The organism is Rubellimicrobium sp. CFH 75288, from assembly GCF_009904055.1.
GTDB lineage: Bacteria > Pseudomonadota > Alphaproteobacteria > Rhodobacterales > Rhodobacteraceae > Rubellimicrobium.
Map to the genome: position 1 here is coordinate 279,555 of NZ_WYDP01000008.1, position 52,325 is coordinate 331,879.

The 52,325-nt window shown below is 70.4% G+C and carries 62 protein-coding genes and 1 tRNA gene (2 of these 63 cut by a window edge); 8 read left to right on the top strand and 55 right to left on the bottom strand.

The genetic code is table 11. The annotated features are described in order from the left end of the window. Window positions 1–347 carry the 5' portion of a pyridoxamine 5'-phosphate oxidase family protein gene (locus tag GT358_RS09780; protein ID WP_166582415.1) on the bottom strand. Its footprint begins 151 nt before the window's first position, so 347 of the gene's 498 nt are visible here — the first part of the coding sequence; its start codon is at window positions 345–347; its stop codon lies off the left edge, out of view. Window positions 348–512: 165 nt separating this feature from the next. Here GT358_RS09780 and GT358_RS09785 point away from each other — a divergent pair, with 165 nt between their 5' ends. The 5 genes from GT358_RS09785 (at window position 513) to GT358_RS09805 (ending at window position 5,359) form a co-directional block, all read left to right on the top strand. Further along, entirely contained in the window at window positions 513–1,619 is a 1,107-nt protein-coding gene (locus tag GT358_RS09785) for an ABC transporter substrate-binding protein (protein WP_166582416.1), read from the top strand. 66 nt (window positions 1,620–1,685) lie between these two features. After that, window positions 1,686–2,585 (top strand): ABC transporter permease subunit, encoded by a 900-nt coding sequence (locus tag GT358_RS09790; RefSeq protein ID WP_166582417.1) that lies wholly within the window; start codon window positions 1,686–1,688, stop codon window positions 2,583–2,585. Further along, window positions 2,582–3,367 (top strand): iron ABC transporter permease, encoded by a 786-nt coding sequence (locus tag GT358_RS09795; protein ID WP_166582418.1) that lies wholly within the window; start codon window positions 2,582–2,584, stop codon window positions 3,365–3,367. Before GT358_RS09790 ends, GT358_RS09795 begins: the two co-directional genes overlap by 4 nt. Next, window positions 3,364–4,428 (top strand): ABC transporter ATP-binding protein, encoded by a 1,065-nt coding sequence (locus GT358_RS09800; RefSeq protein ID WP_166582419.1) that lies wholly within the window; start codon window positions 3,364–3,366, stop codon window positions 4,426–4,428. The genes GT358_RS09795 and GT358_RS09800 overlap by 4 nt, the downstream gene beginning before the upstream one ends. Window position 4,429: 1 nt before the next feature. Beyond that, a complete protein-coding gene (locus GT358_RS09805; RefSeq protein WP_166582420.1) occupies window positions 4,430–5,359 on the top strand; it encodes a PHP domain-containing protein in 930 nt (309 codons plus the stop codon). Here GT358_RS09805 and GT358_RS09810 read toward each other — a convergent pair. The 9 genes from GT358_RS09810 to murA all read right to left on the bottom strand — a co-directional run bounded on the left by GT358_RS09810 (window position 5,356) and on the right by murA (window position 11,523). Further along, window positions 5,356–5,532: a DNA gyrase inhibitor YacG gene (locus GT358_RS09810; RefSeq protein ID WP_371416259.1), complete on the bottom strand. Its 177-nt coding sequence runs from the start codon at window positions 5,530–5,532 to the stop codon at window positions 5,356–5,358. The genes GT358_RS09805 and GT358_RS09810 overlap by 4 nt on opposite strands. After that, the gene (locus GT358_RS09815) at window positions 5,529–6,560 is read right to left on the bottom strand and encodes a ribonuclease E/G (RefSeq protein ID WP_166582421.1); all 1,032 of its coding nucleotides are present in this window, start codon (window positions 6,558–6,560) and stop codon (window positions 5,529–5,531) included. Before GT358_RS09815 ends, GT358_RS09810 begins: the two co-directional genes overlap by 4 nt. Further along, window positions 6,557–7,132 carry a nucleoside triphosphate pyrophosphatase gene (locus tag GT358_RS09820; protein ID WP_208103437.1) on the bottom strand — a complete coding sequence of 192 codons (576 nt, stop codon included), beginning with the start codon at window positions 7,130–7,132 and terminating at the stop codon, window positions 6,557–6,559. Before GT358_RS09820 ends, GT358_RS09815 begins: the two co-directional genes overlap by 4 nt. Before the next feature lie 14 nt (window positions 7,133–7,146). Next, entirely contained in the window at window positions 7,147–7,365 is a 219-nt protein-coding gene (gene infA, locus GT358_RS09825) for a translation initiation factor IF-1 (RefSeq protein WP_007205486.1), read from the bottom strand. 108 nt (window positions 7,366–7,473) lie between these two features. Then, window positions 7,474–7,890, bottom strand: a complete 417-nt coding sequence (locus GT358_RS09830) for a low molecular weight phosphatase family protein (RefSeq protein ID WP_371416265.1) — start codon at window positions 7,888–7,890, stop codon at window positions 7,474–7,476. A 74-nt stretch (window positions 7,891–7,964) separates the two neighbouring features. Continuing rightward, the gene (locus tag GT358_RS09835) at window positions 7,965–8,444 is read right to left on the bottom strand and encodes a UPF0262 family protein (protein WP_166582423.1); all 480 of its coding nucleotides are present in this window, start codon (window positions 8,442–8,444) and stop codon (window positions 7,965–7,967) included. A 5-nt stretch (window positions 8,445–8,449) separates the two neighbouring features. Then, complete coding sequence (hisD, locus tag GT358_RS09840) at window positions 8,450–9,787, bottom strand: histidinol dehydrogenase (RefSeq protein ID WP_166582424.1); 1,338 nt, start codon at window positions 9,785–9,787, stop codon at window positions 8,450–8,452. A 6-nt stretch (window positions 9,788–9,793) separates the two neighbouring features. Next, a complete protein-coding gene (locus GT358_RS09845; RefSeq protein ID WP_166582425.1) occupies window positions 9,794–10,261 on the bottom strand; it encodes a DUF2948 family protein in 468 nt (155 codons plus the stop codon). Then, window positions 10,258–11,523 (bottom strand): UDP-N-acetylglucosamine 1-carboxyvinyltransferase, encoded by a 1,266-nt coding sequence (murA, locus tag GT358_RS09850; RefSeq protein ID WP_166582426.1) that lies wholly within the window; start codon window positions 11,521–11,523, stop codon window positions 10,258–10,260. Before murA ends, GT358_RS09845 begins: the two co-directional genes overlap by 4 nt. A gap of 360 nt (window positions 11,524–11,883) precedes the next feature. Between murA and GT358_RS09855 the strand changes: the two genes are divergently transcribed. Then, window positions 11,884–11,958 (top strand) — tRNA-Thr (locus tag GT358_RS09855). Window positions 11,959–12,126: 168 nt separating this feature from the next. Here GT358_RS09855 and GT358_RS09860 read toward each other — a convergent pair. The 13 genes from GT358_RS09860 to GT358_RS09920 all read right to left on the bottom strand — a co-directional run bounded on the left by GT358_RS09860 (window position 12,127) and on the right by GT358_RS09920 (window position 24,305). Further along, on the bottom strand, window positions 12,127–12,441 hold the full coding sequence (locus tag GT358_RS09860) for a hypothetical protein (RefSeq protein ID WP_166582427.1): 315 nt from the start codon (window positions 12,439–12,441) through the stop codon (window positions 12,127–12,129). After that, on the bottom strand, window positions 12,438–12,650 hold the full coding sequence (locus GT358_RS09865; RefSeq protein ID WP_166582428.1) for a hypothetical protein: 213 nt from the start codon (window positions 12,648–12,650) through the stop codon (window positions 12,438–12,440). The genes GT358_RS09860 and GT358_RS09865 overlap by 4 nt, the downstream gene beginning before the upstream one ends. Window positions 12,651–12,654: 4 nt before the next feature. Beyond that, window positions 12,655–12,843 carry a hypothetical protein gene (locus GT358_RS09870; protein WP_166582429.1) on the bottom strand — a complete coding sequence of 63 codons (189 nt, stop codon included), beginning with the start codon at window positions 12,841–12,843 and terminating at the stop codon, window positions 12,655–12,657. A gap of 3 nt (window positions 12,844–12,846) precedes the next feature. Next, the gene (locus GT358_RS09875; protein WP_166582430.1) at window positions 12,847–13,713 is read right to left on the bottom strand and encodes a TIGR02594 family protein; all 867 of its coding nucleotides are present in this window, start codon (window positions 13,711–13,713) and stop codon (window positions 12,847–12,849) included. 36 nt (window positions 13,714–13,749) lie between these two features. Further along, window positions 13,750–14,022: a DUF6378 domain-containing protein gene (locus GT358_RS09880; RefSeq protein ID WP_166582431.1), complete on the bottom strand. Its 273-nt coding sequence runs from the start codon at window positions 14,020–14,022 to the stop codon at window positions 13,750–13,752. Continuing rightward, on the bottom strand, window positions 14,019–15,161 hold the full coding sequence (locus GT358_RS09885) for a hypothetical protein (RefSeq protein WP_166582432.1): 1,143 nt from the start codon (window positions 15,159–15,161) through the stop codon (window positions 14,019–14,021). Before GT358_RS09885 ends, GT358_RS09880 begins: the two co-directional genes overlap by 4 nt. Window positions 15,162–15,200: 39 nt before the next feature. Beyond that, a complete protein-coding gene (locus tag GT358_RS09890; protein ID WP_166582433.1) occupies window positions 15,201–15,776 on the bottom strand; it encodes a hypothetical protein in 576 nt (191 codons plus the stop codon). A 169-nt stretch (window positions 15,777–15,945) separates the two neighbouring features. Next, window positions 15,946–16,374 carry a hypothetical protein gene (locus GT358_RS09895; protein ID WP_166582434.1) on the bottom strand — a complete coding sequence of 143 codons (429 nt, stop codon included), beginning with the start codon at window positions 16,372–16,374 and terminating at the stop codon, window positions 15,946–15,948. Then, window positions 16,371–16,739, bottom strand: a complete 369-nt coding sequence (locus GT358_RS09900; RefSeq protein WP_166582435.1) for a hypothetical protein — start codon at window positions 16,737–16,739, stop codon at window positions 16,371–16,373. The genes GT358_RS09895 and GT358_RS09900 overlap by 4 nt, the downstream gene beginning before the upstream one ends. Continuing rightward, window positions 16,739–18,259: a hypothetical protein gene (locus tag GT358_RS09905; protein ID WP_166582436.1), complete on the bottom strand. Its 1,521-nt coding sequence runs from the start codon at window positions 18,257–18,259 to the stop codon at window positions 16,739–16,741. Before GT358_RS09905 ends, GT358_RS09900 begins: the two co-directional genes overlap by 1 nt. Window positions 18,260–18,263: 4 nt before the next feature. Then, complete coding sequence (locus tag GT358_RS09910) at window positions 18,264–23,048, bottom strand: host specificity factor TipJ family phage tail protein (RefSeq protein WP_166582437.1); 4,785 nt, start codon at window positions 23,046–23,048, stop codon at window positions 18,264–18,266. Between the two features lie 148 nt (window positions 23,049–23,196). Further along, window positions 23,197–23,997, bottom strand: a complete 801-nt coding sequence (locus GT358_RS09915; RefSeq protein WP_166582438.1) for a phage regulatory protein/antirepressor Ant — start codon at window positions 23,995–23,997, stop codon at window positions 23,197–23,199. Beyond that, window positions 23,997–24,305 carry a hypothetical protein gene (locus GT358_RS09920; protein WP_166582439.1) on the bottom strand — a complete coding sequence of 103 codons (309 nt, stop codon included), beginning with the start codon at window positions 24,303–24,305 and terminating at the stop codon, window positions 23,997–23,999. The genes GT358_RS09915 and GT358_RS09920 overlap by 1 nt, the downstream gene beginning before the upstream one ends. 368 nt (window positions 24,306–24,673) lie before the next feature. On the opposite strand from GT358_RS09920, the gene GT358_RS09925 reads away from it, so the two are divergent. Then, window positions 24,674–25,093, top strand: coding sequence for a hypothetical protein (locus tag GT358_RS09925; protein WP_166582440.1), 420 nt, complete (start codon window positions 24,674–24,676; stop codon window positions 25,091–25,093). A 485-nt stretch (window positions 25,094–25,578) separates the two neighbouring features. Here the strand turns inward: GT358_RS09925 and GT358_RS09930 are convergent, their stop codons facing one another. The 32 genes from GT358_RS09930 to GT358_RS10085 form a co-directional block, all read right to left on the bottom strand. Continuing rightward, a complete protein-coding gene (locus tag GT358_RS09930) occupies window positions 25,579–25,989 on the bottom strand; it encodes a C40 family peptidase (protein ID WP_166582441.1) in 411 nt (136 codons plus the stop codon). Then, on the bottom strand, window positions 25,989–26,459 hold the full coding sequence (locus tag GT358_RS09935; protein ID WP_166582442.1) for a DUF1833 family protein: 471 nt from the start codon (window positions 26,457–26,459) through the stop codon (window positions 25,989–25,991). The genes GT358_RS09930 and GT358_RS09935 overlap by 1 nt, the downstream gene beginning before the upstream one ends. Next, window positions 26,456–26,809, bottom strand: coding sequence for a hypothetical protein (locus GT358_RS09940; RefSeq protein WP_166582443.1), 354 nt, complete (start codon window positions 26,807–26,809; stop codon window positions 26,456–26,458). The genes GT358_RS09935 and GT358_RS09940 overlap by 4 nt, the downstream gene beginning before the upstream one ends. 4 nt (window positions 26,810–26,813) lie before the next feature. After that, on the bottom strand, window positions 26,814–31,232 hold the full coding sequence (locus tag GT358_RS09945) for a tape measure protein (protein WP_166582444.1): 4,419 nt from the start codon (window positions 31,230–31,232) through the stop codon (window positions 26,814–26,816). Window positions 31,233–31,474: 242 nt separating this feature from the next. Further along, complete coding sequence (locus tag GT358_RS09950) at window positions 31,475–32,017, bottom strand: hypothetical protein (RefSeq protein WP_166582445.1); 543 nt, start codon at window positions 32,015–32,017, stop codon at window positions 31,475–31,477. Further along, window positions 32,014–32,328 (bottom strand): hypothetical protein, encoded by a 315-nt coding sequence (locus GT358_RS09955; protein WP_166582446.1) that lies wholly within the window; start codon window positions 32,326–32,328, stop codon window positions 32,014–32,016. The genes GT358_RS09950 and GT358_RS09955 overlap by 4 nt, the downstream gene beginning before the upstream one ends. 47 nt (window positions 32,329–32,375) lie before the next feature. Further along, window positions 32,376–32,795 (bottom strand): hypothetical protein, encoded by a 420-nt coding sequence (locus tag GT358_RS09960; protein WP_166582447.1) that lies wholly within the window; start codon window positions 32,793–32,795, stop codon window positions 32,376–32,378. A gap of 71 nt (window positions 32,796–32,866) precedes the next feature. Beyond that, entirely contained in the window at window positions 32,867–34,087 is a 1,221-nt protein-coding gene (locus GT358_RS09965; protein WP_166582448.1) for a phage tail tube protein, read from the bottom strand. A gap of 34 nt (window positions 34,088–34,121) precedes the next feature. Further along, complete coding sequence (locus GT358_RS09970) at window positions 34,122–34,547, bottom strand: phage tail terminator-like protein (protein WP_166582449.1); 426 nt, start codon at window positions 34,545–34,547, stop codon at window positions 34,122–34,124. Next, a complete protein-coding gene (locus tag GT358_RS09975) occupies window positions 34,544–34,963 on the bottom strand; it encodes a hypothetical protein (RefSeq protein WP_166582450.1) in 420 nt (139 codons plus the stop codon). The genes GT358_RS09970 and GT358_RS09975 overlap by 4 nt, the downstream gene beginning before the upstream one ends. After that, entirely contained in the window at window positions 34,960–35,340 is a 381-nt protein-coding gene (locus GT358_RS09980; RefSeq protein ID WP_166582451.1) for a hypothetical protein, read from the bottom strand. Before GT358_RS09980 ends, GT358_RS09975 begins: the two co-directional genes overlap by 4 nt. 3 nt (window positions 35,341–35,343) lie before the next feature. Next, the gene (locus GT358_RS09985) at window positions 35,344–35,889 is read right to left on the bottom strand and encodes a DnaT-like ssDNA-binding protein (protein WP_166582452.1); all 546 of its coding nucleotides are present in this window, start codon (window positions 35,887–35,889) and stop codon (window positions 35,344–35,346) included. Window positions 35,890–35,893: 4 nt separating this feature from the next. Beyond that, window positions 35,894–36,391 (bottom strand): hypothetical protein, encoded by a 498-nt coding sequence (locus tag GT358_RS09990; RefSeq protein WP_166582453.1) that lies wholly within the window; start codon window positions 36,389–36,391, stop codon window positions 35,894–35,896. Window positions 36,392–36,458: 67 nt separating this feature from the next. Next, on the bottom strand, window positions 36,459–37,445 hold the full coding sequence (locus tag GT358_RS09995; RefSeq protein ID WP_166582454.1) for a major capsid protein: 987 nt from the start codon (window positions 37,443–37,445) through the stop codon (window positions 36,459–36,461). Between the two features lie 93 nt (window positions 37,446–37,538). Next, complete coding sequence (locus GT358_RS10000; protein WP_166582455.1) at window positions 37,539–37,964, bottom strand: hypothetical protein; 426 nt, start codon at window positions 37,962–37,964, stop codon at window positions 37,539–37,541. A 57-nt stretch (window positions 37,965–38,021) separates the two neighbouring features. Further along, window positions 38,022–38,846, bottom strand: a complete 825-nt coding sequence (locus tag GT358_RS10005) for a hypothetical protein (protein ID WP_166582456.1) — start codon at window positions 38,844–38,846, stop codon at window positions 38,022–38,024. A 4-nt stretch (window positions 38,847–38,850) separates the two neighbouring features. After that, window positions 38,851–39,246 (bottom strand): XkdF-like putative serine protease domain-containing protein, encoded by a 396-nt coding sequence (locus GT358_RS10010; protein WP_166582457.1) that lies wholly within the window; start codon window positions 39,244–39,246, stop codon window positions 38,851–38,853. 397 nt (window positions 39,247–39,643) lie between these two features. Continuing rightward, on the bottom strand, window positions 39,644–39,973 hold the full coding sequence (locus GT358_RS10015; protein ID WP_166582458.1) for an addiction module antidote protein: 330 nt from the start codon (window positions 39,971–39,973) through the stop codon (window positions 39,644–39,646). Further along, a complete protein-coding gene (locus GT358_RS16690; protein WP_243730806.1) occupies window positions 39,970–40,986 on the bottom strand; it encodes a type II toxin-antitoxin system RelE/ParE family toxin in 1,017 nt (338 codons plus the stop codon). The genes GT358_RS10015 and GT358_RS16690 overlap by 4 nt, the downstream gene beginning before the upstream one ends. A gap of 106 nt (window positions 40,987–41,092) precedes the next feature. After that, the gene (locus GT358_RS10025) at window positions 41,093–43,039 is read right to left on the bottom strand and encodes a hypothetical protein (protein WP_166582459.1); all 1,947 of its coding nucleotides are present in this window, start codon (window positions 43,037–43,039) and stop codon (window positions 41,093–41,095) included. Between the two features lie 195 nt (window positions 43,040–43,234). Beyond that, on the bottom strand, window positions 43,235–44,074 hold the full coding sequence (locus GT358_RS10030; protein WP_166582460.1) for a hypothetical protein: 840 nt from the start codon (window positions 44,072–44,074) through the stop codon (window positions 43,235–43,237). After that, the gene (locus tag GT358_RS10035; RefSeq protein ID WP_166582461.1) at window positions 44,071–45,171 is read right to left on the bottom strand and encodes a hypothetical protein; all 1,101 of its coding nucleotides are present in this window, start codon (window positions 45,169–45,171) and stop codon (window positions 44,071–44,073) included. The genes GT358_RS10030 and GT358_RS10035 overlap by 4 nt, the downstream gene beginning before the upstream one ends. Before the next feature lie 72 nt (window positions 45,172–45,243). Next, entirely contained in the window at window positions 45,244–45,468 is a 225-nt protein-coding gene (locus GT358_RS10040; RefSeq protein WP_166582462.1) for a hypothetical protein, read from the bottom strand. After that, on the bottom strand, window positions 45,465–46,805 hold the full coding sequence (locus tag GT358_RS10045) for a hypothetical protein (protein WP_208103438.1): 1,341 nt from the start codon (window positions 46,803–46,805) through the stop codon (window positions 45,465–45,467). The genes GT358_RS10040 and GT358_RS10045 overlap by 4 nt, the downstream gene beginning before the upstream one ends. Continuing rightward, a complete protein-coding gene (locus GT358_RS10050; RefSeq protein WP_166582463.1) occupies window positions 46,792–47,220 on the bottom strand; it encodes a hypothetical protein in 429 nt (142 codons plus the stop codon). Before GT358_RS10050 ends, GT358_RS10045 begins: the two co-directional genes overlap by 14 nt. Before the next feature lie 12 nt (window positions 47,221–47,232). Beyond that, complete coding sequence (locus tag GT358_RS10055; protein ID WP_166582464.1) at window positions 47,233–48,492, bottom strand: site-specific DNA-methyltransferase; 1,260 nt, start codon at window positions 48,490–48,492, stop codon at window positions 47,233–47,235. Further along, complete coding sequence (locus GT358_RS10060) at window positions 48,489–48,779, bottom strand: hypothetical protein (RefSeq protein ID WP_166582465.1); 291 nt, start codon at window positions 48,777–48,779, stop codon at window positions 48,489–48,491. Before GT358_RS10060 ends, GT358_RS10055 begins: the two co-directional genes overlap by 4 nt. Further along, the gene (locus GT358_RS10065) at window positions 48,776–50,188 is read right to left on the bottom strand and encodes a hypothetical protein (RefSeq protein WP_166582466.1); all 1,413 of its coding nucleotides are present in this window, start codon (window positions 50,186–50,188) and stop codon (window positions 48,776–48,778) included. Before GT358_RS10065 ends, GT358_RS10060 begins: the two co-directional genes overlap by 4 nt. Before the next feature lie 21 nt (window positions 50,189–50,209). Beyond that, complete coding sequence (locus GT358_RS10070) at window positions 50,210–51,055, bottom strand: hypothetical protein (RefSeq protein WP_166582467.1); 846 nt, start codon at window positions 51,053–51,055, stop codon at window positions 50,210–50,212. Further along, entirely contained in the window at window positions 51,052–51,219 is a 168-nt protein-coding gene (locus GT358_RS10075) for a hypothetical protein (protein WP_166582468.1), read from the bottom strand. Before GT358_RS10075 ends, GT358_RS10070 begins: the two co-directional genes overlap by 4 nt. A 176-nt stretch (window positions 51,220–51,395) precedes the next feature. Beyond that, a complete protein-coding gene (locus tag GT358_RS16910; RefSeq protein WP_166582469.1) occupies window positions 51,396–51,833 on the bottom strand; it encodes a helix-turn-helix domain-containing protein in 438 nt (145 codons plus the stop codon). Next, window positions 51,833–52,048 (bottom strand): hypothetical protein, encoded by a 216-nt coding sequence (locus GT358_RS10085; RefSeq protein WP_166582470.1) that lies wholly within the window; start codon window positions 52,046–52,048, stop codon window positions 51,833–51,835. The genes GT358_RS16910 and GT358_RS10085 overlap by 1 nt, the downstream gene beginning before the upstream one ends. Window positions 52,049–52,119: 71 nt before the next feature. Between GT358_RS10085 and GT358_RS10090 the strand changes: the two genes are divergently transcribed. Next, a protein-coding gene (locus GT358_RS10090; protein ID WP_166582471.1) for a type II toxin-antitoxin system RelE/ParE family toxin crosses the window boundary here: on the top strand, window positions 52,120–52,325 show its 5' portion. The gene runs 82 nt beyond the window's last position; only the first 206 of its 288 coding nucleotides appear in the window; it begins with the start codon at window positions 52,120–52,122; its stop codon lies off the right edge, out of view.

Below are 52,325 nucleotides of genomic sequence, written 5' to 3' on the forward strand. Positions count from 1 at the left end.
TCCTTGCCGCCCGGGTACCACGCCGCCACGTGCGGGTTCCACAGCTTGTCGATCATGGCGCGGTTCATGTCCTCGACCAGCGTGCCCGACACGGTCGCCCAGAGGTCGTGCCCCTTCGAGACGAAGGTGAAGGTGGCGGGGGTCGCGCCTTCGAGGCGGCGGTTGAGGTCGTGATCCTTGGCCGAGAAGAACCAGATGGGGCCGCGATCCTCGTCCGACGCGAGTTGCGCCGTCATCGGCCGCTGCTCCGTTTCCTTGTCGAGGCCCAGCATCACGGTCATGTCGGAGCGCAGCGCCTTCCAGAACCTGGCCTCAAGGTCCGCACGAGTCTCGGCATCGTCGGTCATCGCGGATCACTCCCTCGCAGATGGTGCCGGGGCAACGCGGGGGCATCCGGGCGGTTCCGGAACAACGCGACACGGCGATTGTCACAAAGCCGTTTCATCCGTTAGCTAACCCCCGCGGGCCGGGCGAGGGAGACCCGGCGACACCTGATCCTGGGGAGATCGTCCATGATGACCAAGACCTGGCTGGCCGCCACGGCGACCGCCGCTCTGCTGGCGCAGTCCGGCGCGGCGCTGGCCCAGTCGCTGGAGGAGCTGGAAGCCGCTGCGCGCGAGGAGGGGATGCTGACCACGATCGCCCTGCCGCGCGACTGGTGCAATTACGAGGGCATGTTCAACGGCTTCGCCGCCCGCTATCCCGAGATCACGATCAACGAGCTCAACCCCAATGCCTCCTCGGCCGAGGAGCTGGAGGCGATCCGCGCCAACCGCAACAATACCGGCCCGCAGGCGCCGGACGTGATCGACGTGGGTCTCGCCTTCGGTCCGCAGGCCAAGGACGAGGGTCTGATCCAGCCCTACATGGTCTCGACCTGGGACACGATCCCCGAGGATGCCAAGGACCCCGAAGGCTACTGGTACGGCGACTATTACGGCGTGATGGCCTTTGCGGTGAACACCGATCTGGTGGACAACGTGCCGCAGAGCTTCGCGGACCTGCTCAAGCCGGAATATGCGGGAATGGTGGCTCTCGCCGGGGATCCCCGCGCGTCCAACCAGGCGATCCTCGGGGTCATGGCCGCCGGGATGGCCCGCGGCGCGGAGCCGGGTCAGGCCTCGGGCGAAGCGGGGCTCGAGTTCTTCCGCGAGCTGAACGAGGCGGGCAACTTCGTCCCCGTCATCGGAGGATCGGGCACGCTGGCCCAAGGCACGACGCCCATTCTCATCCAGTGGGACTACAACGCGCTCAGCACCCGCGACACGCTGGACGGCAACCCGCCCGTCGAGGTGGTGGTCCCGTCGGACGTCACCCTGGCCGGGGTCTATGTCCAGGCCATCTCGGCCTACGCGCCGCATCCGAACGCGGCCAAGCTGTGGATGGAATACCTCTATTCGGACGAAGGCCAGCTCCACTGGCTGGAGGGCTACTGCCACCCCATCCGCTACAACGACCTGGTCGAGCGGGGCGTCGTGCCGCAGGAGCTGCTGGACCGTCTGCCGCCGGCCGAAGCCTACCAGCGTGCCGTGTTCCCCACCGTCGAGCAGATCAACGCCAACCGCGAGGTCATCGTGAACGGCTGGGATGCGGTCGTCGGCGCCGACGTGGTGCAGTGATCCCGCAGGACTGATCCCGTCCCGGCGGCTCGTCCGCCGGGACATCCTCTCACCGGCAGGATCCGCATGGCCCTGACAACCGAGGCGACGCGCACGGCCGTCTCACCGCCCCGGCTGACCACGCGGCTTCCGCTGCGCTGGCTCGGGCTTCTGCCGTTCCTGCTCTTCGCCACGCTGTTCCTGCTGCTGCCGACCCTCTACATCGTCGTGGGCGCCTTCCGCGACGGGCGCGGGGGGTGGACGATCCAGAACGTCCTCGATCTCGCCACCCCGTCCATCCGCAGCGCCTACTGGCTGTCGATCCGCATCAGCTTCTGGTCGGCGCTGCTGGGCTGCCTGATCGGCTTCCTGATGGCGGCCTCCGTCGTGCTCTGGGGGGTGCCCAAGCGCCTGCGCAATCCGCTCCTGACCTTTTCGGGCGTGGCCTCGAACTTCGCCGGCGTGCCCTTGGCCTTCGCCTTCATCGCGACCCTCGGGCCGGCCGGGCTGCTGACGCTCTACCTGCGCACCGAATTCGGGATCAACCTGAGGGCCTACGGGTGGAACCTCCTGTCGGCGTGGGGCCTCATCGTCACCTATCTGTTCTTCCAGATCCCTCTGATGATCCTCATCATCACGCCTGCCCTGGACGGGCTGCGCCGCGAATGGCGCGAGGCTGCGGAAGTGCTGGGCGCATCGGGGTTCCAGTACTGGCGGATGGTGGCCCTGCCGATCCTGTTCCCCTCGATCCTCGGGACGATGGCGCTCCTGTTCGCCAACGCCTTCGGCGCCGTCGCCACCGCGATCGCGCTGACCGGACCCTCGCTCAACATCGCTCCCATCCTGCTCTATGCGCAGATCCGGGGCGACGTGCTCGGCAACCCTCATCTCGGCTATGCCCTAGCGCTGGGCATGATCGTCATCACGGCGGCGGCCAATGCGATCTACATCGTCCTGCGCGCCCGCGCCGAAAGGTGGATGAGATGACCCGCATCGCCGCATGGACGATCTTCCTTCTGGGCTGCATCTACTTTGCCCTTCCCCTCTGGGGCATGACGGAGTTCTCGCTGCGGATGCGCCGCGGCGAATATTCCTTCGATGCCTATGCGTCCATCCTGTCGAACCCTGAATTCCAGCGCACCTTCCTGTTCTCGGTGACGATGGCGCTTGTGACTATCGTGGTGGGCGTACTGCTCGTGGTGCCGACCGCGTTCTGGGTGCGGCTCAAGATGCCGGAGCTGCGCCCCTTCGTCGAGTTCGTCACGCTGTTGCCGCTGGTGATTCCCGCCATCGTCGTCGTGTTCGGCTACATCCGTCTCTACAACACCGGGTCTTGGCTGCCGCTGACGGGCACGGCGATGGGAACGAACGCGCTGCTGGCGATGGGATACGTGATGCTCGCCCTGCCCTACATGTATCGCGCCGTGGATACCGGGCTGCGGGCCGTGGACGTGCCGACGCTGACGGAAGCGGCGCAATCGCTGGGCGCGGGCTGGATCACCATCCTGGGACGGGTGATCCTGCCCAATGTCCTGACGGCGGTCCTTTCGGGTGCCTTTCTGACCTTTGCCATCGTCATCGGCGAGTTCACCATGGCGGCCATCCTGAACCGGCCCGCCTTTGGCCCCTTCATGCAGCGGCTTGGTCAGGACCGCGCCTACGAACCCACCGCCCTGGCCGTGATCGCCTTTGTCATCACCTGGGCCTGCATGGGGCTGATCTCGCTCGTCGCACGGACGCAGAAACACACGAGGGCTGCCGGGCGATGAGCCATCTCGATCTTCAGGGTCTCCAGAAATCCTTCGGGGCGAACCGCGTGGTGAGGGATTTCTCGCTGAGCATCGACAAGGGGGAGTTCGTCTCCCTCCTGGGTCCCTCCGGCTGCGGCAAGACCACCGTGCTGCGGATGGTGGCAGGGTTCGAGACGCCGGATACGGGGGCCATCCGCCTCGAGGGGCGGGACCTGATTCCGCTGCGGACCAATGCCCGCAACGTCGGCATGGTCTTTCAGGCCTATGCGCTCTTCCCGAACCTGACGGTCGCGCAGAACGTGGGCTTCGGGCTCAAGGTGGCCGGCGTGCCGCGGCAGGAGACGGCCGAGCGGGTGGCCGAGATGCTGGACCTGATCGGTCTGCCCGTGGGCGATTTCGGAAGCCGCTATCCGTTCCAGCTCTCCGGCGGCCAGCAGCAGCGGGTCGCGCTGGCGCGGGCGCTCGCACCCCGGCCGCGCGTGCTGCTGCTTGACGAACCGCTCTCGGCGCTGGACGCCAAGGTGCGGGTGCGGCTGCGCAGCGAAATCCGGACCATCCAGCGGCATCTGGGAATTACCACCATCTTCGTGACGCACGATCAGGAGGAGGCCCTGTCGATCTCCGACCGGGTCGTGGTGATGAACGCCGGCATCCTCGAGCAGGCCGGAACGCCGTTCGAGGTCTATAACCATCCCGCAACCGCCTTCGTGGCAAGCTTCGTGGGAACGCTGACCCCATTCGAGGCACGGGTGCTCGAGTCCGAGACCGGCCTGGTGGACGTGTCGGGCCGGCGGCTCCGGCTCGGTCGGCGGCTCCCCCGGGCGGCGGGAGAAGCGCTCACTCTCGCCCTGCGGCCCGAAGCGCTCCGACTGGGTCGGCCCGAGGACGAGGCCATCCAGCTGTCGGGCGTCGCCCGCGAAGTCGAGTTCATGGGCTCGATCATCCGCATCCGCGCCGAAGTCGGCGGGACCCCTTTCGTCCTCGACACGTTCAACCGCCCCGACGCTCCGCCCCCTGCTCCGGGCGAGGCGGTGGACATCAGCTTTTCCCCACGGGACGTGATCGTGGTGGGAGCCTGACATGCAGCGGTGGGAGCGGACCTGGCACGGCAGCGGGCGCTTCTGGCGCGGCAATCTCCACACCCATTCGACGCTGTCGGACGGGGTCCTGCCGCCGGAGGAAGTCTGCCGCCGGTATCGCGACGAGGGATACGACTTCCTCGCCCTGACCGATCACTTCGTGGGAGTCTTCGGCTATCCGCTGGCCGATACCGTCCCGTTCCGCACAGAGACGTTCACGACACTGCTCGGTGCAGAACTGCATGCCGGCGCGATGGCCAACGGGGAGCTGTGGCATATTCTCGCCGTCGGCCTGCCGCCGGATTTCGCCCCCTCGCACAGCCCCGCCTTTCACCCGGTCGAGGGCCAGGAGACCGCCACAGATCTGGCGGCCCGGGCGGCCGCCGCGGGCGCCTTCGTTGCCATCGCCCATCCCCAATGGTCAGGTCTGACGGAGGCTGATTGCCGTGCCCTTGCGCCGCATGTCCACGCGGTCGAAGTCTACAACCACGGCTGCGCGGCCGGGTGCGACCGGGGGGACGGCTTCCATGCCCTCGATCTTCTCCTGACAGAGGGGTTTCGGCTCGACGCGGTTGCGACGGACGATGCCCATTTCTCGGAGCCGGATCATTTCGGCGGCTGGGTCATGGTCCGTGCCGACGAAAACGAGCCGGATGCGCTTCTCGCCTCGCTGCGCGACGGCCGGTTCTACTCGACCCAGGGACCGCTCATCCACTCGGTCGAACTCCGGGAGAACAGTGCGCATGTCCGCTGTTCCCCAGCGGCAGCCGTCATCGTGCAGGGCCGCGGCACGGCAGCTCAGGCGCTGCATGGCCATTCCATGACCCGGGCCGACATCCCGCTGGGCCGGTTCGAAGCCTCGCCGTGGCTTCGCGTCACCGTCATGGACCGCGCAGGTCGCCGCGCCTGGAGCAACCCGATCTGGCGCTAGCGCTCATCGGGTTCTGCGGGCGGGGCCGGCCGTTCCGGCTCCTCGGCTGCTTCGGCAGGGATGCGGTAATCGCCGCGAAGCCACCGCGCAAGATCGAGGTCCGCGCAACGGGCCGAGCAGAAGGGACGCCATCGGGGCTCGGTCGCGCGGCCGCACAGGGGACAGGCCATCATGGCTCTCCCGCCAGGACGGCCAGGGGAACCCGCTCCCGCTTGCGGCTGATCTCGTAGAGACCCATTGCCGTCCAGCCGACCAGACTCGTCTCGACGGGATCGTTGCGGAAGCTGTCGCGGAGGGATTGCTCCAGCGTCCGACGATGGGCCTTGGACATGCTCACGAAATCCACGACGATCTGCCCCCCCAAGCCGCGAAGCCGCAACTGGCGCGGCAGGAGCCGCGCTGCCGCGAGGTTGGCCTTGAGCGCCGCCGCACCGGACGTGTCGCTGCCCGTGTTGACGTCCACGGCCACCACGGCCCGTGTGACTTCGATGCTGAGCGAACCGCCATCCTCGAGCCGCGCGACGGGCGAGCGCAGGGCCTCCACCTGCTCGATCAGCCCCTCCCGCTCGAACGCAGAGGGACCGTCCACGATGTCCGAGGCGGTCCATTCCCTGAGCGCCAGCGCGTGGGGACCGTCGCCGTCAACGAGCAGCTCGGGCTCCCGCCCGCCGTCGGTCAGCACCTGTTCCGCCAGAGCCAACAGGCTCGCGATCTCTCCGGTCAGATCCTCGTCCGAGGCCTCGACGGCAGCGGACCGGAGGATCAGGCCATGGGGTGCCTCCCCGAGGGCAGCGGCGCCCACGGCTTCGAGGCGACCACGCTCGGCGCCGTCGCGGACGCGGCGGCTGACATTCACGCCGGGGGCTCCGGGCGTCACGATGGCGAACCGGCCCTTGAACAGGATCCGGTCCGTGAGCGGAACGGCCTTGCCGCCTTCGGGCACGCCTGTCACCTGAACGAGCAGCGGCTCGCCCGGACGGCGGCTCGTGGCCTGGCGCAACCACCCCTGCCCGCCGTCCGGCAGGCGGAGGATCATCCCGCCCTGCCCCTTGAGCGGACGGTCGCACAAGGCCCGCAGGATGGCGCCCGGTCTGAGCTGGTGAGGGTGGTCCAGAAGGAGATCATCCAGCCGGCCGTCCAGCACGAGCGCCGCCGCCTCGCGTCCGTTCCATTCGCCCAGCACGATCCGGCGCCCCTTCATGCGAGACGCCCCCGGATGCCTGCCGCCTCCAGCAGGCCCAGCGTTTCGGCCAGCGGCAGGCCGACGACGCCGGTGAAGGAGCCGTTGATCCACGAAACGAAGGCTCCGAACGGACCCTGGATCGCGTAGGCCCCCGCCTTGCCTTCCCAGTCGCCTGTATCGAGAAAGGCTTCGATCTGCCTCTCGGTCAGACGTTTCACCGCAACGGTGGTCGTCACGAGCCGCTCCCACTGACGATCCATGCTCCGCACACCGACGGCCGTCAGCACGCGGTGCCGCCGGCCCGAGAGCGCTTCGATCATGCGGCGCGCTTCGGCCCGGTCCGCCGGCTTGCCGAAGATGCGCCGCCCCAGGGCCACGGTGGTGTCCGCGCAGAGCACCACCTCTCCCTCGGCGGGATCGAGCGCGCGCATCTTGTCTGCCGTCACGCGACGAACATAGACCCGCGGATGCTCTCCCCGCAGAGGTGCCTCGTCGATGGCCGGCGGGCGTATGTCGTGGGGGCGGATCCCCGCCTGTTCGAGCAGCGCCAGCCGGCGCGGCGACGCAGACCCGAGGATGAGGCGCGGCAACGGATCGGTGGAGCTCACTTGAAGCGGTAGTTGATCCGCCCCTTGGTCAGATCGTAGGGGGTCATCTCGACCTGAACCTTGTCGCCGGCGAGCACGCGGATGCGGTTCTTCCGCATCTTGCCTGCCGTATGCGCGATGATCTCATGGCCGTTTTCCAGCTCGACCCGGAACGTCGCATTCGGCAGGAGCTCCTTCACGACCCCAGGGAATTCGAGCAGTTCTTCCTTGGCCATGTGGTCTCCCAATGGAATCAGGCCGCTCCTCGCAGGCGGCCCGCGCCCTATGTGGCGCCGAAACAGCCCATTTTCAAGCGGCAATGTCGTCTGAAAGGACGACTCCCGTCAGCGGTGATCGGTTCCCGTCCACCCGTCGCGGCCTGGTCCCCAGCGCTCGACCAGACGCCGCAGGATCATGTCCCGCGCCTGCCTGTAGAAGCCCAGCCGCTCCTCCCGGCTGGTGCCCATCCCGGTCGGGTCCAGGATCGGCCAGAACTCGACCCGCAAGGCGTGGGGACGGCCGAGATCGAGGGCGAGGTGATGGCTCGCAGGGGACAGCGCGAGGATGAGATCGAACGAGCCCAGATCGTCCCCCCATCCGCCCATCTGATCGAAGCTGCGCGTCCGGTGGCGCGACAGCTCCACCCCGATCTCCTTGCAGGCCGTGATGGCAAAGCCGTCGATCTCCTGGTCGCTCCGGACGCCCGCGGACTGGACATAGGTCCGGGTGCCGTAGAGCCGCTTCATGATCGCCTCGGCCATCGGGGATCGAACGGCATTGTGGTCGCAGCAGAACAGGACCGAGCCTGGAAGCGGTTCGAGCAGATCCCCCACCCTCACCCCTCCCACTGGAGCACGCAGATGAGGGTGAAGAGCCGCCGCGCGGTATCCTGATCCAGGCCCACCTTGCCCTCCAGCCGCTCCTGCAGGATGCGCGCGCCCTCATTGTGGATGCCGCGACGGGCCATGTCGATGGTCTCGATCTGCGAAGGCGGAAGGCGCCGGACGGCATCGTAGTAGCTTTCGCAGATCTGGAAGTAGTCCTTGACCGCCTGGCGGAAGGGCCCCAGGGCCAGATGGAACTCGCCCACGGGCTCGCCCGCCTCGGAGGCGACCGCAAAGACGAGCCGCCGGTCCCGCAGCCCGAGGGACAGCCGCCACGGTCCCTCCATCTCCCGCCCGTCGCGCGGCGGCAGGACAAAGCGGTTCTGCTCCAGCAGGTCCAGAACGGCGACGCGCCGTTCCTGCTCCATCTCCGGCGTCGGCGCGGACCGACCATCGTCGTCGATGTTGATGGCCACGATCCGGTGCGGCATGGCTGTCAGTCCAGGGCGTTGCGGGCGTCCAGACGCGCGCGCACGGACAGAGCGTGCGCATCGAGCTTCTCGGCGCGTGCCAGGGTTTCGGCGGCAGGTCCGATGCAGCCGAGCGCCTGCGGCGTCATCTTCGCCAGCGTCGTGCGCTTGAGGAAGTCCAGAACCGACAGGCCGGACGAGAAGCGCGCCGTCCGCGCCGTGGGCAGCACATGGTTGGGGCCGCTCGCGTAATCCCCCACTGCCTCGGGCGTCCAGCGTCCGAGGAAGATGGCGCCTGCATGGGTGATCCGCGCCGCCAGACGGTCGGGCTCGGCCACCAGCAGTTCCAGATGCTCCGGCGCGATCCGGTCGGCCAGGGCGGCGGCCTCGTCGAGGTCGCGCACGACGACGATGGCCCCGTGCTGCCGCCAGCTCTCCGCCGCGATGGCCCGACGGGGCAGCCGCTCCAGCCATCCCTCCACAGCCCGCGCGACGGCGCCGGCGAGATCCGGATCGTCGGTAAGCAGAATGGCCTGAGCGGAGATGTCGTGCTCGGCCTGCGACAGGAGATCGAGAGCCACCCAATCGGGGTCGTTGTCGCGGTCGGCAATGACCAGGATCTCGGAAGGCCCCGCGATCATGTCGATCCCCACGCGCCCGAAGACCCGCCGCTTGGCGGCGGCGACCCAAGCGTTTCCGGGTCCGGTGATCTTGTCCACGGGACGGATCGTGTCCGTTCCATAAGCCAGGGCGGCGATCGCCTGCGCACCGCCGATCCGGTAGATCTCCGTCACGCCCCCCAGGCGGCAGGCCAGCATCACCAGCGGGTTCAGAAGCCCGTCCGGCGCCGGGACCGTCACCACCAGTCGGGGCACGCCCGCCACCTGCGCCGGGATGGCGTTCATCAGGACCGAGGAGGGATAGGCGGCCGTACCCCCGGGCACATAGAGCCCGGCGGCGGCAACGGGGCTCCACCGCCAGCCGAGCGTGGCCCCGGCCGCGTCGGTCCAGAGATCGTCCGGCGGACGCTGGCGCTCGTGATAGGCGCGGATCCGCTGTGCCGCCGTCTCGAGCGCGGCCCGCTCGGGCGGCCCCACCCGAGCGGCAAGCCCGTCGATTTCCGCGTCGCTCACCCGCAGCGTGCCAGGCGTCAGCGACACGCGGTCGAAGCGTGCGGTCAGATCGATCAGCGCCTGATCGCCGCGCCGACGCACATCGGCGATGATGGCGGCGACCGCCTCGTCCACATCGGGGCTGTCCTCCCGCTTCTGACCCAGCAACGCACCGAACGCCCGCTCGAAATCGGGATCGTCCGTGCTCAGCCAGTATGCCGGGCGCAGACCCGTGTGCCGATCGCGTGGCATGGCCTCTCAATCCGGGTGACGCGGAACGCGCCCGCTCGGAGCCAGATAGGGCCGCGTGACGTCCGTGAGCGTGACTTCGAGCGCTTCGGCCTCCACCATCATCTCGCCGTCGCCGGACAGGGTGATCCGGAGCCGACCCGGCCCGTCGCCCTGCCCTTCCCAGTCGAGCGCGAGCAGCGACAGGACCAGATCGCGGTCCCGGGGAGAAATCCCCTGGCTGCGGACGGCGGTGACGTTCTCGGCCACGAGCATGGAGCGCACCCGCTCCGGCGAGCGCACCGGACCTTCCCAGCGGAACCGATTGACGAGCGCGGCAAAGCGCCTCTGGCGCCGGAGGAAGGCCATGTCGCCCACGGTCGTCACGCTGTCCTGGATCAGCGCGGAGACCACCCGGAGGTCCTCCGGGTCGAGCGCTCTCAGCCGCAGCGGACGCTCGTCGGCATCGGAGAACCGCGCGTCGCCCGCGTCGTTCATGCGGCGATCCGCTCGATATCGGCGCCGACGGCGCGCAGCTTCTCCTCCAGACGCTCGTAGCCGCGGTCGAGGTGGTAGACGCGGTTGACCACGGTCTCTCCCTCTGCACCCAGCCCCGCCAGGATGAGCGAGACGGAAGCCCGCAGGTCCGTCGCCATTACCGGAGCGCCGCGCAGGCGCTCGACCCCGGTGATGCGGGCCGTTCCGCCATGCACCTCGATGCGGGCACCCATGCGCATCAGCTCCGGGGCGTGCATGAAGCGGTTCTCGAAGATGCGCTCCTCGAGGACACTGACACCTTGCGCGGTGCAGAGCATCGCCATCATCTGGGCCTGAAGATCGGTGGGAAAGCCGGGATAGGGTTCGGTGACGACATCCACCGCCTGCAGCCGGTCCGCGCTCCGCCTGACGCGGACGCCCGCCGCGCTCTCCTCCACCTCGAGTCCGACCAGACGCAGCTTTTCCACGAAGGCGCCCAGGAGGTCGAGATGCCCGCCGATGCACTCGACCTCGCCGCCGGCGAAGGCAGGCGCCAGCATGTAGGTTCCCAGCTCGATCCGGTCCGCCACCACGTGGTGCGTCGCCCCGGCCAGCCGATCCACGCCCTGCACGGTGATCGTGGAGGTCCCCGCGCCGTCGATCTGCGCTCCCATGCGGGACAGGCACAGCGCAAGGTCGACAATCTCGGGCTCGCGCGCGGCGTTCTCGATGACCGTTGTGCCCTTGGCGAGGACCGCGGCCATCAACGTGTTCTCCGTGGCACCCACAGACGCGAAGCGCAGCGCCACCCGCGTCCCTCGCAGGCCGCGAGGGGCCTTGGCATGGAGATAGCCGTCGCGCAGCTCGATCTCGGCGCCGAGCGCCTCGAGGGCGGCGATATGGATGTCCATCGGTCGGGCGCCGATCGCGCATCCCCCCGGCAGCGAGACGGTAGCCACCCCCTCGCGCGCCAGGAGCGGCCCCAGCACGAGGTTCGAGGCGCGCATCTTGCGGACGATGTCGTAATCCGCCCGCGTCGAGGTCAGACCATGGGACGACAGCGCGATGACCTTGCCATCCGCCAGGGCGGACACCTCGACACCCAGAGAGCGCAGCAGAAGCGTCATCGTCCGGATGTCGGACAGGCGTGGCGCATTGGTCAGGGTCAGGGGCTCCTCGCTCAGGAGGGTCGCCGGCATCAGAGCCAGGCAGGCGTTCTTTGCCCCGGCGATGGGAATCTGCCCCCGGAGGGGCCCGTTGGCGCGAACGCGGATCGAATCCATGCTGGTCCTGCCCTATTCTTCCGGAGGCGGCGCGGGTGGCGACGCCTTGGCCATGCTGCCATCGGTTGTCCCGGAGGTTGCGGCGTCATCGCCCCCGCGCAGGGCCGCACTGGCCTTGCGGCGGGCGATGTTGGCCCGCAGGGCATGGCGAAGCCGTTCCCTGCGACTGTCCTGACCGTCAACGCGCGTGCGGCCGCCGCTCTGGTTCCTGCTCATGGCGCGGTCATAGTGCGCCGTCCCCGCGCCGTCCAGAACAGCATCGCCGCGTCCGCGCGACAAGGAACCCCCTTGCGTTCCACGTCCCGGCCGCTAGAAGGCGGCGGGCGCACCGGCAAGAGCTGTCGGGCGCCCCCGATCGGCGCTGCCGTAGCTCAGTGGTAGAGCACTCCCTTGGTAAGGGAGAGGTCGAGAGTTCAATCCTCTCCGGCAGCACCAGCAAACCACTCTGATATAACGGGAAAATCCGCTGCTGCCTCATCCGCCCATGCCGTGACCTGGGCAGAACGGGGCAGGAACATGCAGGGCGGCGTGGCACAAATCTGGCACAGAGGCACCGCCCGGGAAGCACGAAAAGCACCCTGTGAGGGCGGGGCCTGTCTGTTCCTACCCCGCCGTGCCCTCGCCCATGGGCATCTGCCCCAGCCCCGGGTTTCGGGGGCTCGCGTCGAGCCGCCGCCCCGGCTGCTGGGGCATGGAAACCACCCGCGCGCATTTGGCCGGGGTCGTCCTGACCACGGCCCACGCATCGCCGGGGCCGAGCCACAGCTCCTCCATGTCGCCGTGATCGAGGCCCCAGCCGTGCATCCGGTAGCCCTGGTCGCGCAGCCACCCGGCGACCATGGCGGGGTCGAGGCAGTCCTGCGCGCCAGCGGTGGACGCGATGATAGCGAGGACGGCGGCGGCGCATGTCCGTCTCATGTCGGCCCGCCCTCCCTGCGGGCGCGGGCATAGGCCCATTCGGTCAGCGCGGCGATGACGCCGCCCACGGCTGCGACCAGGACGGCATTGAGGTCGGGATCGGCGATCAGACCCGGCACGCTCTCGGGGGCGAGCAGGCCCCACGCGACGAGCGCGCCGGAGAGGTATCGCAGGACGATCCGCACGATGACGGGGGCGAGGTCGGTCATGGGCCTATCTCCATGTGAGGAAGGGGTCCGCCTCCAGGTGGCGGAGCGGGAACGGGTCGGCGTCGGGCCGGGGCGGGGTGCGCTCGGCCTCCTGGTCGCGCAGCCACGCGGCCCATTCGGCCGGGCTGGGGCAGGTGCCGAAGCTGCGCAGGCGCTCCAGGACGGCACGCTCGGGGGCTGTGAGCGGGGGCATGGATCAGAACTCGTCAGGGGTGCGGGGCGTGCTGCCGGGCTTCATACGGGGCAGCGGCATCTGCGGACCGGACCAGGTCGTGGGCCAGCGGAAGTCTTCCCATGCGTCGCGGGGATAGCGGGCGATCGAGACCTGGTTGTTCTGGTTGCCGCCGAGGATGTAGAGGTCGGCAGCGTCCTGTCCGACGACGAACCCGACATGCCCGCCCCCGGTGCGCTTCTTGACCGCGACCGCGCCGAGGCAGGGGTGTGTGATCCGCCTGCCGAAATGGAGCCAGTTGAGCGCCCAATAGGGATTGCCGGCCAGCGGACCCGGCCGGGGCTCGTCGGGCAGCGCCAGCCGCAGGGCGGTGTCGACGTAGTCGCCGCACCACGGCAAGCGGGCGGGGTTGCCCAGCGTCCTGCCGTCGCGCTTGAGCCAGGCGGCGAGGCGGGCGTTGTCGCGCACCTCGTGCCAGCCCAGCGGCTCCATGCCGGCGGCGATCCAAGGCGGCACGCGGGCCGTCTCAAGCGCTCGGTCGGGCTCCTCGTCCTCCTCCGGCTCCGGGGCGGGGGGCGGCGGCTTTCCCGCGGTGGCATCCGCCATGGCCTTGTCGAAGGCGGCGCGTGTCAGCGGGCCGAAGGTTCCGCCGACCCAGCCGGTGAAATACCCACGCTCCTTGAGCCGGGTCTGGACATGGCGCACGAAGTCCACATCGCCGAGGGGCAGCTTGGGCCGGGGCATCCTCACGCGCGCCGGGATCGCCTTGTCGAAGGCGTCAAGCGTGCCTGCCCCGGCAATCCCGTCGATCCGGCCGGTGTAGAAGCCGGTCGTCCTGAGACGAGTCTGAATGTGGCGGACGGCCTCGTCCGCAGAGAGCGGCGTGGTCATGGGAGAGCCCCCCTGTGGCGGTGTCGGGTGTGGCGGTCAGCGTTCGTCCCGGGCGGCGACCTCGGCCCCCAGCGCGGCGTAGCCTGCGAGGTCCACCCACGAGTCGCGGTGATCGGGGCTGGTGCAGAGCCGCGCGACCTTGAGCAGCGCGAGCATCAGCGCGACCTGCTCGGGCGCGACGCGCCGTCCGAGCGCGGCCGACCAGAGCGCGGCCGTCCGCTCGAAGCTCTCGCGGGCGGGTCCATAGTCGCGCTGCCGGTCGCCGGTGATGGCGGCTGCGGCCTCGCGCAGCACATCCTCGCGGATCATGGCCCCACCCCCACGCGGCAGCGGCCGATCTCGCCGTCCTCGCGGTGCAGGGCGATGGCGACCAGCCCGCGCCGCGCCGTATAGCCATGCGAGCGCGCCCATGCGTCGCGCGGCACGATGGTGCCGACGCTCTCGCAGACCAGTCCCCCCACCTCGTGCACCCGCTGGTGGTGGACGTGGCCCGACAGAGCAAGGCGGTGGCGGGTGCGGCCCCATTGCGCGGGGTATTCGGCCGCCACGAAATGCGCGAGGCGGTCGGGTCTGATCCGGTCGCCGTGGTGCAGCACCAGGAGCGTCCGGCCCCATTCCCGGACATGCACGTCCGCCGGGGACGCGGCGATCTCCACGTCCGGGCAGTCGCGGTAGTGCTCGGCCAGCGCCAGCGTCACCGCATGGTGGACATTCATGTCGTGGTTGCCCCGCTGGCCCCGATAGATCACGCGCGGATAGCGCTCCCGCAGGGTCTCGATGGCGGCCTTCATCGTGGCGACCGCGCTGCGGAGCACCTTGAAGAAGCGCGTGTCGGCGTCGAGCTGGTGGCCGCTCTGCGGCGTGACGTTCCGCTGATCGTCGGTATGGGTGAGGTCCCCGAGCTGGGCGAGCAGGGCGCAGTCGCCGGCGGGGGCGACGCGGACCAGCCGCTCGAATGCGTCCGCGAACACGCGCCCGCCGATCTTGCTGTCCCAGGCCGTGCCGGTTTCGTCCGGGTCGGCCAGCATCCCGACATGGAGGTCCGCGACGGGGAACACCGCCATGATCTGCAAGGGCGACGGCGGGGAGGCGATCCGGGCCGGTGCGGCGCGGAGGTCGGCCAGCCCCTCGCGGATGGCCTCGACCCATGCGCCCGGGTCGGCCTGCGGCTCCGGGGTGCGCCAATAGACGCTTTCGCCCGAGCCGTCCTCGTGGCGGATCTTGCGCCAACCCGCGCGGGCCGCGCCGTGCGTGGCGGTGGCGCTGATCGCGTGCTGCACACCCTCGGGGAGGCTTTCGTATTCGAGCGCCTTGGCGATGAGCTGCTGGCAGCGGCGGTAGCTGACGCCCAGCTTCTCGGCCGTGCGTATCTTGGCGCCGAGCACGTCCGGGCCTCCGAGGCTGCGCCATGTGGTCAGCGCCTCGATCATGCGGGGTGTGAGCGGCATGGGCGGGTCCTGCTGCGGGTCAGCTCGTCGGCGCCCGGGTCATGGGGCGTCGTCCTCCGGCCTGAGCACGGCGAAACCGACCGGCGAGGTCATCTCGTAAACGGTTCGGTCGCCGCACTCGTATTCGAGTTGCAGGCGCAGCAGGGCGTGGCCCAGCCCCAGTCGGCGGGGTGGGACGATCTCGATTTCGAGCCGCTCGAAATCGGTCCCGATCTGGCGCAGCGGCGGCATGGCCTCGCCCGCCATGGTCACGCCATAGTCGTCCGTGAACAGCGGGATGAACTGCCGCAAGCGGCAGGCGGCGCCGACCTGCGTGCGGGCTAGGACGATGACCAGCGTAAGCGGCTGGCCGAGATAGACGGGCTCGCGGACGTAGGACTGGCCCGGCTCCTCGCGGATCACGCGGGTGCGGCCGGTCACCTCGTCGAGCTGCTGGTGGAGGGCGGAGATGCCCAGCCAGTCCTGCGCCCACGTGCGGATCTTGTCGCCGTAGAGCGCCATGACCAGGACGAAGGCGAGATTGAGGAAGAAGAGGCTGAACCCGGCGATCAATGCGCCGAGCCACACCATGTCCTTGGCCAGCGCGATGCGCGCGCGGAAGGCCTCGATGGTCATTCCCCTGTCCTCCGGCTGGCGTGCCATTCGGCGGATCGGCGGCAGTGGGCCTCTCCGACCAGGCTGACGAAGAGCCTCCATCCCGGCTCGTGCCGCCGCGCCCACGCCCGCCCGCAGATGGAGGTGGAGGCGTCGCCGTAGAGGAGCCAATGCAATCGCTGGGAGAGGGTCATGCCTGCGCCTCCATCTCGTCCCTGATCCGGTCCATGATCCGGCAGGCGGCTTCGCGGACCGCCTCCGCGTCGCGGGCCGCCGCGATTTCCGCCTCGGCCCAGGCGCGCAGACCCGCGATCCGTGCCGCGCGCATGAGATTGGCCTCGCATTTGGCCAGCACCGTGCGGGCCAGATCGTCCACGGGCTCGCCCCGGATCGCGGCCTCGGCCTCCAGCGCGGGCGACGGCGTGCGGTCCTCCAGCCACCGCCGCGCCGCTTCGGCCTTCGCCGGCCACGACTCGCGCTCGGCCGCAGGCCAGGCCGACAGCCCGCCGGCCGCGTCGAGCGCGCCCAGCACCTCCGCCATCGCGCGCGCACGCGCCTGCGCCGCCTGGCGGGCCTGATGCTCCGCCAGGGCCGCGCGATCCCGCCGGATCACGATCACTCCGACCTCCACTCCGCCCGCTGCACCCGCCAGGGCGGCGGGGGGCGCACGATCACCTCGTAGGCGCCCGGATCAGGCAGGCCGATGGTCGCCGCTCCGTCCTCCGGCTCGATCTGTGCGAGCAGCACGCCGATTTCCGCGTCCCACACCTCGATCACCGTTCCCGCCGGCAGGCCCGACCACGAGAGCCCGTCCGGCTCCGGCAGCGCGGGGCGCTCGCGCCATTCCCCGCCGTCGCACCACCAGCCTTCGCCCACGTGCGGGTCGCAGGCGACCGCCCCCTCGGGCAGGTCCTCGCCCTCCGGCACGGTGCCGGCCGCGACCACCAGACCGGCTGCATCGAGGATCGCAAAGTGACGGATCATCACACCACCACCCGCTGCGCGTTGATCCGGCAGTTGCGCAGCACCTCTAGCGACGTGTTCGAGCCCGAGCCGGTCAGCAGCAGCCGGATTTCGGTGGCCTCGTGCCCGCCGCCGAAAACCGCGCCGCCATCGTAGCGCGCCCAGGAGCCGGTCAGGTTCGTGTCGAGCCACGACTGCTCGGTGGACCAGACCGACCAGACCCCGGCCGTGCGGGTGCGCCGCTGCGCGCGGATGATCGGCGCCGCATTGGCCCCGTTCCGGGCCTCGAACGAGACCGTCCGCATGATGCAGTCCGTCTCCGCCGTGGCGCCCAGCGCGAGGGTCAGCACGGTCAGCGTCGTGCCGTCCTGATGCGTGCGCGGCGTCGCGGATGCGATGGTCCACGGGTCGGAGATGGCGCCCGTCACCAGCGCCTCGCGCTCCGTGAAGGGCGGCGCAGGCTCGGCATAGGCCGCCGGCTCCACCGCCGCCTCGTAGGAATAGGTCAGCATCGGGCGGTGGATGAAGACCCAGGAGCCCGTCGCGGGCAGGATCGTCGGTGTCTTGTCGAGGGCGGCCGACGCATAGGCGGCGCCGGCCGGCGCGGGACCCCGGACCCAGTAGCGCGGCCAGTCCTCGGGATTGCCGTCCTGGTGGACAGGTCCGCCCGTATTCTGCCCGATATGGCCCGTCATCGTGTTCGGCGGGATGATCGCCCCGGCTGCGTCGCGCCAGACCAGCGACAGCGCGACCGTGCAGTTGAGGATCGCAAGCTGGGCCGAAAACTCGATCCAGTCCCCCGGCTTGACGGGCACGACCAGGTTGGTCATCGCGCCGTTCTTCGTGAAGGCCCGCCCGGCCATCTGGACGGAGGCGCCCTGCGCGTTGCCAAGCTGCTCCAGCGCGCCGGTGAAGAAGTCCGACCCCGCCCAGGTCGATCCGGGGGAGCGCCGCTTGATCGACGTCTCCGCGAAGGGTGCGCCCGATCCGAAGAGCACCCACCCCTTGGTGTCGAGATTGAAGCGGGCATTCGGGATGAAGTTGCTCCCCGAGCGCAGCCCCCGAAGCTGCCGGCCGGTGTCGAAGCCGGCCGCAACCACGCCCGGATCGGCGGGCCAGGGCACGGACTCGGGGGCGGTCGCCCATGAGGCATGCTGGGGCATCGCCTCAAGGGCCGCCAGATAGGCGGCGTTGGCCTGCCGCGAGGCGGGCGTGATGTCCGCGCGCAGCTCCTGCGTCCACCGCCGCGCCGCGACCGCCTGCTCGATCTGCCGCAGCACCGCCGCCTGCCGCTCGGGCAGGTCCGACAGCGCTGTGCGCGCGGCCGTCTGCGCGCCGGGGTCCCATGTGTAGGACCACCCCCATGGATCATCCGCGCCCGTGACCCACCCCTCGAAAGCCGCATCCTGCACCGGCCCCGCCTCGTCCGGGGCAAGCGGCGTCAGGGCCGCCTCCGTGGCATCGGCCGCGTCCCACCAGCGCGTGACCGGCCGCGCCGCAGGCGATCCGGCCGCGGTCGAATAGGCGAAATACACCGGCATGGCGCTACCGCTTGAACTGCTGAACCCGGAGATAGCCGGCCCAGGCCCGCAGCACGGGCGAGCCCGTCACGCGCTGGACGCGCAGGTGATAGGTCGCATTCCCCGCGCCCCGGTCGGAATCGGTCCCCATGATCGTCATGCTGGCCTGCCGCCCGCTGGGGCCGGTCACATCGGACGGCGCGCGCAGAAGGGCGCCGCCCCGGAAGATGCCCGCCCGGATCGTCCCCTGCCCGTAGCCGTCGAAGAAGAGGTTGGCGGCGTAGTCCGTCTCGAAGCCGGCCGTGCGGGGGATCGTCACGGAGGCCAGCGTGAGCCAGTCGGTCGTCGAGGAGACATCGCGGGGCGTGCCCGATCCGAAGGCCCGCCGCGCCACCGTGACCGCCTCGCCCCTGATCTTGAGCGTCGTGACCTCCGCATCCGCGATCTTGGCCGCATTGATCGCCGCATCCGCAATCTTGGCTCGGGTGATGATCCCCGTCCCGATCTGCGCCGACAGGGTGATGATTTCGCCTGCGCTGAGATGGTTGGCTTGGATCGAGCCGTCCACGATGAGCTGCGCGGCATTGGCGCGCCGCAGGACCGCGCGGTCGAGGCGGATGGGCGCGGCGCCGGGCGGCAGGCGCAGGCTGGGCGAGGCAAAGCGCGCGCCTGCCGGGGCGACCACCCGATCCGTCCGCAGGTCCCAGGAGGACGACAGCGCGTAGGTGCCCAGGGTCGTCACCGAGATGAGCACGCGGGAGGCGTCGAACCAGGCGACGCGCGGCTGCCAGGCATTGCTGTAGCTCTCGCCGTCCTCCGAGCGCGCCTCCATCTCGATCCAGTAGGTCTCGCCCTCCCGGACCGCCACGAGGCGTGCGTTGACCGACCGGACGGTGACCTGCTGCGATGTGTCGGTCCGCGTGACCACCATCGCCCGGCTGCCCGTCCGGGCGGACGTGGACCAGCCGATCTGTCCCGCCCCCGCGAGCAGGAAAGGCGCTGCATCCCCCTCCTCGAACGCCCATTCGGGCGCGAGGTTCTCCATGTCCACGAGCAGCAGGTTGCCCGCCCGGACGGCATTGGCCGCCAGCTGGTCCGTGCCGATCGCCGCCGCCGCGACCTTGCCCGCCGTCACCGCGTTGGCCGCGATGGCATTGGCTGTGACCGCATTGGCCGCCAGCTTGGGCGTAGTGATGGCGCTGTCGGAGATCTGCGTGCTGGTGATCTGCCCCGTGATGTCCGCCGCCGGCACCACGGCCGTGAAGCCCGCCGTCCCGGCCGGGCTGCCCGTATGGCGGTAGAGCTTGGCATCCGTGGTCAGGAAGACCACGCGACCCGCGAAGTTGCCGGAGGTCGGAAGCGCCGAGACGATCTCCACGGGACGGACCCCGGCCGCGAAGCTGGTCGCGTCGATCAGCCCCTGCACGGCTGCTGTCGTGACCCCGGCGCGCTCCGCGGTGGTCGCCTGCACGCGGGCCGACCAGGCGCCCCTTCGCCCGCTCGTATCGACCGCGCGCACCCAGTAGTGGCGCGTGACCGCATCGCCGAGCGACGCGCGCGCGGCGAACTCCGCCGCCGTGCTCAGCGTCGCCGCCGTGCCGGCGGTCGGCGCGGGCGTGGCCGTCGCCTGCTCGTAGATCTCGTAATGCGAAAGGTCCGGCGCGGGCGAGCGCGCCCATTCGAGCCAGATCAGCCTGATCCCGCCTGTCGCCGTGACCCCCGTCACCTGCGGGGGGGCGGTCGCGGATCGGCCGGGGCGGAAGTCGGCGTCGATATCCTCCTGCGCCGCCCGTCGGGCCTGGCCCACGACCGACATGGCGTCCGGGCTCATCAGCCCCAGCGAGTCGCGGGCCTTGATCCAGAAGGTCGCGGGGGCGTAGCCGGCCATCGGGATGAAGCGCTCGGTCGCGGCGGTTCGCCGAACCTCGATCGTTCCGGTCTCCCAGCTCGCGCCGCGCCGGATCTGGTAGCCCGTCACGTCGATTTCCGGGTTGGCCGACCACCGCAGCCGGACCCCGCCGATGACGGGCTCGGCGGTGAAGTCGGCTACCGGCGCCGGCGGCGTCGTCCGCCCCACCACCACATGGCCCAAGACGACCGCCCAGGGCGAGGCGAGGCCATTGCGGCCGACCAGCCGCGCGCGGATGTCGTAAGCCTCCCCGACCTTGACCGGCGCGATCATGTAGGTCAGGCGCGTCGCGCGCCCGGGCGATCCGGGGGCGTCGATCCACTCGGTCGTCCCGCTCGGCCGCCATTGGACCACGATCCGGCGGATGCTCCGGCGCGTCGCCGGGAAGGGCGAGATGCCCACGGCGATCCGCTCGATCAGCGTGCCGTCCGCCAGGCGCTCCAGCGCGGCCTCGTTCGAGACCACCGTCAGGACGGGCTGGGGCGGGCGCTGCTGGTCGGGCGGGGTGTCGTCGTTGACGTAGCTCGACCAAGGTGGGATCGTGGAGGTCTCCGCCGTATGAATGCCCTCGTGATAGGCGATCAGCGTCAGCCGGGCGCTCATGTCCGGCCCGGGCTCGACGGCCTTGACGATCATCGGCATTGTCTCGCGGGTCGCCTCGCCCACGGTCACGAGATCGCCCACCTGCGGCGCCCCGCCGGTCGTCACGGCGGGCGAAAGCACCAGCGTGTCCGTCTGCGTCGCCGCGCCAATCCCCTGCAGCGTGTAGAGGACGATGGCGCCGGTCGACCGCCGCACGCGCATCGCATAGCTCTTGCCCGGCTGGAGCGGCACGGCGTTGTCGATCGTCACCGAGGTGACATTGCCCCCGGAGGCGACGCGGGAGACGACCCGTCCCGAGCCCACGCCCACAGAGATCACGTCATGGGCGAACTGGACCCGGTCGCCCTTGGTGCAGCGGAGATTCTCCACGTCCTGATGGACGATGTGCTCCTCCGGCCGCAGCTTGCCCACGGCGAGATGGTATCGGCCTTCCCGCCACGCTTGCGTCTGCGAGGTGCAGCCCGGCAGATCGAGAATCTCGAATCGGTCGGCATTGGCCGCCGAATAGCCATCGTCATAGACGATGGTCTCGTCCTCGCGCCACCCGTTCTCGGCGTTGACGAACTGCACCTTGAGCGCGTGGGGCCGGTCGATGAACCGCTTGGTGCCCGAATAGCCCCACGAGTTGCGGGGGGTGATATGCTGGACCGGCGTGGGCTGGATCGTGTCGCGCACGACCGAATGCAGCCCGTCGCGCATCGCATAGCTGGCCCGCCCATGGGCGGCGATCAGCCGGAGCGCCTCGAAGAGGGAGCCCGTGTCGAGCGTGGCGTCAAAGCGCCAGCGCGGCTCCGGGGCATTCGGGGCGGTCGCCGCGCAGGCCGCGGCCCATTCCTCGATGGCGGGAATATCAATCCGGGCATCCGGGATGCGCCGCTTCGTGCCTTGCCGGCGCAGCGCGTCCGCATAGGCCCAGGCGGGGTTGCGTGAGAGCTGCCAGGACCAGCCGGAGCCGACCCGGACCGGCAGCCACGACTCCGCGACGCAGTTGATGGTATCGGGCAGGCCGTTGAACTCGTCCGTCGCCTTGATCAGCAGCGCGATGGTGGCGAGGCCCGGCACGGCGACCGGATACTGGCTGGTGATCGAACGCAGGGCGGTCCATTCGACCCGCTCGGCGTTGCGCTCGGACCCGGGAGAGGTGGTCCGGCGCAGGCGCACCTCCCATTGCCCGGCCTCCGGCAGCTCCCATCGCCCGCCGCGGATCACCGGCGTGGCGCTCTTGGCCTTGAGGCGGATGCGGCCGTTCTGGTCGGTCCCGTCCTCCTCGTCCTGACCGTCCCAGGCGGCGTTGATCCAGGTGGTCGTGCCGACCTTGCGATACTGCACGTCCACGTCGATGGTGCGCTCCTTGCGCCCCCCGTCGCCTTCGATCTCCATCAGCCCGAAGGGGGCGGTCACATCGACCGAAATCTCCGTGGTGTCCGGCTGGGTCGTCCGCTGGTGCCAGACGTTGTGCGCGAGGAGCGTGTTGAAGGTCTCCTCGCGGACCGATTGCGTGAAGAGCTTGTGCGGCGCCTCGGGGAGCTTGCCGGAGGGGATCGTGCCGAACTGCGCGTGGCCGGCCCGCCAGCCTTCGCGGACCTCGACCTTGATGTTCGGAAAGCTGGTGATCGGCGTATCGCCGATACGGATGTCGCTGATCGCCAGCGGCCCCCAGCCGACGCAGAGCAGAACCCGCAGCCACCGCTTGTCGCCGGAGGCTTCCGTGAAGGGGCGCGCCGCCAGGAGGGGATAGATGCGCCGCCGCCCGAAGGTCTGCGGAATGAAGGCGTAAGGCTCGAAGCGGTTGCGCACGCTCGCCTGGAATGCGCGCTGGCCGGGGAAGGTGTCCTGCGGCGGGGGCGGGACGAGGGCCGAGACCGCGAGCGCGCCGAGCAGGGAAATGCCCGCGCCGACCGCGGCCGTGGCGAGGGACGCCATCAGGCCGCCGGCCTTCATCGTGGCGGGAAAGAGCGCCCCCGCGATGCCCGGAGCGAAGGCGGAGGCGGCGACGGAGACCACCAGCATCAGGACGGAGCGCAGGACCCCGCCATCGCCGCCTTGGGGGACGACCGCCACATAGACCTGCCGGCCGGGCTTCGGCCGGACCTGCGCCCAATAGCGCCGGTCGATTTCCGCATCATTGATCCAGACGCGGACGAAGGGGAAGAAGTCGGGCCGGAGGCCGGCCGCCGCCACGATCTGCTCGACCGTCAGTCCCTCGCCCACGGTCACGCGGACCGGCTCGGCCTGGAAGGGGTGCGGGCGAACGGCGACCGTTCGCACAGGAACGGGGAGCGGCGCGAGCGCGTTCATCCCGGACCCCCAAAGAACAAGGGCGGCGCATCCTGCGCCGCCCTCTGATATTCACCTGCCGATGGTGGCAATCTGCCATCATCCAGCCCCGCGGGCAAGGAGGAAGGGGGTGACCAGAAAGGGACGCCCCTCTTGCCAGCGGCGCAGCCTATCCGGCCTGCCGATCCTCGTGGATCAGGTGCAGGCTCGGATTGATGAGCTTGGCGAGGCGGGTCAGGCCCTTCGGCGTCACCCGCACCTGCTCCGTCACCTTCTCCGACCCGTCCGCGCGCAGGACCGTCGTGACCTTGTGCTCCAAGAGCCCGGCGGCGGTGCGGGACTGGTAGCCGAGGTCGGACGCGCCGCCCTGCCTTCTGTAGATCCAGCCGTGCTCCCGAAGCCACTGGAACAAGTCCTTGGGCCGCATCTGGAGCGCCTTGGCGGCGTCGGTGATGCAGAGCGACCCATCGGCCTTGGCGATGCGGTCCAGCGCCTCCTCGGAGGGGAGGAGTTCCTGCACCCGCCGCTCCAGCTTCTCGGCCCGGTCGGCGTAGTTGAGGAGAAGGCCGCGAAGCTGCGCCGGGTCGTTGAGGTCGATGGAGAGGCCGCCCTGCGCGATCCGCCGCACCTCCGCCTCCATCGCGTTGAACGCCTCGATGTAGCGCAACTTCCACTTGAGCGCCTTGGCGCCGGTGAAGCCCATCGCCAAGAGCGTGAAGCCGTCGCGGGTCATGTCGAACATGCGATGCTGCTGCGCGCCGGTCTCGGGGAGGGTGTAGACCCCCTGCGCAAAAGTGCGCAGGGCTAGGTCGGGTTCCTGTTCGACGAGGACGTCGATGGCCCGCATCACGTCGCGGTGGTTTTTTCCGAAGAACGCGGCGACGTCGCGGCTGGTGGCGAACACCTCGCCGTCGCGGACGAAGACGACGGGCTGGCGGTCGGCGGCGACCGGGGTGAGGAAGTCGTCCATCACAGCACCCCCGCGATCTGGCGCGCTTCGGCCACGAGGGCCGCCTGCGCGGTGTTGGCGCTCATGTCGCCGAAGTCGTCCGCGACGAGGATCTTCAAGGCGAAGTCCTCGACGCTCACCGCGCGGAGGCGGGCGACCGTGGCCTCGGCGGCCAGCAGGGCGTCGAACTGCGCCTGGTAGGCCTCCCTCTCCTGCGAGGAGGCCAGCAGCGCCGCGCGCACCGCGCGCCAGCACTCGAAGGCCGCCCGCACCGGCGTGGGCGGGGGATTGGCGCCAAGAGGCGCCGTGGTAAGGTCGGAGGTAGCCATGATCGAACCTCTGGTGTTCGGTTGCGGTTAGGCCGCGTGAGGTGTCGCAAGCACCTTGCGCGGCTGCTTCTTTTATGGGAGCATAAAGACACCATGTCAAGCATTGATGCTCCCAAGAAAAGACGAGGCCGCCCCCCTGCGGATACGGTGGACATTCATGTCCGCCTGCCTCGCACCATCGTGGGTGATCTCGACAGATATCGAGCCGAGCTTCCTGACTCGCCCAACCGCCCGGAGGCGATCCGTCGCCTGATCGCGAACGCCCTCGCCCAACAGGCCACAGGAGCGCCCGACGACAGGGGCGGCGCGTCATCGGAGTAGCGCGAGCCATGCGCTCGTGGCAGCGTGCCGACACGAGGAGGACCCCGATGATCAGAGCGATCCTGACCGCACTCGCCCTGGCGTTCCCAGCCATCGCCGTGGCCGATGCTGCAGACTTCTATCCGAACCTTCCTTCGGCCCAGGCGAGGTATGCGGCCTACGCGGCTAGTCCCGACTGCACCGGCCCGGAACTGGATACGCTGATGGACTTCCTCGAGAACAGGAGGATCTACTCGCGAGCCGAGATGGTCATGGACCAGCTGCAAGGCGGCACGTCCGGCTTGGACGCCGCTACGACCGGCGCACTCGCCGAAATCGCCTTGGCCAAGCTGGCTTGGGAGAAGGAGTGCCCGGATGTCGCCCGAGAACTCCTTCTGGGAGTGATCTACACCTACCAAGGCGAGGCCTTTGGAGCGGTGCGCACGCACGCCACCATCATCATTGACGACATACGTGCCAGCCAGTGAGACCGATGACACCTGATCATGGTTTCGCGCCCCTCCCGAGACCTTGGCGGGGAGGGTGCATTCAGCAGGAAGTGACCCGTGCTTAGAGCACTTGCCAGTGCGCTGACTATGGCCACCTTGGCGTCCTGTGGTCCTTCACCGGACATGGAGTCCATCGGGCTTCAACGTGAATTCACCCTGACTGAGAACTATCAGTCGGTCTTCGCTCGGATGAACGCCAACATGCGGGTCTGCTTCGCGGAGAATGTGGACGGTCAGGTATACCCTGATCTCGGCTATGCCGACATTCGGATCGGGATCATGGCCTTCAACTACATCCCGATCGGGGAGGTTCGGATCGACCGGGTTGGCAGTGACGCTCGCGTAGGCCTGAAGGTTGGTCCGCGCATGGGGTCTTCCACACTCGACTGGCTGGAATATTGGGCCCGGGGCGGTCGGCAGTGCCCCAGCGTGAGCACCGAAGCAGGACCGCCCCCGCCTCTCCCCTAGTTTCTCCGCCACCTGTAGCACCCCACCACCCGCCGCGCCCATCGCGGCCCGTCGAAGCGCTCCACGACCGAGTCGCAGCCCCGCTCGATGTGGAGCATCCATCCGGGCGCCACGATCAGCCCGGCGTGGATTGGCGCCCCCAGGACGCGCAGGAGCAGCCCGTCACCCTCCTCTGCCTCGGCGAGCGGAACCGGGGAGAAGCGGCGGGCATACGCGGTCGCTGCGGCCTCCACGGACCCGGCGGGCAGGCCGGGCACCCAGGCGGGGCCGTCGTATGGGGGAAGGTCGCGCCCGAACTGCTCGGACCAGACGAGCGCGCACAGGCCCCAGCAATCGAGACCCTCGCGCGTTCGCCCGCCCGGCGCGAAGGGCAGGCCGATATAGGGCGCGACCCAGGCAGGAGGCATCAGTGCAGCCCCGGCAGCCTCGCCGGCGTCATCTGGAGGCTCAACGGCTCGCTCAGAAGGTCCTCCACGCGCAGCGCCCCGCGCACGCGCTTCTCGTCCCAATCCACCTCGCGGAGCGAGAGGCCCGGAATGGACACCTCCACGGTGTCGAGGCTTGAGGCCAGCACAACCTCGACCGTGACGGAAAGCGGCCCTTCCAGCTCGCGCAGGGCAAGCAGGACCGACCGATCAGCGTTGTCGATGGCGACCCGCGCCTCGGTCGGGCCGTCCTCGCCCTGCCCCGGAAACTCGATCTCGAAGGGATAGGCCACGAAGGTCATCCCGCGGCTCTGGACCGAGACCGGGTTGTTGACAAAGCGTAGCGGCGCGGGAAGGTCCGGGTGCTCGATTGTCAACAGGCAGAGCCAGACCTGATCGGTCCCGGCCGCGTAAAGGCTGGCCGAGGCGGTGGGCGAGAGCGACCGGCTCACGGCAGCATCTCCAGGCGCAAGGCATAGACGACCATGTCGCCGCTCACCTGCTGGACGGTGGGCAGCGGCTTGCGGAAGCGAAAGGTCGCCGGCGCGCGCGTGCGCGGATGGACCCAGGTAAAGGGCAGCGATCCGCCGGCGCAGGTGGTGGCGAAGAATGTCTCGAAGACCGCCGCCTGCGCCTGCGTCATGGCGATGGAGCCGGAAATGATCCGCGTGGCGGTCGTGAAGCGCCGCCGGACCTTGGCCGGCCCCGCGTCCATGTCGCTTTCGATCAGCTGGTCCTCCAACGGCTCGCGATAGCCGGCTTCGAGGAAGAACTGGGGCAGCGAAGCGGGCCAGGCGGACATCGCATCACCTCCGCGTCAGGGTCGGGAGCGCGCCGTAGCGGCTGCGCATGGCCCCGTCCAGCTCGCCTCGGCGGAGCTGCCGGCGCACCTCGTCGCGCAGCGTGATCTGAAGCACGCGGCTTCCGTCCGGCCCGACCGCCTCCTCCTGCTCGACCGGCAGCGCGTCCGGGGACGAGCGCATGTCGTTGACGATCACGGTCACCCCTCCGCCCTGCGGAGCCTGACGCGCCGCCTCGCCGACCGGCCCTTGCGGCATCGGCCGGGGCGGCTCGAAGCCGCCGACGACCCCGCCCAGGGCGAAGGCGGTCGGGGGCGAGGCGTCCACGAGGATCGACAGATGCCCGCTGGGGTCGCGCGTCAGCGGCGCGAGGGCCGACCGGCCGGCGCCGTCTTGGGCGCGGACGGCGAAGCCCGCCCCGTGGCGCACCAGCGGCATGACCGCCTCCGACCCCGCCTCGCCCATCATCCCGGTCGCGCCGCCGCCCATGTCGAAGATCGTGGGCTGGTCCACGATTTCGTCGCGCCAGGTCGAAAGGCTCGGCACGCCGCCGGCGGCGAAAAGATCCGCCATCGGAATGCCTGCGGGCGCAAGGGGCGAGGGCGTCGCGCCGGGAGTCGCGCCGCCATGGGCAAAGAGGACGGCACCGTGGGCTGCCAGCATGGCCGGCCGGGCCATGGGGCGGAGGGGCGCGCCGCCCCCTGACCCGGAGCCCAGGCCGAGGAAGCCGAGACCGATCCCGCCCCAATCGACATTGCCGAGCCACCGCTCCAGGCCGTTGACCAGCGGCTGGGTGATGAAGGCGCGCTGAATGGCGACCGTGATGTCCGCGAGCAGTCCCTTGAGGATGTCCTCCGCGTCGATCTTGCCCTTCATGATCGCCTGGCGGGTCGCCTGCTCCAGTGCCGATCCCACGCCCTGGGCGGTGGTCGTCCAGATGTTCTCGATCGCCTGCGCGCGCTCGCGCTCGCGCTCCAGCAGGTCGCCTGCCTCCCATTGCGCCTCGATCTCGGCCCGGATCGCGGCGGCGCGCTGGGCGGTCACCTCGCGGCCCGCCTCCTGCTCGCGCCAAATCTCGCGGCGGACGCCCAGCTCGATCTCGTATTCGCGCGTGGGCAGGCCGGCGATGGCGGCCTGGTCGCGCATCTCCTCCGTTTTCTCCTGGAGGATGCGGAGCCCTTCGGCTTCGGCCTGAAGGTCCCGCGCACGCTCGCGCTCGATGACCGCCTGCCGCATCGCCTCCTGCTGGTCGGGCGGCAGGCCGCGCGCGGCCTCCTCCGCCATGGCCGCGACCTCTTGCTGGCGCCGCTCGGCCGGACCAAGCCCGACCCCGGCCAGGATGCGCTCGGCCTCGCGGCGGACATCCTGGATCGAGGCGAGGCCGGCAGCCCGAGCGCGCAGGTCGGCGTTCTGCCCTTCGGTGAGGACGGCCTGGACGGAGAGCGCTTCGGGGGAGGTGCCCGCCGGCACGCCCGACGATCCCGGTCCGAAGGTCAGCGTCGGCGCGTCCGCGCCGCGCATCAGCGCCACCAGCTCCGGTCGCATGGCGCGCCCGCCGCTGCCCCAGGTATGGGCCTGCCCCGGCCCCGGCGGCACCATGTCGATATGCATGTGCGTGCCGCCCATGTATTCGGCGCCGAAGCCGATCCCGAGGGCGCCCGAAGCCGCGGCGGCGCGCGCCACGTCCGCCATGCGCGGATCACGCGCCGTGATCCGACGCCCCTGCGCGTCGTAGATCGCCACATCGGCCGCCAGCCCGGTCCCGTGGCGATTGGAGCCATGCCGGTGCCCCGGATCCTCCTGCCCGGAGGTGACGACCACGCGCGCGCCTGGCCCCACGGCCTGCTCGACCGCATGCGTGACCAGATTGGTGATGGCCGGATCGGGGCGGTTCGGCCGGGCTGGGCCAAGGGCGAAGTCGAGCGTAACGCCGCTTGCCGGGAAAGCGGTCGCCGCCGAAGCAGAGGCGCGCGACGGCGCGGCGCGGCCCGCCTCGAACTGGCGGATGGCCGCCGCAAGGGTCTCGTCCGGGACCCGGCGCAGGCCGTGCCATTCGTCGCGCAGCTGCGCCATCTTGCCTTCGACCGTCGAGGCGCGCCCGAGCCGCTCTGTGAGCAGGTGCATGGCGAAGGCGTCCTGCACCTCGGGCGTGAAGCGGGTCGTGCCCGGCAGGCCCATCTCGCGCTGCACGCGCTCGCGCGTGTCGCCGACGATCTGGTAGCGGCCCACCGGCGTCGCCACGACCCCGCCGTTGCGTTCGGCCACCCATTGCCCGTAGCCGCCGCGGTCGAAGGCCCGCAGCTCGTCGAGCGTCATGGTGGTGACGTCCACCCCGGCGAAGCGCCCGCCGGGGCGGTGCGCGTGCGCGTAGAGCGTCCGGTAGTCGGCCGCGCCCTCCGTGCGGTCGATCAGGCCGAGCAGGGCCGCCCCGCCGCCCCCGAGGGCCATGCCCCCGCCCATGTGGCTCGGGACGGCTCCCGCCCCGCCGCCCTGGATGCGCGCGATCTCGGCCGCCGTCCGCGCGTCGCGCTCGATCTGCGCGATTTCGCCGGGCGACAGCCCCGCAGCGGTGGCCGCCATGACCGCGCTGGAAACCGCCAGGTCGATCTCGGCATTGAGCAGACGCTGCGCCGCGGCGGCGGCGTCCTGCGCCTCCTTCAATGCGCGCAGCCGGTCGATATAGCCGTCCATCGCCCGCTGCGCGGCCGGGGTCAGGTCCTCCCCGAAGGTGCGCATCTGGTAGGCATGCGCCTCCGTGGCGATCTGCGCCTCGCGCTGGGCCTCCGCCCCCTTTCCGATCGCGTCGATCAGCCGCTGCTGGGCGGCGATCTCGATGTCCATGGCCTCCGCGGCCGTGGTCGTCGCCTCGACCCGTCGCCGCAGGACAGCGTTGAGCGCCTCGTTCTGTGTGACCTCCCGCCCCTTGGCGGCGTCCGCGTCGATAAGGCTATTGGCCTCCTCGTAGATCGACGCCGCGCCGCCCGCGCCGAAGAGCGCGCGACCGGCAGTCATCAGGCCGGTCCGGCGGTGGTAGTCGTCGAGCGCGGGCAGCGCGAGCGTGATCTGGTGGGTCAGCGCGGCCACCTGCTCGCGCAGAAGCGGCAGGCGCTGCAGCTCGTCCGGATCATAATCGTCGGGCCGCCTCTCCATCTCGCGGATGGCGTCCTCCAGCGTCTGGCGATTCTCCCGGAGCGTCTTGAGCCGCTGGCCGATCGGATCGAGATCCGTGCTGATCGTTTCGGCGCTCGTGAAAGCCGAGCGCCGGTTGGACTTGGCGGTGATCTCCGCTCGGTCGAACCATCGCCATTGCAGCAGCCGCTCCGCCTCACGGCGGGCGGCAAGCTCGGCCTCCGCATCGTCGTAGAATCCGACCACCGTCCTGTTCGTGCGCAGCCCCTGCGCCTCAGCCGCCCGCTGCTGCGCCTCGAAGTCGAAGCCCGCCCCTGCCGCCTCGGCTGCGGGCGAAGGCGAAAGATCGGTCCGCCCTTCCACGTCCCTCTCGCGCCGCCGGATTGCCTGCGCGTTCGTCTCCGGCTCAAGCGAATCCGCGACGGCCGCCACCATCCGCGCAGTGACGTTCATCACTTCGGTGTAGAACTCGGACGCCTTGAGACGCTCGCCGAGCGTCATCAGCAGGCGGTCCCATTCGTTGGCGACCCGATTGGTCGCGCGCTCGACCGTATCCGGGATGGAAGCGAACTCGCGCTCGATTTCCGGCAGGCGCGAGAGGATCGCGCGCGCGACCTTGTCGCCGGTGAGTTGCCCCTCCGCGCCCATCGCGCGCAGCTGGCCCACGGACACGCCGAGCCCTTGGGCGATCTGCTTGGCCAGCTCGGGCAGGTTTTCCATGATCGAGCGCAGCTCGTCGCCCGACAGGCGCCCCGAGGCCAGCGCCTGGTTCAACTGGAAGAGGCCCGATGCCAGCTCGTGCGGCGTGGCGCCGGAGATCACGCCCAGCTTCTGCGTCGCCTCCACGAAGGCGATCATCTCGTTCGGCGAAAGCCCGATGGACTGGTTGTTGCGGGCCAGACGGAGATAGGACTCCATCGTGGTCCCGAAGTCCGCGCCGTTCTCGACCGCGAGCGCGAAGATGCGCTGGTATTGCCGCGCGGCCGTCTCCTGGCTGCCGTGGATATTCTCAAGCCGGACCTGGTAGAGCCGCGCGGCTTCCTCCGCGCGATAGGTCATCGCCGCCAGCGCCGGATAGGCCCCGGCGACGGTCGTGATGCCCGCCGCGAGCGTCATCATCATGCCCGCCGTGCCGCCCACGGCCATGCCGAGGCCGCGCATGGCGACGGTCGCCCGGCCCAGCCCCCCCTCGATGCCCTGCGGCCCGGACAGCGCGGCGCCGGTCGTCATCAGCATCGCCGTGAGACCGCTCATCCGGCCGCCCAGCTCGTCCACGGAAGTCGTCAGGGCCGCCAAGGCGGCGTTCGCCCCGCCGAGGTCGGGGGCGACCGCCTGGGACGGCCGGGGCGGCTGCGGAGGTGGCGTCGGGGTGGGCTGACCGCCGGCGGGCTCCGCAGGCCGGGCCGGGGAAGCCGCCGGAGACGCGGGCGCGGCGGGGAACGCCGGGGGCGCGGCGGCGATCGCCTCGTTCGGCGATGGCGCCGAGGGCTGCGACGCGGCCGGCTCGCGACCCGAAAGCCCGTCCTCCATGCGACGGGTCAACCCGCCGATCTGCGCCCCGAGCCGGTCGAGAGTGTCGAGCGTGGAGCGCGCCTGCATGGCACCCAGGGGCGAGACCGGCCCCAGGACAGGCAGGGCTGCCCCCCCGAGAGCGGGCGGCGGGGGCGGGACAGGCGCCGGCGCGGGCACGGCGGGGCCGCGCCCGGATGGGGCGGCTGCGGCGAAAGGGACGGCGCGAGCAGCGTCGTGGGCTGGAAGCCCTGCGCCTGCCGGATGAGGTCCAGATGCTGCTTCTCGCGCTCCACCGCGCGCGCAAGGGCGGCTTCCAGAACGGCGACGCGCGCGGCGGCGTCGGTCGAGGCATGCCCCTGCCCGCGGGTCGCCTCGGCCTGCTGATGGGCCGTGGCGACGGCTTCGCGCAGGCGGATGGTCGCCCGGCCCAGCGCCAGCTCCTGCCTGTCGGCGGCGTCCGCCACGGTCAGAAGGGCCGCGGCCAGCGCCTGCGCCTCCGCGCGCGCCTCCGCCAGCACCCGGGTGTCGATCACGAAACCCAGCGGAGCGATCACGCCGTCCATCGTCACCCTTTCCCTTCTTCGGGTCTGGGCTTCCCGGCCGGGATGCGGGAGGCCAGATAGGCGTCGTCAAGCGCCCGAATCGCCTCGGCCTCCCACGGGTCGAGGCGGGTGCGCGTCAGCCGGCACCAAGCGTCGATCTCCGCCCAGCCGAGCGGGTTCGGCCCGAGGTCGCTCGCCGACCGCGCCAGATGCAGCGCCATGAAGGCGTTCCAGATGTGGACCGCCTCCGGCGGCGGCTCCGGCCCTTTCGGGATCGGTTGGCCCCGCGCGCGCGCCGCCGCGGCCTGGTGGTCGGCGAAGCTGCCCCCGCCGGGCACGGGGCGGGTGCGCTCGAAATGCCAGGCGCCGTAGGCGACAAGGCGCGCTACGACGCCTTGGTAAAACGGGTCCGGTCGCCGATGAAGCGATCCGCCTGGTCGCGGATCAGCGGATACCGCCGGTAGATTTCGGCCGCCGCTGCGACCGTGCAGGGAATGGGCTCGCCGTCCGGCGTGCAGACGCCTTCCCAGCCCAGCGTGCAATCGGCGAGGATGGCGATGATCTCCGCCTCCTCCTCCGCGAAGTCGGGCTCCTGCCCCGCCGAGGCGCGCTGGATGCGGCGGCGAAGCTGCGCGCGCGCGGCGGCGCGATAGCGGTCGCTGTCCGGGCCGAGCAGCGTGATGGTGATCGGCCGACCCTGCCGGTCGAGCGCCGGGCGCCCGGCAGGGTCGAGCACGGGCATGGGAACGCCCTGCTCCGAAAGGGTCTTCGTATCAAGTCCGGGAAGATCGAAGTCGAGGTCCATGGGGGGGGCCGTCCGAGGGGAAGGGGCGGCGCGGCCCTCAGACCGCGCCGGAGGGGGCTTGCGGGCCGGCATCAGGCGAAGGAGCGCTGAATGGTCAGCGATCCGCCCTGCTGGACGGTGCCGGTCGGCAGAAGGGCCTGGAAGGGGATCTGGAGCAGCACCGCGCCGTCCGGGCCGACCGTCTTGTTCAGCCCGGTGTATTTGACGCGGGACATGGCGAAGGACAGGAAGCCCTTCGGCTCGGCCCCGGCCGCCTGGCAGACGCAGACAAGGTCGATTTCGCTTTCCTGCTCGAACGCCTGCATCTGCGCCGGGCCGTCCAGCATGGCGGTCACGGAGCCCGTGACGACCATCTTGCCGTAGAAGATTTCGGGGGCGACGTTCGAGCCGATCACGGGGGGTTGCGAGAGGTTGTTCTGGAGGTTGATCTGGAGAGCCGTGACCACGCCCACGTCCACGCCGCCGACCCGCAGCGCGCCGTCCGCGCCGGTGACGGTGCCGCCGACCGACTGCGCGGTCGGGTTGACGAAATAGGGCGCGTTGCCGATCACCCCGCGCTGCCCGAGGAGGTCGAAGGTGATCGTGTCCATCGAGTTGGGGCTGATGTTGATCCGCATGCCGTTGACGCGGATGCCGTGGAACAGCTCGTAAACCCCGGCGTCCTCGAAGGATTGCTCGATGGTGAAGGAGCGCTTCATCGTGCCCATCACCAGCTTGGAGCCGACCACGGCGATGCTCCATCCGGTCGCCTGCTGGGGCGAAACGGTGATCTGCGGCAGGACGTGGAGGTGGTTGTTGCCGACCGACATGACCCGCAGGTTGCGGTTGTTGTTCTCCGGGGCCGTCAGGCCGGTCGCGCGGATGATGTCGCCGTTCTTGAAGCCCTTGGAGATCACGTTTCCGGCCCCGGCGAAGGTGAGGACCGAGCGGCCGGTCGCAATGCCCGTGCCGTTGGTGATCGTCACGCCGGTTGCGAAGTCGGCCGGGGTCAGCGTGGCGCCAGCCTCCCAGGAGCCACGCAGGGCGCCCGCGAGGAGCATGGTCAGCCCTTCGGAGTTGGGCGCGATGGTCATCTCGCGCTCGATCGAGCCGGAGACGGACATCATGCCGTGCCGCAGGTCCCCCACCTGCTGGTCGACCCGCGCCTCGTTGGAGGCGAAGATGTTCTTCTGCAGACCGAGGGTGGTGGAGACGCGGCGAAGCGTGCGCCCGCCGCTCGTGCCCGGGGGCACGCCGAAGGTGGATTCTTCGCGGACCACAATCGTGGCCTGATGGGCGCCTTGCGCGGGCATGGCGGGCCTCCTTGTCGGGGATGGGTGGGGGGGATCAGCTGGGGGTGTAGGCGAGGATCGTGATGGCGACCGGGCACGAGACCCAGGACGGCTCGTGCTGAAGGGGCGCCCGCTCAGCCTGCGCGACGCGCGCGGCTGTGGTGCCATGGACCAGCGAGGTCGAGGGGGCGAAGGCGGCGAGCAGGAGCCCGGCCGCCGTCTCGATCTCCACCGTCCCCCGGCCCGATGGGTAGAAGAGGGTGAGGTTGGCGACCACGCGATGCACGATCGTCCCGCCGACGCCGAGCCCGAGGACCTGCGATGCAATCGGGGCGAGGCGCTCGCGCAGCCATGGGGTGCCGGTCGCAGGTGTGAATGCGATCCCCTCCCAGGAGACGACCGGGGGCAGGCCCGGCGTGCCCAGGATGCGCGCGCGCACCGCCGCGCGGAGGTCGCCGAAAAGGGTCTGGACCGCGCTCATCGGGCCAGCCCCAGGTCGGCCATGACATGCGCGACGATCGCGGGCCAGGACTGGACGACCTTCTGGACGAAGTGCCGCCCTTCCATCTTTGACGTGCCGTATTCGACAAAACGCCCGTAGGAGCAGCCGTTGAGCATCCAGAAGCGCTCGCCCGCCTTCATCTGGAGCACGGCCAGGGCGATCTGCGAGGCGGCGTTGGCCCCGGCGGGATCGACGGAGGCAAGGTCCTCGTCCTTGACGAGCGGGGCGCCGATGGAGGGCTGCCACGATCCGCGCAGGAATCCCGTATCGACCGGGGTATTCTGCACGACGCGCGAGGCCGCCTCGAAGCAGACTTGGCGGGCAACCGCCTCCGTCTGCTCGGCGGTCAGGTGCGCCCATTGGGCGAGGCTCGCGCGGAAGGTCCTGGTGCTCACGGCGCGCCCCATTCCGCATAGGCCACGGTCATGATCGGCCCGTCCATGGCGGGGTCGTAGGTCTGGACCCAGAACAGCGTGCCGGTTTCGCCCGTGGCGAGCGTGATGCGGTCGCCCGGCTGCGGCAGCACGGGCGCGCCGTCGAGCGCGAAATACACCTCGCGGGCGTTCTTCCCTTCGAGATCCACGCCGAAGCGCTGCGCCATGCCGGGGGGCAGAACGACCACGCGGAAAGTCCAGGACGAGGTTCCGCCGCCCGTGGTCTGCTGCGTCACCGGATCGAAGCTGCCGGGGGTCGTGCGGGTCAGGATCGCCAGCCCGCCATGGGCTTCGATCAGCCGCGCGGCGGTTTCGCGGGCGGACAGATAGCGGCCCATGGATCAGGTCCCCGGATGGTCGTGGAGCCCGAACGGGAAGGCGGGGGCGAGCGGTCCCTCCCAAGCGGGGCCGCGCAGGTCGGTCGCATCCCGGCGCAGGAACGGCTCCAGAAGATCCTCCGCAAGGCGCCAGGTGGTGCCCACGGGGGCATCGTCGGCGAAGGTCACGCTGATCGGGCCGACGCTCTCGGAGAGGACCCGCCCGCCGCGTGCGACATCGGGCTTGAGGGGGGCCGAGAGCGCCTTGAAGGCCAGCTCGGCGCAGGCGCGCCGGACGCGCGGGGGCACGCCCGGAGCGGGATGGCCGCCCCATTCGGTCAGGTCCTCGCGGGGGAACTCAAGCGCCTGGGCGGGCGAAAGGCGGCGGCTGCGATAGCGGCCCAGCGTGTCGATGAAGACGGTCGCCTGCCGCAGCGCGGCCTCCTTCTGCGCCGCCGTCCGCCCGGAGATGTCGTAGCCCCAGGCGGCGCAATGCGCGTCGAAGTCGGCGACGGAGACATAGCTCTCCGCGTCCGGCAGACCGGACCCGTCCTCGACCACGAGCGGCATGGGATCATCCCTCAGTGATCAGCGCGGCCAGAGCCTGCTCCGCGGCGGCCTTGGTCCTGTGGGCCGGGCCGACCGGGGCGCCCCGCGCATCGACCACGTGCCAGCCGCCGAGCCCGGCCTTCTGGACGCGCCAGGAGGCGGAGGCCGCCGCAACGGCCTCCGCCGGTGCCGCCTCGCCCGGGAGGAGAGGCTCGGCGGCGTCGGCCGGCGCGGACCCCTCGGCGCCGGCCGTCTCCCCGTCAGCCTGCCCCTCCTCGTCTCCTGCGGCGCCGGCGATCCCTTCGGACTGGCCGCCGCCCGCGTGCCTCACGGGGACGGGATCGTCCGGGCCGAGCGGCGCGATCATGCGCTGCTCGTAGAGGAACCGCAGGCGCCGCTCGGGGACCCCGGTCGTGTCGATCGGATCGCCCGGCCGGAGGGCCACGCCGTTGAGCGTGAGGACCCGGAGCGCCTTGAAGGCGGCATGGGGCGAATAGGGCAGAAGGCTGGGATAACGCGACATGGGGTCCGTCCTCGCGACCTGGAAAGGGGGCGGGGAAGGCGGCTCCGGCCGCCCTCCCCTTCGGCCATCAGGCCACGACGCCGTTGAAGAAGTAGCCGAGATCGGCGGCGACCTTCTTCATGTCGAGGCACATCTCGATCTCGACCCGGTCGGACTTGAGCTGCTCCATGCGGAACTGCCGGATGCGCAGGCCGTCCTCGGCCGCCCCGATCTGGCCCACCCACGAGAAGGTATAGCCGGCGGAGGGCGTCATCAGGCCGGGGGCCGTGGCGGCATGAACGAGCAGCGCGTGCTTGCCGCCGATGAAGGAGCCCGCGCCGGGCTGCCCTTCCTTGGGCGCGGACTCGATGGCGTTCATCACGAGCAGCTCGTCGATTTCGAGAAGCTGCGCGAGCACGTTGAGCGTCCCGCGCGCGGGCGCGCCGGCGGTCTGGCCATACTTGACCCGGTCGATGATGTCCGGGTGATCGACCAGCGCGTCGTAGACCGCGCGGCCGAGGACCAGCTTGTTGGGCTCGAAGCCGGTGGACTCGCGCATGGCGCGCTTGGCATCGCGGACGTTCTTGATCGGGTCGCTGTTGGCGTCGTTCCAGCGCAGCACCTGCCCCGCGCCGGGCGAGGCGTTGACCCCGGCGATGTCGGTCGCCCACACGCCCGGCTTGAAATAGGCGTCCACAAAGAGCTTCTCGCGCCGGATCAGCGCCTTGTGCGTGACGAAATGCGTGGCCTCCCGGTCGGGGTTCAGCGCGGCGTCCGCGTTGTTGCGCACCTGATCGGGGATGTCCTTGTGGAAGGCCCACTCGTTGCAGAAGTAGGTCGGGGTCGAGTCGATGCTGTAGCCGCCGCCGACCGACTCGGTGGACGGGGCGCGGAGGGCCATCTCGTCCCGGTTGAAGTCGTGCCGGTCGAAGACGAAGTAGCGGTCGCTCTGTTTCTGGACCGGGATGTTCGGGAAGACCCGCGTGGCGATGAAATCGTCGCGGGATTGGAGGAACGCCACCGAGATGTTGGTCAGCGGGGCGTTGACGTGAACGTCGCCGGGCGTCGGTTGCATGGCCGGGAGCTCCTGGAATGCGTGGGGGGAACCCGCGGCGATGCCTCGCGCGGGGGCGACCGGCCCGTGGCTGCGGGCCGGTCAGGACGGGGATCAGGCGGCGGTGGTGGGCACCGCGCCCTTGTGGGTGACGAGGATCGGGAAGACGTCGCCGCTGGCGGCGCCCTCCAGGGCGGTGCCGAGGACGTGCGAGCCGATCAGAGGGTCGGCCGCCGCGCCTGCATCGGAGGTATTGGTCCGCCCGGCGGTGGCCGCGACCAGCGCGCCGGAGGCGTTGGAGGCGACATCGCCGCCGGCGGCGATGGTCCCGCCCGCCTTGGCCTTGGAGATGCCGGCCACGCGCACCGTGGCCGCCTGCCCGGGACCGGGATTGTTCTGCAGGATGCCGATGGCCGCCTCGCCCGCGCCCGCGACGACCACCTGGCCGGAGGCGTTCAGCTTGACGGCGCGGAACTGCTGCGCCGAAAGGTCCGCGCCGGCGGCGCGGGAAATGTCGATGCCGTGGCCCTGGTAAGCCATTGTCGGGTGCTCCTGGATTCGAGGGGCGCGGGCGTCGCCGCTCCGCAGGGGAGGGGATCAGACGATTGCCGGGATGGTGGCGCGGCGCTTGGCGACATAGGCGCCGTAGAGGTCCGGGTTCTGCTGGACCGCCTCCGCATAGGCCGCGGCCCTGGACAGATCGGGGCGGGCCTTGGCGATCTCGTCGGCCTTGGCTTGGAGCGCGCGTTCGGGATCGTCCTCCGCCTGCCCGCCGCCGGAGCCCAGCGCCTTGAAGAAGAGCGACCGGGCGTCGATGGCGCGGGCGCTCTTGAGGATCTGCTCGACCGCGGCGGCGTCCTCGGGCGTGGTCCGGCCCTTCTCGATGCGCAGAAGCAGGCCGCCCAGGCGCCGCGCTTCCTCCTCGCCGGGCGCGAAGGCGCGCGCCTTGGCAATGGCCGCCTGCTCCTCCTCGCGCGCGCGCGCCTTGGCCAGCTCGGCCTCGGCTTCCACGAGGCGGCGGCGCGCCGGCTCTGGCAGGGACTTCAGGAACGCCTCCTCGGCCTCCTCGGGCGCAAGAGCGGCGCGGCGGGCCTTCTCCACCTCGCCCTTGGCCTCCTCCAGCTCCGCCTGCAGGGCGGCGATCTCCTCCTCGATCTCCGCGATGCGGGCCTTCGCGTCGTCGCGCTCTTCCTCGGCCTCGTCCCGGGCCTTGGTCAGCGCGGTGATCGTCTGCTCGGCCTCGGCAAGCGCGGCCTCGATGGCGTCCATGTCGGGCATGGTGGTCTCCTGGGGTTTGGCGCCTCCGGGCGCGAGGTCGAAGGGGCGGCGCGCCTTGATGATGACGACCCGCGCCTCGTCGTTGGCGGGCTCGTCCACGAGGCTGATCTCGTCGATGGTCAAGCTCTTGAGGAGCGCGGGCATGGGTTCAGTCCGTGATGGTCTTGCGAATCCCGCGCCCGCCGATCGAGAAGGCGCGCAGGTCGCCGTCGCGGACACGCTTGGCAACGGCTTCGTCGTTGATGCGCATGCCGATGAACCAGCCCCGACGCGGATCGGTGATGCCGAGGGCCTGGGCGACATGGTCGTCCACGATCAGGCTTTCGACCACATCGCCGATGGTCTCGCCCCTGTGCATCGCCTTGGCCACGCGGGCGTCGAGGACGAAGCGGTGGGCGGCGCGGCGCAGCTCCTCGATCTCGATCCGGTCGCCGTCCCAATCGGTGACGGGCACACCGTCCGTCGAGACGACCGAGGCCCAGCCGCGGACGTATCGCCCTTCGGCGTCGCCCTTGGCGAAGGCGAAGGTCAGGCCGATCGTCATGGGGCGCGTCCGGGAAAAGGGAGGCCCGCCGTCGCGGAAGGGGGCGGGCGGGCCTCAGTCTGTCCAACAGGGCGGAACCAGCGCCGCCGGCCTTGGAAACGCGAAAGGCCCCGCTGGGGGCGGGGCCTTTCCGCGCTCCGCAACCTGCGGGGCATGGTGGCAATCTGCCAGATCGGCAGGATTTTGCAAGGGCCTTGTCAGGAGGGGGCTACGCGGGGTTCGGGCAATCCAACTCCACCCGCCCGTCCGGCGGGACGAGAACATCCCGCCAGATACGACCGGAGGCGTCGTCGCGGAGGATCACGCGCTTGCCTGCCCAGTCCGGGGCCAACTGCACGATAGAGCAGCCGGCAGCCCGAGATGGCGGCCTGTGGCGCAGGCGCTCGCGAGATGAACGTCATTCCGGGGCGTCTTCGTCCTCGGGATAGACCGCTTCACCCGCCCCGCTTGGAGTCACGGTCACCTGGAACCCCAAGGACTTCATGACACCCAGCAGAGTGGAGAGAGTGGGATTGCCCCCTTCCCCCAGCGCCTTCCGCAAGCCTTGGCGGCTGATGCCGATCTCATCCGCCACAGCAGAGAGGCCGCGGGCGCGAGCGACAGTGTGGAGCGCGCTGAGGATAAAGCCAACTTCGCCCGTCTCGAATGCCTCGGCGAGAAGCTCCGCTTGGGCTTCTGGGGTGTCGAAGATGGGGGCCGCGTCGAAGGGCTCGGTACTGAAATTCATGCGTCGATCCCCCTCTTGTCGAGGTCGTCCCTGATCTGAATGGCCCGCTTGAGATCCCGACTCTGGGACGACTTGTCGCCACCGCAGAGCAAGAAGATCAAGGTCGTCTCTCGGCGAGTGAAGTAGAGCCGGTAGCCCGGCCCGTGATCAATCCGCATCTCGCTGATCCCTGCCGCCTTGCCGCTCAGCGCCCTGACGTCCCCAAGGTTGCCCTCCTCGGCCCGCAGAATGCGAGAGGCGATCCTTCTGCGGGCGACCGGATCTCCGACCTTCTTCTCCCACCGATCGAACTCAGCGCTTCGCCGGATGGTGAAGCCTTGGTAACTATAGTTGCCATCGGCCTGATCTTCAAGTCTCTGGCCGGGGTTTTCCGCGAACCGACCGCCCTGACCGTCCGGCGCTCCGGCAGGATGGCGAGGCTGATCCTTGCCCTTCTCGACCAGTTGGTCAGCCCAGCCCTCCTCGATCTCCTCGAAGGTCTCGGGGCCGAGGACGATCTCCCTGCGATGGGGATCGACCGTGGCGAGGTCGGGCGCGTCGGGCGCATAGCTGATGGTGATGTGGGGCTGGTACTCGGGCCAGTCCCAAGAGGCCCCCGCATCGCGGATCGCCTGATGGCGCCACCGCAGCGTGGCGGAGGCGATGAGGAGCATCTTGGCCGAGCCGTCTGTCCCGAGGGCCTCCATCATGCGCGGGCCGCCCTCGGGGATGACGATCTGCCCCTCCCCATGCGAGCCTGCGGCCATCCAGTCGACCGGCCGCTTCGAACAGGCGATGGTGACGTGAAGCTCCTCGGCCGGGACGGTGGTCTTGAACCCCTGCTCCTTCGCCCAGGCGATCAGCGCCTTGCCATTGCGGAGCTTGCGGTGGACGTAGAGCGGCCGAGGCGTGGAGAGACCCTTCCGCAGATCGCGCAGCCTGACGACAAGATCGTCCGTGTCGCTGAGAGGGGAGCCCCCGCCCTTCGCCTTCTCGATGGCGGCGCGCAGGCGGGAGAGAGCGTCGAGCGGCATGGCCGTGGCTCCGTTCAAGTGACGGGCAAACAGGATTCTTGCGTCGGATCATCGGGTTAAGGGCCGATCCGGGCGAGGTGGAGAGGTGGGGCGCAAATGACGGGCATCAGCCCTCGGCGAGTTGCGAGGGTTCGTACTGACGCAGAAAAATAGTGCAGCGACAGTTGTGGCTTATTAGGCCGTTCGCGGTATAGTGGCCCTGCGTCGTTTCGAGGTTAAACACATGACCCGCAAATGGAATCCGCCGGACATCGACCACCTCGTCGAGAGCTACCGGGCCGGTCGATCCGAGAACCAAATCGCGAGCGAGCACGGCGTCAGCCGCAGCGTCATTCGGCGCTGCCTCCTTGGTGCCGGCGTCCAACCCCGAGGGCGATCCGAGGCCGAAGCCGTCAAGTGGGCCAGTATGAGCCCCGAGGAGCGAGCCCGACAGGTTGGTCCCGCCCATGCTGGGCGTCGTGGAAAGCGTGACCCCGAGGAGAGGCGGCAGCGGACAGCCCTCACCCGGCAGGCTCGTTTCACGGGCTTCGCCAGCGATCACGAGCGGAGCCTCGACGCGATGCTCCGCGCGCGCGGTCTCGTGGCTGTGCCCCAGAAGGCGATCGGACGCTACAACTGCGACCTCGCCCTCGAACCCGTCGCCGTGGAAGTGTTCGGCGGCAACTGGCACTTCAGCGGTCGGCATCTCGCCCGACTCGATGAACGCACGCGCTACGTCCTCAATGCGGGCTGGCACGTTCTCGTGGTCGTGTCCTTCGGGGGCGAGCCGCTCTGGAGCAAGGCGGCGGACTACGTGGTCGCCTTCCTTGAGGAAGCCCGCGCCGACCCAGCCGCGATCCGTGAGTACCGGATGGTTGATTGTCGCGGAAAGCTCCTGACCCGAGGCTGTGCGGATGACCGCCAGATCACCCTCGTGCCATCTCTGGGTCGCCGCCGTGATCCCGCTACCGGCCGATACGAGCGCGCCCGCTGGTAGGCAATTCGGGTGGACCGGGGGCAGCATGACCGGCCCGTCCGGGCTCCTGAAAGGCTCGTCCATCGCCACCCCGCGCTCCGGGTTCATCCCCGGCACGGGCGAGCAGGTCGGGCAGAGGCGCTCGTCGCGGGCGACCACCCATTGCCGGCGCACGAGCCCGGCATCGGCCTTGCCGTCCAGGATCGCCTGCCGCCAGGCTTCCTGCACCCCCTGATTGGTGGCGCGAAGCGCTTCCGTCCGGGCGATGGTCTCGGCGCGGAACCGCAGGAACTTGCGGCGGTAGGCTTCGACCATCTTGTCGATCTGGGCGGGGGTGAGCGGCTTGCCGGTCTCCATCGCGCGCCGAAGCGTCCCGTCGAAGCGGAAGTCGCGCAGGCGCCGCTCGTCGATCCCGTCCAGCGGCGTGCCGTCCGCATCGGGCCGGAAAACCTGGCGGCCGTTGACCCGGTCGATCTTGCCCCCGAGGTTCCAGCCCTTCGCGGAGGTTCGCAGGTGGAAGGTCTCAAGCTGCGCGCGGAAGTTGGCGACCGCCTTGGCCTGCTTCGTGGTGAGCCCAATGGCCTGGCGAACATCGCGGGCGGTGGCGACCGGGTTCTGGCCCTTGCGCATCCCGTCGAGCAGCGCGGCGCGGACGGACTCGCGGGTCTGCTTGTCGATCTCGCGGATGAGGTTGTGCGAGTAGGATTTGACCCACTGGACCAGCTGCGGGTTCAGCTTGTCGAAGGCGAAGGTCGCGCCGCGCAGGCGCAGGTTGATCTGCCGGGCGGCCGAGGCGGCGCCGGCCCAAAGGGCGGCGCGGGCGGCGTCCTCGACGGCCTGCCGGGCCGGCGCGATGTCAGCTCCGAGGATCAGGTCGAGCACCAGCGCGTTGTTGCCGTCCTGGAGCGCCTTGAGGATTGCCTCCAGCGTCGCCCGGTCCTCCTGGATCGCCACATGGGCGAGGACGGCGATGCGCAGCGCGGGCTCCATCGTGCGCGCCAGCGCGTCGATGTCGCCAATGATCTCCGCCCGCGACCGCTTGGCGACCGGCTCCCGCCGCGGGAGGATCGCGGTTCCGCCTTGCCGGATAAGAGGCATCGGCCCGGGCTCCGCCAGATCATGAGGACGAAGGAGCGACGGGATCGGTGGGGCCGCCCTGCGGGGAGGGGCGGCCCATCTCGTCCCTCCCGTCATCGTCGTCCAGAAGGCCGCACGGGCCGACCTTCGGGCGGCTCAGGGCCTCCCGGACCTGATCGGGAAGGTCCTCAAGGGAGTAAGGGGGCGTGGTCCTGGTCATGTCGTTCTCCCTACATATTTGGAAAGTCTAGCATTTTGATCGCTGTCGTTCAAAATGAAATACCCCCGCCAGAGCACTTCGAGCTGCCTCTTCCGGTCTCCTGTGTTGACGAGGAGCGACTTGCCGCCGGGCGCGTCCGCGAGGCGCCAGATGCTTTCGGGATCATCGGAGTCCAGGATGGCGTAGAGGTCGGCGCGCTGTTTCTGGTCGAGGGGCAGATCGTCCACGCGGGGGCGGAGGTTGGTCCGCACCTTCTCCCAATCCTCCGGGAAGGGCAGGACTCCCGCGCGCGCCCAGACATAAGGGCCTACATCGTAGCCCGCCGCCATCAGGACGGCATCCTGACCGTCCTTCCGGTAGAGGTCGAACATCTCGCCCACGAACTGGCGGAAGTTTTTCCCCCGCGCGTCGTCGGGCAGCTTGATCTCGTCCCAGTGAACGTAAGGGCCGTTCTTCCCTTCGAGGAAGGTGGCGATGAACGAAGTCCCGTTTTCCCCGTGGAAGTTGAGCAGTCCGTTGTCGCCCAGGAACTCGCCGTCGCCGAAGGCGCCCGTGATCAGCTTGTCGAGCGACTGGATGAGCGCGGAGGGGGTGCCGTTGAACTTCTTGTCCCGCTTGGTGATTCCCCGCGCACCCTTCGCTGCGGCGAGCGACGCTGGGCGCTCGGGCGGCGGCGAGGTCTTTCCCGCCCGCCGGCCGGAGGGGCGCCCGGCCGAGGCGCCCCTGCTGGGCGCGAACTGCCCCCCCTTCCCCTCCGGCGCGCCGGCCGGATGGCGCGGCTGCGCCTTGGCGATCGCCACCCGCAGCCGCAGGGCTGCGGCCAGAACCCCGATCACGCCACCTCTCCTTCATCCCCGGCGCTGTCCCACTCGATGGCGCCGAAGTCGGCGGGCGTCCCGCCGGCAGCGGGATCGGCGCCGAGCCCGTCATCTTCGGGGGCGAGGGGCAGGCCCATCAGCTTGCGCAGGTGGTTCTCCAGCTCCCGGTCGGGGAAAAGCGTCGCGCCCGCCCCCGCGAGCACCCCGAGAAGCTGCGCCAGATCGGCGATGTTGGGGTTCTCGATGTCGCCGCAGACGATCATCGGCAGCGCGTCCGGCTTCCAGCCGTTCGCCTCCCACAGAAGCGGCACAAGCCGGCGGTTGAAGACGGCGCAGATGCTGCGGGCGAAGGCCCCCACGGCGGTGGCGAAAAGCGCGGTCTTGTCGCTGGAAAGGGCGAAGCTGCCCACCGCCTGCTGGCCCAGGAAAAGGAAGTCGGCGAGCACGGAGGTCGCCATGGCGCGCGAGCGGCGGTCGATGATCCGCGTCGTGTCGAAGGTCCGCGCGCCGCCCGAGGACAGCAGCTTGAGGTCGAAGAGCGGATGGCCGGACGCATCGCGGTCGGAGGGGATGATGACGCCCTCGCGCTGGTCGCGCCGGATCGAGGTCACAAGCGTCTGCCACGCCTGCAGGAGGCGCTTCTCGGCCGGGTCGGCGTCGGCGGCGAAGAAGCGCGACGGCATCAGGGCGACCGGCAGGCCCGCCAGGTCGCGCTCGACCCCGATGGCCTCGATCTCCTCGATCCGCTTCTTGAAATACCAGTCCCGATAGGCGGATCGCAGCAGGCTCCGCCCTTCGGGGTTGTTGCGCTCCTCGGTCGTGCGGAAGAGAAGGATCTTCTCGGCCGGGAGATAGATTTCCGGCCCGGAGATGGGCTGCTGCCAGAGGCCGCGGATCTCGCCCGTCCGGTCGTCCACGTCCCAGCGGGTGATGGAGGTCTGCGCGCGCAGGGCGAGCGACGCGATCCCGATGCGGCCGTCCGAGAAGCGCGAATGCCGGAGCGGATCGCGGGGGTTCGGCCCCGCGCGGCGCTTGAGGGTGATCTCCATCGGCGCGTAGCCATAGACGAACATGGTGGCGATCTCGGCGATCACCGCCTCGAAGGTCTCGGCCATGTCGTCCAGGCATTCTTCGAGGAAGGTCTTGCCGTCCTCCGCCTCGGGCGTGTCGTCGATCGCTTGGACGGTTCAGGAGGCTTGCCGGAGCAGCGTGGTGACGACGAAGATCACCGCGCCCAGGGTGGACTCGTTGTCGGCCATCTCGCGGAAGGTCCGGGCGCCGCGCTGGCCGCGGAGCTCGGGCAGGAACTCCTCGATGATGGCCCCGCCGGAAAGGCGCAGGCCGGTCGTGCCGACCACGTCGCCCATTCCGGCGAGGGTGCTCCTGCGCTTGTCGATCGGGTCGTCGGTCATGGCGCGAGCCCTTCCAGATAGGCGTAGTCGCCGCCGGGCGCGGCAGGGGCGGCGTCGAGCCAGGGCGAGAGGCGGGGAATGCCGACCGGCTCCGCAACGGCATGGCCTTCGCTGCCGCGCCAGAGCGCATTGGCGAGCGCCAGCGCCATCACGCAGTCGTCGTGCGCTCCCTCCGGGGCGGCGTAGCGGATGCCCGTGCGGGTATAGACATACTCGAAGGCTTCAAGCTCCAGCCGGATCGGTCCGTCCGGGATCGTGATCGCCCGGCTTTGGATCGAGAGCGAGAGCCCTTCCATCAGGCGCTGCTTGGAGGCGGCGGTGAAGGTGAAGCCGCGCACCTGCGGGCAGCGTCGCTGGAGCGCCTCCACGATCGGGTCGCCCACGCCGGTCGAGTCGACCAGGGCGGGGCGGGCGCCGATCAGGTCGGCCAGCCGCGCGGTGGTCTCGCCCCAGGGGACGCCCTGCCAGCGCTCGATGCCGCAGACCGCGCCATGGCGGTCGAGGCCCACGACCACGGTCCAGTCCTGGCTGCGGGCGAGGTCGACGCCCACGGCAACGGGCGGGTGCGGCGAAAGCGGGCCGAGGCAGGCGGCGATATGGGCGAAGCCGAAGGGGTTGCCTTCGTCGTCGGACGCTTCGGCGAGGTAGAGCTCGCGGAAGACGGCTTCGGGCAGCAGGCGGCGGGCGTCCTCGATCTCCTCCCGGTCTAGCACGCCGCCTTCGACCGCGTCCCAGGCGGTCAGCTTGGAGAAGTGCAGGCCGTCCGCGCCGGCTTCGGCCTGGCGGGCGAGGCGGAAGAACCAGTTTTTGCGGCCCTTGACGTTGCCGATGCAGCGCAGCGGCCCCTTGGTGGCGGTCAGCGTCGAGCGCACGGCGTGCCAGGCCGCTTCCCGGACGCGCGAGGCTTCGTCGATCACGCAGGCATAGACGTCATCGCCGTAGAGGTTGTCCGGCTTTTCGGCGTTCTTGAACCAGATGGTGGCGCCGTTGATGAGGCGGATGAACAGCTCGGAGGCATTGACTTCGTGGGTCCAGGGCGGGAGCGCCAGCTTGAGGCGGCGGTAGGCGATCTTGGCCTGGGCGTTGACCGGGGCGACCCACCAGAAGTTGCGGCCTGGCCTGCCGTCGAGGAAGGCGCGCTCGGCGAGCCAGCAGATGGCGGAATGGGTCTTGCCGGCCTTGGTGCTGGCCTCGATCAGCGAGATGCGCGCCGGGGCGCCGGTATGGTCCGGCGCGTCGAACATGGCGATGCGCTGCTTCGGATAGAGGGGCGGTCGTTGCCAGGCGAGGCGCAGCGGGGGCGCTGCGCTGCGCAGGCGCCGGTCAATCGCGGACACGGCGCTCGCCCATATGCAGGGTCACGACGACTGCGCCATCGGATTCTCCCTCGGGCGGGAGACCATCGCGCCATCCGGGCGGGTCGGCTTCGCGCGCGCCACCCCATCCCATGCGCGACCGGGAATACCAGACGGCGGCCGAGAACCACTTCGGGTGCTGGGGGTTCATGGCGGCCGTGATCAGGGATGCCCCGACCTTCGCGTCCACCTCCTCCTTCCCGAAGTCGAGCTCCTCCCGGTAGTGCTGCTTCAGGGTGTTGAGGCAGACCCCGATCTTGCGGGCGATGAAGTCCTCCTTCGCGCCCTGAGCCTTGAGGAGCGTCACCAGCATCCGGTCCTTTTCGGTCGGCTGGTGTGGGGGGCGGCCGGGTCCGGTGCTGCCGCTTTTTCTGCTGTCGGAAATCCCCTCGAGCATCGCGCGGCATCCCTATGCGGCGTCCGGCCGGCGGTGGGCGGCGGTGGCGGCGAAGGAGTCCCCGGTCGCCTCGAGCACAGCCTTGTTGCCGGTGAAGGCCTCCCACCGGGCGATGGCGACGTCGACGTAAACCGGGTTCAACTCGATCGCGTGGACCGGGCGGCCGGTGGTTTCGCCCGCGATGATGGTGGTCCCCGACCCGGAGAAGGGCTCGTAGACCGCCTGGCCGGGGGAGGAGTTGTTGAGGATCGGCCGGCGCATGCACTCGACGGGCTTCTGGGTGCCGTGGCCGGTCTCGCTCTTGGTGGGCTTCTCGATCTGCCAGAGCGTCGACTGCTTGCGGCCTCCGCCGTAGTGCCCGCGGCGGCCCTTGCGGACGGCATACCAGCACGGCTCGTGCTGCCAGTGGTAATCGCCGCGGCTCAGGATCAACCGCTCCTTGGCCCAGATGATCTGCGAGCGGAGGACGAAGCCGGTCTCGCGCAGGCTGTCGCCCACGACCCCGGCGTAGAGGCCCCCGTGCCAGACGTAAGCCACGTCGCCGGGGAACAGCGCCCAAGCCTCGCGCCAGTCGGCGCGGTCGTCGTTCAGCACCTTCCCCTTGGCGGTGCCGGTGGCGCCTTTCTTGCCCGCGGCCTTGTCGCGCCATTCGGGCTCGTACTCGACCCCGTAGGGCCGGTCGGTGACCATCAGGTGCGGCTCCACGCCGTCGAGGCAGACGGCCACGGCGTGCGGGTCGGTGGCGTCGCCGCAGACGAGGCGGTGGCGGCCGAGGCTCCAGACATCGCCCAGGCGGGAGACCGGCTCCCCCGGTGGCTCGGGGGCTTCGTCCTCGTCGGTGAGGCCCGTGGTCGGCGCGGGCGCGAGGAGCGCGTCGAGGGCGGGGCCTTCGAAGCCCAGGAGGTTGAGGTCGAAGCCCAGCGCGCTCAGGTCGGCGGCCTCGATCTTGAGCAGGTCGGTGTCCCACCCGGCATTCAGCGCCAGCTGGTTGTCGGCGATGACGTAGGCGCGCACCTGCGCCTCGGACCAGCCGCGGGCGACCATGACGGGGACGCGCTCGATCCCCAGCTTGCGGGCGGCCATGAGGCGGCCGTGTCCGGCGATGATCGTGCCTTCGGGTGTAGCCAGGATCGGATTGGTCCAGCCACATTCGCGGATGGAGGCTGCGATCTGGTCGACTTGCGCCTCGGAGTGGGTGCGGGCGTAGGCGACGAGCTTCTCGACCGGCCAGAGCTCCGTGCTCTGCGCCGGCCAGGCGGTGGGGTCGGTCATCGGGGGGGCTCCTGAACGGCGAAGCGCGCCGCGGGGTCGATCCCCGGGCGCGCTTCTTCCGATGCTGCCAAAGTGCCACGATCCGGGGCATCGCGCAACCGTTCGTTGATCCGCCGCAGCACGTCCGGTCGGACGGCGACGATCTCGCCCAGGCCCAGCACGATCTTGCAGTCCACGCGCAGATCGACCCGCAAGCCGGCGCTGACGGCGGCGGCGACCGCCGCGTTGAGTGTGGTGGCGGCCTGGTGGACCGACCGGGCCAGGTCCTCGTCGCCGGGATGGGTCATCGGGGGTCTCCTGCGAAAGGGTCCTGCGCCCGGGCGACGGCGCGGAGCGCGGCGAGGAAGATCGCGCCGGCGCGGGTCAGCTTTCCGCCGCGCAGGAAGGGGGTGCCGCCGGCCACGGCGTCGCGCAGCGCATCGCGCATGTGGGGCTGGATCGTCCGAAGGCGCGCCGCCCACCAAGCCCAGCGTCGGGCTGCGGCCTCGTCGCGCTCCTCCGGCGTGCGGTCGTCGGGGGGCGCTTCCGGCCCGGTTGAGATGTCCTCGGCGGCGCGGGGGCGCGGCATGACCGGGAATGGCAGGACGCCGAGGATGCGCCGATGCCAGGCGAGACGGGCGGAGGAGAAGTCGGCCCAGGTGCTCCAGAGCCGCTCGCGCTCCTCCTCGTCGCGGGCGCCCACGGTGATGGCAAGCCCGGCCTCGCCTTCAAGGCTCTGCGCCCGGGCGCGGGCGAGGGCGCGGGCGACCCGCTTCTGGTCGTCCCGGTCGTCCGGGTTTTCCGCTCCCGTGATCCATCCGGCCTGCCGCGCGCGGGCGACAAGCGCCGTGCGCAGGATGCTCGCCTCGGCTGCGCGCGACGGTCGCCCGGAGGGCTCCCGCATGCGCGAGGGCGCGAGGGGCGGAACCCCTGCGGCCCGTGCCGCCGCGGCCCGGCGGGCGCGCTCGGCGGCAGCCTTCTTCCCTTTGCGTCCCATATCCCCATTCCCCTGCGTGAAGCCCCGTTGCCCGGGGTCTGCGACAAGCCCTGCCGTCATTCCCGCTCCGCGCGCGCCCCTTCGCGCCGCCATCCCATGCGGTATCTTGATACCGTCACTCAGCGCCCCCGTGAGCGGCATCGCCGCTTTCCCCTTTACCACCAGCGGGTGACCTTGACTTGCCCGCTCAGCGGCCCGCTCAGCGGCTTGCAGGGCCATTCGGACTGCGCGACCGACCCCGGTTTCGGTTGCCAGCCGCTCGATCTGTGCCCGGTCGCCCTGCCAGTCGAACCGGATCAGCAGGTCCGGCGCGCGGGCGGCGCACCAGAGCCACGCATCGAGCCGGTCGCAGAGCCACGCCATGTCCCGCTCGCGCTCGTCGAGCCGGGGCAGACCGAGACCCATCTGCTCCAGGGCTGCCGCCTCGCGCTGTGCGGCCGCGCGGCACAGGTCGGAATGCCGCTTGGCGGTCGCCGGCAGGTCGCCCGGCCCGCCGCCCTCCGTGCTCTCGCCCAGATCGTGCAACGCCAGCCATTGGCAGACGCGCGGGCGATCCGGGAACAGCGCCGCCGCCAGCGCGCAGGCACGGCCCGAATGCGCGGCGGTGTCGTCGCCCGACTCGCGCAGCGGCGCGCAGCGCAGCGCGTGCCAGCGCGGCGATCCGTCCGCCCACAGGAGCGGCGGCGGGCTCCATGGCTCGATGTCGCCGATGCGGGTCACGTCGCAGATCCCTCTGACCTGTCAGGCCCCATCCGCCCGGGTCTGCTCCATCGCGGCAGACGAACGGGGGCCGTGGATGGTCTCGAACCGCGCCCATTCGTCGTCCGTCCACGGCCTCGGCGGCTCCGACAGCGGGTCGTGGCGTGGCGGCGGTTCATCCGGCGGCCGGGGGCGCGCCGTGGCATCCCGCATATCCCGCCAGCCCTGACGGGGCAGGACAGCAGACCCGGCGGGCTGCCCCCTGTCGAGATGCGCCAGATGCTCCGGCAGCGCCGCCCCCGATGACGCGCTGATGCACCACGCCTCCGCCTCGTCGGGCATCAGGCCCTTGAGGCGGCCGATGACGGCCACGTGGTGCTCCCATTCCGTCCGGCTCGGCCGGGCCGCCCTCGCCTCGGCCGCCTGGTCGGGCGACAGGTCGAACCCGCGATGCCGCGCCTCCCGGGCATCCGCCAGAACGCCCCGTCGGATCAGTGCGGCCGTGCGGGACGCCCGGTTGACCCCTCCGAGCGGCGCGCCGGTCGCCCGGAAATGACGCTCGAGCAGGTCCACCATGGCTGCCTCCCTGTGCTGGTCGGCCGCAGCCGGGCCGGCGTCGTGGCCGGGGCTGCGCGTCCGCACTTCCCGGGCGGCGTCCGCGATGTCCCCGACCGTAGGCCATGACCGGCTGCGGTGCCGTTCCTCCACCGTCCGCGCCACGGCCTCCCACCAGGCTTCGTAGCCCATGGCCGGGGCGAGGCGCAGGACGGCCGCGATCAGGCTTTCGGCCTCGTCTGCCAGCGCCTGTCCGGCGATGCCACGGGGCGGCGTCCGGCGGGCCAGCAGCGCCCGGAGGCGGGCTTCAAGGTGGTCGTTGCGGTCGGTCACGGCGGGTGCCCCCCGGATTGGCGCTTGGCGCGGATGGCAGCGAAGATGGCATCGAGGTCGGGCTCGGGGCCCGGCGGCGGGATGGCGCGGGGCGCGGGCGGGTCGAACACGCCTGTCCAGCCCATGGCGATGCTGTGCTCCACCGCCGCGACGGGGTCGGGCATGGCTCGCAGTCTGTCGGCGATGAGCTGGGCTGCCCGGGGGGTGAGACGGGCGCGCTTGGCCTTGCGGTGGGCGATGTAGTCGTCCGCCACAGGCTCGGGCAGAACCTCGCAGAGCGTGGCCCTGATCCGTGCGGCGGTCGCGTCCTCGCCCCCCCCGACGGGAGGAGGGGGGGGGATTATAGGGGGGGGGGGCGGTTCTTGATGGTTACTGATGGTTTCCCGGAACCCTGGTTCCGGGTTTGGTGTCGTGCCGTTCCGGGTTTGGTGCTCTCCCATTCCGGGTTTGGCATTCCGGGTTTGGCATTCCGGGAATGGGGTTCCGGGAATGGGGTTCCGGGTTGGGCATGGCTTGGGGGGTCAGGGTTGACACGGTAGCGGCTGCTGCGGCCCTTGCCCCCGCCCCTCTCCGTCGTCACCCAACCCGACGCCTCGAGGCGCCGCAGGATGCCCCTCACACCCCGCTCCGTCATGCGAGCCTTGGCCGCGATGGCGGGCATGGACGGGTAGCAGAAGCCCTCGTCGTCAGCGAAGTCGGCCAAAGCCAGCAGCACCAGCAGTTCGTCGCGGTCCTCGGGGCCCCTGTCCCACACCCGAGCCATCATCCGCACGCTCATCAGCGCCTCCACCAGTCCGGCGGCATGGTCCCGTCCCCTGCCGTGGGGCGTCGGCTGTCCTGCGGGCCGAGCACGCGGTGTCTCAGCCCGAGGATGGCATTGCGCGTGGTGCCGTAGGCGCGGGCCACCTCGGAGGCGGACTGGCCGAGGTGCTCCATGCGATGGAGCACGTCGAGGATGGCCTCGTCCGACCAGACGGGCGGCCGGTCGGTCATGGCTGCACCCACTGCAAACTATCGTTGACAGACCCCTTGCGTCGGCCCGACCTGATAACTATAGTTATCGCATGATCAGCGTTCGCCGCACCGCCGTGTTCGACAAGTGGCTCAAGGGTCTGAGGGACGCCCGCGCGGTGGCGCGGATCGTGTTGCGCATCGAACGGCTGGCGGCGGGTCACTTCGGCGACACGAAGCGGTTCGACGGCATCGGCGAGCTGCGCATCGACCACGGGCCGGGCTACCGGCTCTACTTCTGCCAGCGCGGGGAGGAGGT

Bases quoted from the DNA above. Each gene is read 5' to 3' on its own strand.
- GT358_RS09785 (WP_166582416.1), top strand. From the start codon at position 513: ATGATGACCAAGACCTGGCTGGCCGCCACGGCGACCGCCGCTCTGCTG.
- GT358_RS09790 (WP_166582417.1), top strand. From the start codon at position 1,686: ATGGCCCTGACAACCGAGGCGACGCGCACGGCCGTCTCACCGCCCCGG.
- GT358_RS09795 (WP_166582418.1), top strand. From the start codon at position 2,582: ATGACCCGCATCGCCGCATGGACGATCTTCCTTCTGGGCTGCATCTAC.
- GT358_RS09800 (WP_166582419.1), top strand. From the start codon at position 3,364: ATGAGCCATCTCGATCTTCAGGGTCTCCAGAAATCCTTCGGGGCGAAC.
- GT358_RS09805 (WP_166582420.1), top strand. From the start codon at position 4,430: ATGCAGCGGTGGGAGCGGACCTGGCACGGCAGCGGGCGCTTCTGGCGC.
- GT358_RS09810 (WP_371416259.1), bottom strand. From the start codon at position 5,532: ATGATGGCCTGTCCCCTGTGCGGCCGCGCGACCGAGCCCCGATGGCGT.
- GT358_RS09815 (WP_166582421.1), bottom strand. From the start codon at position 6,560: ATGAAGGGGCGCCGGATCGTGCTGGGCGAATGGAACGGACGCGAGGCG.
- infA (WP_007205486.1), bottom strand. From the start codon at position 7,365: ATGGCCAAGGAAGAACTGCTCGAATTCCCTGGGGTCGTGAAGGAGCTC.
- GT358_RS09830 (WP_371416265.1), bottom strand. From the start codon at position 7,890: ATGGCCGAGGCGATCATGAAGCGGCTCTACGGCACCCGGACCTATGTC.
- GT358_RS09835 (WP_166582423.1), bottom strand. From the start codon at position 8,444: ATGCCGCACCGGATCGTGGCCATCAACATCGACGACGATGGTCGGTCC.
- hisD (WP_166582424.1), bottom strand. From the start codon at position 9,787: ATGCCACGCGATCGGCACACGGGTCTGCGCCCGGCATACTGGCTGAGC.
- GT358_RS09845 (WP_166582425.1), bottom strand. From the start codon at position 10,261: ATGAACGACGCGGGCGACGCGCGGTTCTCCGATGCCGACGAGCGTCCG.
- murA (WP_166582426.1), bottom strand. From the start codon at position 11,523: ATGGATTCGATCCGCGTTCGCGCCAACGGGCCCCTCCGGGGGCAGATT.
- GT358_RS09860 (WP_166582427.1), bottom strand. From the start codon at position 12,441: ATGAGACGGACATGCGCCGCCGCCGTCCTCGCTATCATCGCGTCCACC.
- GT358_RS09865 (WP_166582428.1), bottom strand. From the start codon at position 12,650: ATGACCGACCTCGCCCCCGTCATCGTGCGGATCGTCCTGCGATACCTC.
- GT358_RS09870 (WP_166582429.1), bottom strand. From the start codon at position 12,843: ATGCCCCCGCTCACAGCCCCCGAGCGTGCCGTCCTGGAGCGCCTGCGC.
- GT358_RS09875 (WP_166582430.1), bottom strand. From the start codon at position 13,713: ATGACCACGCCGCTCTCTGCGGACGAGGCCGTCCGCCACATTCAGACT.
- GT358_RS09880 (WP_166582431.1), bottom strand. From the start codon at position 14,022: ATGATCCGCGAGGATGTGCTGCGCGAGGCCGCAGCCGCCATCACCGGC.
- GT358_RS09885 (WP_166582432.1), bottom strand. From the start codon at position 15,161: ATGCCGCTCACACCCCGCATGATCGAGGCGCTGACCACATGGCGCAGC.
- GT358_RS09890 (WP_166582433.1), bottom strand. From the start codon at position 15,776: ATGACCATCGAGGCCTTCCGCGCGCGCATCGCGCTGGCCAAGGACATG.
- GT358_RS09900 (WP_166582435.1), bottom strand. From the start codon at position 16,739: ATGATCCGTCACTTTGCGATCCTCGATGCAGCCGGTCTGGTGGTCGCG.
- GT358_RS09905 (WP_166582436.1), bottom strand. From the start codon at position 18,259: ATGCCGGTGTATTTCGCCTATTCGACCGCGGCCGGATCGCCTGCGGCG.
- GT358_RS09910 (WP_166582437.1), bottom strand. From the start codon at position 23,048: ATGAACGCGCTCGCGCCGCTCCCCGTTCCTGTGCGAACGGTCGCCGTT.
- GT358_RS09915 (WP_166582438.1), bottom strand. From the start codon at position 23,997: ATGGACGACTTCCTCACCCCGGTCGCCGCCGACCGCCAGCCCGTCGTC.
- GT358_RS09920 (WP_166582439.1), bottom strand. From the start codon at position 24,305: ATGGCTACCTCCGACCTTACCACGGCGCCTCTTGGCGCCAATCCCCCG.
- GT358_RS09925 (WP_166582440.1), top strand. From the start codon at position 24,674: ATGATCAGAGCGATCCTGACCGCACTCGCCCTGGCGTTCCCAGCCATC.
- GT358_RS09930 (WP_166582441.1), bottom strand. From the start codon at position 25,989: ATGCCTCCTGCCTGGGTCGCGCCCTATATCGGCCTGCCCTTCGCGCCG.
- GT358_RS09940 (WP_166582443.1), bottom strand. From the start codon at position 26,809: ATGTCCGCCTGGCCCGCTTCGCTGCCCCAGTTCTTCCTCGAAGCCGGC.
- GT358_RS09960 (WP_166582447.1), bottom strand. From the start codon at position 32,795: ATGGACCTCGACTTCGATCTTCCCGGACTTGATACGAAGACCCTTTCG.
- GT358_RS09965 (WP_166582448.1), bottom strand. From the start codon at position 34,087: ATGCCCGCGCAAGGCGCCCATCAGGCCACGATTGTGGTCCGCGAAGAA.
- GT358_RS09970 (WP_166582449.1), bottom strand. From the start codon at position 34,547: ATGAGCGCGGTCCAGACCCTTTTCGGCGACCTCCGCGCGGCGGTGCGC.
- GT358_RS09980 (WP_166582451.1), bottom strand. From the start codon at position 35,340: ATGGGCCGCTATCTGTCCGCCCGCGAAACCGCCGCGCGGCTGATCGAA.
- GT358_RS09985 (WP_166582452.1), bottom strand. From the start codon at position 35,889: ATGCCGCTCGTGGTCGAGGACGGGTCCGGTCTGCCGGACGCGGAGAGC.
- GT358_RS09990 (WP_166582453.1), bottom strand. From the start codon at position 36,391: ATGTCGCGTTATCCCAGCCTTCTGCCCTATTCGCCCCATGCCGCCTTC.
- GT358_RS09995 (WP_166582454.1), bottom strand. From the start codon at position 37,445: ATGCAACCGACGCCCGGCGACGTTCACGTCAACGCCCCGCTGACCAAC.
- GT358_RS10000 (WP_166582455.1), bottom strand. From the start codon at position 37,964: ATGGCTTACCAGGGCCACGGCATCGACATTTCCCGCGCCGCCGGCGCG.
- GT358_RS10005 (WP_166582456.1), bottom strand. From the start codon at position 38,846: ATGCCCGCGCTCCTCAAGAGCTTGACCATCGACGAGATCAGCCTCGTG.
- GT358_RS10010 (WP_166582457.1), bottom strand. From the start codon at position 39,246: ATGACGATCGGCCTGACCTTCGCCTTCGCCAAGGGCGACGCCGAAGGG.
- GT358_RS10015 (WP_166582458.1), bottom strand. From the start codon at position 39,973: ATGAATTTCAGTACCGAGCCCTTCGACGCGGCCCCCATCTTCGACACC.
- GT358_RS16690 (WP_243730806.1), bottom strand. From the start codon at position 40,986: ATGCCGCTCGACGCTCTCTCCCGCCTGCGCGCCGCCATCGAGAAGGCG.
- GT358_RS10025 (WP_166582459.1), bottom strand. From the start codon at position 43,039: ATGCCTCTTATCCGGCAAGGCGGAACCGCGATCCTCCCGCGGCGGGAG.
- GT358_RS10035 (WP_166582461.1), bottom strand. From the start codon at position 45,171: ATGGCCGAGACCTTCGAGGCGGTGATCGCCGAGATCGCCACCATGTTC.
- GT358_RS10040 (WP_166582462.1), bottom strand. From the start codon at position 45,468: ATGACCGACGACCCGATCGACAAGCGCAGGAGCACCCTCGCCGGAATG.
- GT358_RS10050 (WP_166582463.1), bottom strand. From the start codon at position 47,220: ATGCTCGAGGGGATTTCCGACAGCAGAAAAAGCGGCAGCACCGGACCC.
- GT358_RS10055 (WP_166582464.1), bottom strand. From the start codon at position 48,492: ATGACCGACCCCACCGCCTGGCCGGCGCAGAGCACGGAGCTCTGGCCG.
- GT358_RS10060 (WP_166582465.1), bottom strand. From the start codon at position 48,779: ATGACCCATCCCGGCGACGAGGACCTGGCCCGGTCGGTCCACCAGGCC.
- GT358_RS10075 (WP_166582468.1), bottom strand. From the start codon at position 51,219: ATGCCCGACCCCGTCGCGGCGGTGGAGCACAGCATCGCCATGGGCTGG.
- GT358_RS16910 (WP_166582469.1), bottom strand. From the start codon at position 51,833: ATGAGCGTGCGGATGATGGCTCGGGTGTGGGACAGGGGCCCCGAGGAC.
- GT358_RS10085 (WP_166582470.1), bottom strand. From the start codon at position 52,048: ATGACCGACCGGCCGCCCGTCTGGTCGGACGAGGCCATCCTCGACGTG.